Annotated in this window: 46 protein-coding genes and 2 riboswitches (1 of these 48 cut by a window edge); of the genes, 27 read left to right on the top strand and 19 right to left on the bottom strand. The window is 74.3% G+C overall.

Annotated elements, in window-relative coordinates; translation table 11 throughout:
* A protein-coding gene (locus K2F47_RS32755) for an RNA polymerase sigma factor (protein WP_242909908.1) crosses the window boundary here: on the bottom strand, positions 1-182 show its 5' end (the start). Its footprint begins 409 nt before the window's first position; 182 of the gene's 591 nt are visible here — the first part of the coding sequence; it begins with the start codon at positions 180-182; the stop codon falls past the left edge of the window.
* A gap of 207 nt (positions 183-389) precedes the next feature.
* Here K2F47_RS32755 and K2F47_RS32750 point away from each other — a divergent pair, with 207 nt between their 5' ends.
* Both K2F47_RS32750 and K2F47_RS32745 read left to right on the top strand, forming a co-directional pair.
* Entirely contained in the window at positions 390-1,226 is an 837-nt protein-coding gene (locus tag K2F47_RS32750; RefSeq protein ID WP_242909907.1) for a metallophosphoesterase family protein, read from the top strand.
* On the top strand, positions 1,223-1,861 hold the full coding sequence (locus K2F47_RS32745) for a 4'-phosphopantetheinyl transferase family protein (protein ID WP_242909906.1): 639 nt from the start codon (positions 1,223-1,225) through the stop codon (positions 1,859-1,861). Before K2F47_RS32750 ends, K2F47_RS32745 begins: the two co-directional genes overlap by 4 nt.
* A 9-nt stretch (positions 1,862-1,870) precedes the next feature.
* On the opposite strand, the gene K2F47_RS32740 is transcribed toward K2F47_RS32745, so the two are convergent.
* Positions 1,871-2,443 (bottom strand): TetR/AcrR family transcriptional regulator, encoded by a 573-nt coding sequence (locus K2F47_RS32740; RefSeq protein WP_242909905.1) that lies wholly within the window; start codon positions 2,441-2,443, stop codon positions 1,871-1,873.
* Positions 2,444-2,769: 326 nt separating this feature from the next.
* On the bottom strand, positions 2,770-3,489 hold the full coding sequence (locus K2F47_RS32735) for a hypothetical protein (protein ID WP_242909904.1): 720 nt from the start codon (positions 3,487-3,489) through the stop codon (positions 2,770-2,772).
* 71 nt (positions 3,490-3,560) lie between these two features.
* Between K2F47_RS32735 and K2F47_RS32730 the strand changes: the two genes are divergently transcribed.
* Both K2F47_RS32730 and K2F47_RS32725 read left to right on the top strand, forming a co-directional pair.
* Complete coding sequence (locus K2F47_RS32730; protein ID WP_242909903.1) at positions 3,561-4,157, top strand: TetR/AcrR family transcriptional regulator; 597 nt, start codon at positions 3,561-3,563, stop codon at positions 4,155-4,157.
* Positions 4,158-4,187: 30 nt separating this feature from the next.
* Positions 4,188-4,553, top strand: a complete 366-nt coding sequence (locus K2F47_RS32725) for a hypothetical protein (RefSeq protein WP_242909902.1) — start codon at positions 4,188-4,190, stop codon at positions 4,551-4,553.
* A 27-nt stretch (positions 4,554-4,580) separates the two neighbouring features.
* Here K2F47_RS32725 and K2F47_RS32720 read toward each other — a convergent pair whose 3' ends face one another.
* Positions 4,581-5,219, bottom strand: a complete 639-nt coding sequence (locus tag K2F47_RS32720; RefSeq protein WP_242909901.1) for a phosphonatase-like hydrolase — start codon at positions 5,217-5,219, stop codon at positions 4,581-4,583.
* A gap of 5 nt (positions 5,220-5,224) precedes the next feature.
* On the opposite strand from K2F47_RS32720, the gene K2F47_RS32715 reads away from it, so the two are divergent.
* Complete coding sequence (locus K2F47_RS32715) at positions 5,225-5,953, top strand: hypothetical protein (RefSeq protein WP_242909900.1); 729 nt, start codon at positions 5,225-5,227, stop codon at positions 5,951-5,953.
* A gap of 77 nt (positions 5,954-6,030) precedes the next feature.
* Here K2F47_RS32715 and K2F47_RS32710 read toward each other — a convergent pair whose 3' ends face one another.
* Positions 6,031-8,802 (bottom strand): hypothetical protein, encoded by a 2,772-nt coding sequence (locus tag K2F47_RS32710; protein WP_242909899.1) that lies wholly within the window; start codon positions 8,800-8,802, stop codon positions 6,031-6,033.
* A 3-nt stretch (positions 8,803-8,805) separates the two neighbouring features.
* Entirely contained in the window at positions 8,806-9,228 is a 423-nt protein-coding gene (locus K2F47_RS32705; RefSeq protein WP_242909898.1) for a hypothetical protein, read from the bottom strand.
* 78 nt (positions 9,229-9,306) lie between these two features.
* Between K2F47_RS32705 and K2F47_RS32700 the strand changes: the two genes are divergently transcribed.
* The gene (locus K2F47_RS32700; RefSeq protein WP_242909897.1) at positions 9,307-13,755 is read left to right on the top strand and encodes a hypothetical protein; all 4,449 of its coding nucleotides are present in this window, start codon (positions 9,307-9,309) and stop codon (positions 13,753-13,755) included.
* On the opposite strand, the gene K2F47_RS32695 is transcribed toward K2F47_RS32700, so the two are convergent.
* A complete protein-coding gene (locus K2F47_RS32695; RefSeq protein ID WP_242909896.1) occupies positions 13,718-14,986 on the bottom strand; it encodes a CHAT domain-containing protein in 1,269 nt (422 codons plus the stop codon). The two genes, K2F47_RS32700 and K2F47_RS32695, sit on opposite strands and share 38 nt — an antisense overlap.
* A gap of 80 nt (positions 14,987-15,066) precedes the next feature.
* Here K2F47_RS32695 and K2F47_RS32690 point away from each other — a divergent pair, with 80 nt between their 5' ends.
* A complete protein-coding gene (locus tag K2F47_RS32690; RefSeq protein WP_242909895.1) occupies positions 15,067-17,703 on the top strand; it encodes a tetratricopeptide repeat protein in 2,637 nt (878 codons plus the stop codon).
* On the opposite strand, the gene K2F47_RS32685 is transcribed toward K2F47_RS32690, so the two are convergent.
* The 4 genes from K2F47_RS32685 to K2F47_RS32670 all read right to left on the bottom strand — a co-directional run bounded on the left by K2F47_RS32685 (position 17,700) and on the right by K2F47_RS32670 (position 23,626).
* Positions 17,700-19,706: a hypothetical protein gene (locus K2F47_RS32685; protein WP_242909894.1), complete on the bottom strand. Its 2,007-nt coding sequence runs from the start codon at positions 19,704-19,706 to the stop codon at positions 17,700-17,702. The genes K2F47_RS32690 and K2F47_RS32685 overlap by 4 nt on opposite strands.
* A 513-nt stretch (positions 19,707-20,219) precedes the next feature.
* Positions 20,220-21,134: a DMT family transporter gene (locus tag K2F47_RS32680; RefSeq protein ID WP_242909893.1), complete on the bottom strand. Its 915-nt coding sequence runs from the start codon at positions 21,132-21,134 to the stop codon at positions 20,220-20,222.
* Positions 21,135-21,224: 90 nt separating this feature from the next.
* Positions 21,225-22,412: a Gfo/Idh/MocA family protein gene (locus K2F47_RS32675; protein ID WP_242909892.1), complete on the bottom strand. Its 1,188-nt coding sequence runs from the start codon at positions 22,410-22,412 to the stop codon at positions 21,225-21,227.
* Positions 22,409-23,626, bottom strand: a complete 1,218-nt coding sequence (locus tag K2F47_RS32670; RefSeq protein ID WP_242909891.1) for a DegT/DnrJ/EryC1/StrS family aminotransferase — start codon at positions 23,624-23,626, stop codon at positions 22,409-22,411. Before K2F47_RS32670 ends, K2F47_RS32675 begins: the two co-directional genes overlap by 4 nt.
* 149 nt (positions 23,627-23,775) lie before the next feature.
* On the opposite strand from K2F47_RS32670, the gene K2F47_RS32665 reads away from it, so the two are divergent.
* A complete protein-coding gene (locus K2F47_RS32665) occupies positions 23,776-24,600 on the top strand; it encodes a phosphatase PAP2 family protein (RefSeq protein WP_242909890.1) in 825 nt (274 codons plus the stop codon).
* A gap of 103 nt (positions 24,601-24,703) precedes the next feature.
* On the opposite strand, the gene thiC is transcribed toward K2F47_RS32665, so the two are convergent.
* On the bottom strand, positions 24,704-26,437 hold the full coding sequence (thiC, locus tag K2F47_RS32660) for a phosphomethylpyrimidine synthase ThiC (protein ID WP_242909889.1): 1,734 nt from the start codon (positions 26,435-26,437) through the stop codon (positions 24,704-24,706).
* Positions 26,434-26,545: riboswitch (TPP riboswitch) on the bottom strand. It overlaps the preceding gene by 4 nt.
* A 230-nt stretch (positions 26,546-26,775) precedes the next feature.
* Between thiC and K2F47_RS32655 the strand changes: the two genes are divergently transcribed.
* The gene (locus K2F47_RS32655; protein WP_242909888.1) at positions 26,776-28,071 is read left to right on the top strand and encodes a sialidase family protein; all 1,296 of its coding nucleotides are present in this window, start codon (positions 26,776-26,778) and stop codon (positions 28,069-28,071) included.
* An 83-nt stretch (positions 28,072-28,154) separates the two neighbouring features.
* On the top strand, positions 28,155-29,339 hold the full coding sequence (locus tag K2F47_RS32650) for a sensor histidine kinase (RefSeq protein WP_242910256.1): 1,185 nt from the start codon (positions 28,155-28,157) through the stop codon (positions 29,337-29,339).
* On the opposite strand, the gene K2F47_RS32645 is transcribed toward K2F47_RS32650, so the two are convergent.
* Positions 29,319-29,870, bottom strand: a complete 552-nt coding sequence (locus K2F47_RS32645; RefSeq protein ID WP_242909887.1) for an NUDIX hydrolase — start codon at positions 29,868-29,870, stop codon at positions 29,319-29,321. The two genes, K2F47_RS32650 and K2F47_RS32645, sit on opposite strands and share 21 nt — an antisense overlap.
* A gap of 131 nt (positions 29,871-30,001) precedes the next feature.
* Here K2F47_RS32645 and K2F47_RS32640 point away from each other — a divergent pair, with 131 nt between their 5' ends.
* Both K2F47_RS32640 and K2F47_RS32635 read left to right on the top strand, forming a co-directional pair.
* Entirely contained in the window at positions 30,002-30,661 is a 660-nt protein-coding gene (locus K2F47_RS32640; protein ID WP_242910255.1) for a CDP-alcohol phosphatidyltransferase family protein, read from the top strand.
* On the top strand, positions 30,658-33,156 hold the full coding sequence (locus K2F47_RS32635; protein WP_242909886.1) for a mannose-1-phosphate guanyltransferase: 2,499 nt from the start codon (positions 30,658-30,660) through the stop codon (positions 33,154-33,156). The genes K2F47_RS32640 and K2F47_RS32635 overlap by 4 nt, the downstream gene beginning before the upstream one ends.
* A 70-nt stretch (positions 33,157-33,226) precedes the next feature.
* Here the strand turns inward: K2F47_RS32635 and K2F47_RS32630 are convergent, their stop codons facing one another.
* From K2F47_RS32630 to K2F47_RS32620, 3 genes are all read right to left on the bottom strand, one after another.
* Positions 33,227-34,648, bottom strand: a complete 1,422-nt coding sequence (locus K2F47_RS32630; RefSeq protein ID WP_242909885.1) for an aminotransferase class V-fold PLP-dependent enzyme — start codon at positions 34,646-34,648, stop codon at positions 33,227-33,229.
* A 95-nt stretch (positions 34,649-34,743) separates the two neighbouring features.
* Positions 34,744-36,408, bottom strand: a complete 1,665-nt coding sequence (locus tag K2F47_RS32625; protein WP_242909884.1) for an ABC transporter ATP-binding protein/permease — start codon at positions 36,406-36,408, stop codon at positions 34,744-34,746.
* Positions 36,409-36,599: 191 nt separating this feature from the next.
* Positions 36,600-37,940: an aminotransferase-like domain-containing protein gene (locus K2F47_RS32620; RefSeq protein ID WP_242909883.1), complete on the bottom strand. Its 1,341-nt coding sequence runs from the start codon at positions 37,938-37,940 to the stop codon at positions 36,600-36,602.
* Positions 37,941-38,030: 90 nt separating this feature from the next.
* Here K2F47_RS32620 and K2F47_RS32615 point away from each other — a divergent pair, with 90 nt between their 5' ends.
* The 8 genes from K2F47_RS32615 to K2F47_RS32580 all read left to right on the top strand — a co-directional run bounded on the left by K2F47_RS32615 (position 38,031) and on the right by K2F47_RS32580 (position 44,280).
* Positions 38,031-38,675 carry a LysE family translocator gene (locus tag K2F47_RS32615; RefSeq protein ID WP_242909882.1) on the top strand — a complete coding sequence of 215 codons (645 nt, stop codon included), beginning with the start codon at positions 38,031-38,033 and terminating at the stop codon, positions 38,673-38,675.
* Positions 38,676-38,959: 284 nt separating this feature from the next.
* Entirely contained in the window at positions 38,960-39,811 is an 852-nt protein-coding gene (locus K2F47_RS32610; RefSeq protein WP_242909881.1) for a DUF881 domain-containing protein, read from the top strand.
* Between the two features lie 40 nt (positions 39,812-39,851).
* Positions 39,852-40,184, top strand: a complete 333-nt coding sequence (locus K2F47_RS32605) for a small basic family protein (RefSeq protein WP_242909880.1) — start codon at positions 39,852-39,854, stop codon at positions 40,182-40,184.
* Entirely contained in the window at positions 40,181-40,945 is a 765-nt protein-coding gene (locus K2F47_RS32600) for a DUF881 domain-containing protein (RefSeq protein ID WP_242909879.1), read from the top strand. Before K2F47_RS32605 ends, K2F47_RS32600 begins: the two co-directional genes overlap by 4 nt.
* A 312-nt stretch (positions 40,946-41,257) precedes the next feature.
* Positions 41,258-41,791 (top strand): double zinc ribbon and FHA domain-containing protein, encoded by a 534-nt coding sequence (locus K2F47_RS32595; RefSeq protein WP_242909876.1) that lies wholly within the window; start codon positions 41,258-41,260, stop codon positions 41,789-41,791.
* 153 nt (positions 41,792-41,944) lie between these two features.
* Positions 41,945-42,673, top strand: coding sequence for a transcriptional regulator FtsR (gene ftsR, locus K2F47_RS32590; RefSeq protein ID WP_242909875.1), 729 nt, complete (start codon positions 41,945-41,947; stop codon positions 42,671-42,673).
* Between the two features lie 141 nt (positions 42,674-42,814).
* Positions 42,815-43,285 (top strand): bifunctional nuclease family protein, encoded by a 471-nt coding sequence (locus K2F47_RS32585; protein WP_242909874.1) that lies wholly within the window; start codon positions 42,815-42,817, stop codon positions 43,283-43,285.
* 392 nt (positions 43,286-43,677) lie between these two features.
* A complete protein-coding gene (locus K2F47_RS32580; protein WP_214619527.1) occupies positions 43,678-44,280 on the top strand; it encodes a MerR family transcriptional regulator in 603 nt (200 codons plus the stop codon).
* A gap of 168 nt (positions 44,281-44,448) precedes the next feature.
* On the opposite strand, the gene K2F47_RS32575 is transcribed toward K2F47_RS32580, so the two are convergent.
* On the bottom strand, positions 44,449-46,968 hold the full coding sequence (locus tag K2F47_RS32575; RefSeq protein WP_308198503.1) for a lysylphosphatidylglycerol synthase transmembrane domain-containing protein: 2,520 nt from the start codon (positions 46,966-46,968) through the stop codon (positions 44,449-44,451).
* Positions 46,969-47,292: 324 nt separating this feature from the next.
* A riboswitch (glycine riboswitch) is annotated at positions 47,293-47,388 on the top strand.
* Between the two features lie 173 nt (positions 47,389-47,561).
* On the opposite strand from K2F47_RS32575, the gene gcvP reads away from it, so the two are divergent.
* From gcvP to K2F47_RS32560, 3 genes are all read left to right on the top strand, one after another.
* Positions 47,562-50,435, top strand: coding sequence for an aminomethyl-transferring glycine dehydrogenase (gene gcvP, locus K2F47_RS32570; protein WP_242909873.1), 2,874 nt, complete (start codon positions 47,562-47,564; stop codon positions 50,433-50,435).
* Positions 50,436-50,603: 168 nt separating this feature from the next.
* The gene (locus K2F47_RS32565) at positions 50,604-51,731 is read left to right on the top strand and encodes a tetratricopeptide repeat protein (RefSeq protein ID WP_242909872.1); all 1,128 of its coding nucleotides are present in this window, start codon (positions 50,604-50,606) and stop codon (positions 51,729-51,731) included.
* Positions 51,732-51,781: 50 nt separating this feature from the next.
* Positions 51,782-52,408: an alpha/beta hydrolase family protein gene (locus K2F47_RS32560; protein WP_242909871.1), complete on the top strand. Its 627-nt coding sequence runs from the start codon at positions 51,782-51,784 to the stop codon at positions 52,406-52,408.
* Between the two features lie 95 nt (positions 52,409-52,503).
* Here the strand turns inward: K2F47_RS32560 and K2F47_RS32555 are convergent, their stop codons facing one another.
* Positions 52,504-52,707 carry a DUF5999 family protein gene (locus K2F47_RS32555; RefSeq protein ID WP_067468352.1) on the bottom strand — a complete coding sequence of 68 codons (204 nt, stop codon included), beginning with the start codon at positions 52,705-52,707 and terminating at the stop codon, positions 52,504-52,506.
* A 354-nt stretch (positions 52,708-53,061) separates the two neighbouring features.
* Here K2F47_RS32555 and K2F47_RS32550 point away from each other — a divergent pair, with 354 nt between their 5' ends.
* From K2F47_RS32550 to K2F47_RS32540, 3 genes are all read left to right on the top strand, one after another.
* Positions 53,062-53,790: a (Fe-S)-binding protein gene (locus tag K2F47_RS32550; protein WP_242909870.1), complete on the top strand. Its 729-nt coding sequence runs from the start codon at positions 53,062-53,064 to the stop codon at positions 53,788-53,790.
* 95 nt (positions 53,791-53,885) lie between these two features.
* Positions 53,886-55,292, top strand: coding sequence for a lactate utilization protein B (locus K2F47_RS32545; RefSeq protein WP_242910251.1), 1,407 nt, complete (start codon positions 53,886-53,888; stop codon positions 55,290-55,292).
* Positions 55,293-55,345: 53 nt separating this feature from the next.
* Positions 55,346-56,005, top strand: coding sequence for a LutC/YkgG family protein (locus K2F47_RS32540; protein WP_242909869.1), 660 nt, complete (start codon positions 55,346-55,348; stop codon positions 56,003-56,005).
* A gap of 116 nt (positions 56,006-56,121) precedes the next feature.
* Here the strand turns inward: K2F47_RS32540 and K2F47_RS32535 are convergent, their stop codons facing one another.
* A complete protein-coding gene (locus K2F47_RS32535; RefSeq protein ID WP_242909867.1) occupies positions 56,122-56,691 on the bottom strand; it encodes a TetR family transcriptional regulator in 570 nt (189 codons plus the stop codon).
* Positions 56,692-56,812: 121 nt separating this feature from the next.
* Here K2F47_RS32535 and K2F47_RS32530 point away from each other — a divergent pair, with 121 nt between their 5' ends.
* Positions 56,813-57,226 (top strand): plectin, encoded by a 414-nt coding sequence (locus K2F47_RS32530; RefSeq protein WP_242909865.1) that lies wholly within the window; start codon positions 56,813-56,815, stop codon positions 57,224-57,226.
* Positions 57,227-57,356: the final 130 nt, after the last annotated feature.

Below are 57,356 nucleotides of genomic sequence, written 5' to 3'. Positions count from 1 at the left end.
TCGCGCGCGGCCTCGTGGTCACCGGTCACGCGCCGCGCGAGCCCGTGCACCAGCACCGCGTACGCGTCGTAGATCTCGCCCAGCGCGGCCTCGTCCCCCGCCGCCAGCCGGGCCCGCAGACGCTCCTCGTCCGGGGCCGACCGGTCGGGAGCGGGGCCCGATGCGGGCCCGGGCGCGTCCACCGAACCACCACCCGTCCCTGACCGGTCCGGCGTGAATTGTCTCACCCTCGCGCACGCCGGTACATGACCCCGGGCCCGGCGGCGGGTGCCGTGAGGTGCGGCGCAGGTCCCGCGCCCGGATGGCCTCGTCCGGCCAGGCGGCCCGGACCGCCGCGTCCGCCGCGTCCGGGGCGCCGAATCCGCGTCCCCGCCGCCTACGATCATTGGATGAGCGGTCTGTACGGCATCAGCGACCTGCACGTGGGATTTCCCGACAACCGCGCGTTCGTCGAGGGGCTGGCGCCGGTTGCGGACGGCGACTGGCTGATCGTGGCCGGGGACGTCGGCGAGCGCTTCGCCGACGTCGAGTGGACGCTGCGCACCCTCGCCGGGCGCTTCGCCAAGGTGCTCTGGGTGCCCGGCAACCACGAGCTGTGGACGACCAAGAACGACCCGGTGGCGCTGCGCGGCGAGGCCCGCTACCGGCGGCTCGTCGAGATGTGCCGCGGCCTCGGCGTCCACACCCCTGAAGACCCCTACCCCGTGTGGGAGGGCGAGGGCGGCCCGCTGACGATCGCGCCGCTGTTCGTCCTCTACGACTACACGTTCCGGCCGGACGGCGTGCTCACCAAGGAGGAGGCGCTGAAGCTCGCGCACGAGGCGGGCGTGGTGTGCACCGACGAGGTCTACCTGCACCCCGACCCCTACCCCACGCGGGACGCCTGGTGCGACGCGCGGATCGCCTACAGCGAGCGCCGCCTGGGGGAGCTGCCGCCCGGCACCCGGACGGTCCTCGTCAACCACTGGCCGCTGATCCGCGAGCCCACCCGCGTCCTGTGGTACCCGGAGTTCGCCCAGTGGTGCGGCAGCGAGCGCACCGCCGACTGGCACGTCCGCTTCGGCGCGGTCTCCGTCGTGTACGGCCACCTGCACATCCCCCGGACGATCTGGAGCGAGGGCGTCCCCCACGTGGAGGTGTCCGTCGGCTACCCGCGCGAGTGGCGCAAGCGCGGGGAGGCGCCGCAGGGGCTGCGTCCCGTTCTCCTGGAGAAGGAGGGCTCGTGATCGAGCGGATCGTGCCGCCGGGCGTGGCCGCGTCCACCGCCTACCACGACCCGCCCGGCGCGGTGCTGTTCCCCGAGGAGGAGCCCGAGGTGGCGCGGGCCGTCGACAAGCGCCGCCGCGAGTTCACCACGGTCCGCTGGTGCGCCCGCCGGGCGCTCGCCGAGCTCGGGTTCGCGCCCGCCCCGATCCCGCGCGGCGAGAAGGGCGCGCCCCGCTGGCCGGACGGCGTCGTCGGCAGCATGACGCACTGCGACGGCTACCGCGCCGCCGCCGTCGCCAGGGCCGGCGACGTCCGCGCCCTCGGCATCGACGCCGAGCCCCACGGGCCGCTGCCCGAGGGCGTGCTCGACGTGATCTCCCGTGAGGAGGAGGTCCCGCTGCTGGACGAGCTGCGCCGCGCGTCCCCGGACGTCCACTGGGACCGGCTGCTGTTCTGCGCCAAGGAGGCCGTCTACAAGGCGTGGTTCCCGGTGGCGCGCCGCTGGCTGGGCTTCGAGGACGCCAGCCTCGTCCTTGCCTTGGACGGGACGTTCACCGCCGCGATCCTCGCGCCGGACCCGCCCTTCGCCGGGTTCGCCGGCCGCTGGGCCGTCGCGGACGGCCTGGTCGCCGCCGCGATCACCGTCCCGCGGTGACCTCGGGGCTCAGCGCGGCTGGATGCCCGACGCGGCGAGGGTGAGCAGGCGGTCGGCGGTGCCGGGGTCCTCCTCGGCGGCCATCGCGATCGCGTTGGCCAGCGTCAGCACGTCGCCGAACTCGGTCCCGGCGGGGACCGCCCCCGCCTTCTGCGCGCGGGCGAACAGCTCCTCGGCCTCGGCGCGCATCGCCCGGCACGCCTGCGACGGCGCGGACCGCTCGTCGCGCAGCGTGACCAGGACGGCGGCCGCCATGCCGCGGAACCCGGTCACCTGGCCGATGAACGCGCGCAGCCACGTCATGAGCGCCGCACCGGGCTCGGCCGCGGCCTGGAGCTCGCGGGCCCGCGCGGCGAGGTCGTCGTAGACGTCGGCGGTCAGCGCCTCCAGCAGGTCCCGGCGGGTGGGGAAGTGGCGGTAGAGCGTGCCGATCCCGACGCCGGCCAGCCGCGCGATGCCCTCCAGCGAGGCGTCGGCCCCCTCGCGCGGGAACGTCTCCCGCGCCGCGGCGAGGAGCCGCGCGCGGTTGCGGCGCACGTCGGCGCGCTCGGGCCGGGCGGCGGAGGTGTGGTCGGTGGTCACGGGACCTTCCTGGCGCGGATATTTTGGAACGGTCCCCAGATACTAGCCGGGATGCTCCGGACGGCGCCGCCACCGCACACCGAACCCCCGCCGCGAGCAGGGGCGGGTCACGCCGGAGCGATGCCCCTGAGGGCACTCCAGCTCGCGGGGGACGCGCGGTGGTCGCCCCACAGCGCGACGAAGTCCGGGCTCCCCATCGCCAGCTCGCCGATGCTCCGCGAGCAGCGGGTCCTGCGGGTGCCTGCCCACGGTGATCCGTGCGTTACCGCGCCTCCAGGCTCGGTCCCATTCGACCCGCCCCCGAGCCTGAGGACGGACGGCATGGATCAGGGGCGTCCCGCGCCGGACCGCCTCCGGCTGATGGCCAGGTAGCCGACCGCCGCCGTCCCGGCGAGCAGCAGGCCGAGCCCGGTGGGGAGGAGGAAGCCGAAGCGCAGGCCGACGGAGGCGTCGGCGTCCACCCCCGGTCGTCCGTCGCGGCGCAGGAGGACGACCGACCATGCGCCATGGGTCTTGTTCCAGTTCAGCGTCCGTGTTCCCCGGCCCGTCGACGTGGCGACCCAGAACGGCTGGACGGTCGGATCGGGTGCCGTGGCGGCGCCCGGGCTCCTGCGGAACTCGGCCTTGAACGGGTCCAGGCGCGCGGAGGCGAACTCGTCGTGGGCGACGTTCCGGAGGTACTCCTCGACCTTGGCCTTGGGACCGATGCCCACGAACAAGGGGATGCTCGGGTCCTTCGGCCGCACCACGATCCGTACCCGGGCCAACTCGCCGATGTCGGGATTGGGGTCGGCCGGTCGGGCGCCGTCCGAGCCCACGTCGATCTCGTCGGTCTTCAGGGCGGCCGTGTCCGTGGTGAACCGGTACTCGGGTGTCCCGAAGTAGCCGCCGGAACGTGCCTGGAGGCCCGCGCCCGCCAGTGAGGCCGATCCGGCGAGCAGGAGAACGCCACCGACGCCCATGACGGCGAGCCGCCGTCCTCGCCGAGGACGACGGGCTGGGCGGTCCGCTGCGGGGGCCGTGGGATCGGCCAGATGGATCGTCATGACGCCTCCTGGGTTGTAGTACGAGTGTGCTACTAAAAGCGAACATAGCACAGCTGTGCTAAAAAGAGACCATGCCCAAGATGGTGGATCCGGTGGAACGGCGGCGCGAGGTCGCCGAGGCGGTGTGGCGGGTCGTCCGGCGGGACGGCCTCGACCGCGCGTCGGTGCGCGGCGTCGCCCGCGAGGCGGGCCTCTCGATGGGCTCGCTCCGGCACTACTTCGCCGCGCAGTCCGAGCTGCTGGACTTCACGCTGCGGATGATCATCGAGCGGATCGACCGCCGGATCGCGGCGCTGCCCGAGGAGGCCGATCCGCGTCTGCGGGCGGAACGGGTACTGGTCGAGGTCCTGCCGATGGACGCCGAGCGCGCCGCCGAGAACGAGGTCTGGCTGGCCTTCACCGCCCGCGCACTAGTGGATCCCGGCCTTCGCGCCATCCGAGAACAGGCGCACGACCGCCTGCGCGGCGGCTGCCGCGACCTCGTCCGCAGCCTCCTGCCGGACGAAGCGGACCACGACGTCGACCGAGAGACCGACCGGTTGCACGCCCTCGTCGACGGCCTGGCCGTCCACGCCGCCACCCGCCCCGACGCCTACACCCCGCACCACATGCGCTCCGTCCTCGCCCTGCACCTGGACGAACTGAAACACTCGTCCCGAGCCGACTGAGAGCCCCACCGCGCCTGAAGGGAAGGGGGTGTGCAAGCTATTCAGGTCACTCGAATAGAGCACCTGCCCTGGAGTTCAGGCTGCCGGTTCGTCGCCTGGAGGTATGGGGCCGGTCATTCGCAGCTTCAGCTTTATGCCGCCGAGAAGAAGTTGGCCCTCCTGTTTCAAGGCGTCGAGTTCATGAGTGTGCATCGGAGCTATCCGGACCTCGCTATCGCGCTCTCGTCCGATGTTGATCAACGAGCTTCCGCCGCGCCGCTGGTGGTGGAGTTGATGGCCGCCCACAAGTCCGGCTTGGTCGAATGCTCGAAAGTGACGGTGATGAAGCTGGCCGCTGCGCCCGATGGGTGGTGGCCGGACTCGGCGCAGGTGCTCTTTTCCCTCGGCGGCACATGATCGATCGAGCACAGGTCCGGTGGCGGGTCAGAGGAGGGCGGGCAGTTGCGCGGCTGATTCCAGGAGGTGGGTGTGGCGGTGTCGGCCGAGTTCGGCGGCCGGGGTCGCGCCGGTCAGGACGCCCACCACGAAGCGTGCGCCGGCGTTGCGTCCGGCGGCCAGGTCGTTGGGGGTGTCGCCGGCGACCAGCACCCGGTCCACGCGGGCGACGCCCGCCAGCTCCATCGCGTGGAAGACCAGGTACGGGGCGGGACGGCTCGCGGCGACCTCGTCGCTGGTGACCAGGCCGTCGACGGTGCCGCCGACGGTCCAGCCCATCGCGTCGAGGATCGGTCGGGCGATCTCGCGGGCGTAGCCGGTCTGGAGGACGACCTTCACCCCGGCGGCGCGCAGCGCGGCGACGGCTTCGGTGACCCCGGGTATCGGGGTCGGCGGGGCGGCGGAGTAGGCCTTGGCCAGCCGGACGGTGAAGTCGGTGTACACGGCGTCGACGTCGGCCTCCGGCGCGGACCCGGTGAGTTCGGTGAGCAGGCCGGCGGCGGCCTCCCGCTTGCTCGTCCCGGTCCAGCGGTGCAGCGTCTCCGCCGGGACCGGGCGGCCGACGTGGGCGGCGACGGCCTCGTCGAGCGCCGCGTAGCCAGCAGACCGCCAACCCGGCGCTGGCACAGGACATGTCGAAGTTCCCGCGCGCCGTCTACTTCTCGGGCCATTCGCACCTGAACCTGAACGACCCGCGCGCGATCCACCAGAAGAACTTCACCGCCGTGAACGACTCCAGTTCGTCCTACATCGAATTCGACCACGGGTACCAGATGCTCGACGCGGAAGGGAAACTGGCCAGCCGTTTCGAGACTCCCACCGCCCAGGGGCTGGCCGTGGAAATCTATCCGGGCCGCACCGTCATCAACCGGATCAACCTCAACGCCGACCTCCACGACATCTACACCGGCGGGAAATGGTCGGCGAACTGGAAGCCGCCGTTCCAGAGCGACGGGACGCTGGCCGGCAGGCCCTGGGAGATCAAGACCGCGGGCAGCGACGCCCGGGTCGTGCGGAACTTCACCTACACCGACGCCAACCGCAACCGGAAGGCCCCGCGCTGGACGTCATCGCACCCGCTGTCGGCACAGACCGGCAAGGACGGCCAACTTGCGCTGCGCATCGAGCAGGCCGAGGACGACGAGCTGGTGTACCACTACAACGTGCGCGTAACCCGTGCAGACAACGGCGGTGAGGTGCTCAGCGCCAAGGTCGCCAACCGCTTCGATGTGGTTCCCGCCGCCGACTCCATGGACATCCCCGTCCCGGTCAAGCGCGACGGCGTGAAATACCGCGCGGAGGTCATCGCGGTCGACGCGCAGGGCAACCGGTCCCGCGTCGCCGTGAAGGTGCTGAAGTAATACCTGCCTTCGCTGCCCCGTTACCGGCCGGACAAGACCGGTAACGGGGCATCACCGCGCCTGAACGCGGCAATCCTCTACAGGCGGGCCAGGCGGGTGCTGACCAGGGCCAGTTGACGGGCCAGCGTCGAGTCGGCGCGTTCCAGCCGGGACAGGTCCGGCCGCTGGTCGAGCATGCTGGTCCACAGCACCGACCGGCCCAGTTCCAGCAGCTCGACCGCGTCGACCACGTGGCCGGTCGTCAGCTGCCAGGCGGCGGCGTCGGCGGCGACGGCCACCACCCGGCCGAGGTGCCGTTCCCGGGAGCGCCGGCCGAGACCGGACCAGCCCGCCCGCGGCAGCAGCCGGGTCGCCTCGGCGTACCCGAGGCGGGCCTGGTCCGCGAGGCCCGCCTCGGCCGCGATCCGGCCCCGCTCCCACGCCGCCGACAGCCGGTCCTCGGCCGACGCCTCGGGGACCGAGGCCGCCTCGGCCAGCAGGGGCAACGCCTCGTCGAGGTCGTTGTCCAGGTGCAGCGAACGGGCGAGGTTCACCAGGTAAACGGCCCGGTCCGGCGCCGGCCGGTCGCCGCCGAGCCGGACCGCGTCACGTCCCGCGGTGATCGCGTCCCGCAGGTCCCCGGGGGTGCCGGTGGTCGCATGTCGCCGGGTCAGCGCGTGGCACAGACCGGACTGGACGATGGCTCGGAGCACCGGCGATCCGGCCGTGGCGGCGACCGCGTCGCGGTACTGCTGCACGGCCTCGTCGAGATGCTCCGGCCGGTTCCCCAGGTCGGCGCTCTCCGTCAGCACCGCGGCCAGGTTGACCCGCCGGCCGGCCTGCTCCGGCGCCTGGTCGGGCGTCGCCGCGACGGCGGCTCTGGCCGCGTCCACCGCCTCGTCCAGGTCGGTGGCCTCGTGCAGGGCGGTGAAGCGGCGGTAGAGCGCGGCCGCCAGCCCGGAGCGCGAGACCGCGAGTGCCGCGGGGCCGTCGGCCGCGGTCACCGCACGGCGGGCGGCCTCGACCGCCCCGGTCAGGTCGCTCAGGTCGCCGAGGTGCGCGAACCTCGATTGCAGGGCGGCGCTGAGGTTGCCGTACCGGACGGACAGGGCGCGGTCCGCCGGTCCGGTGGCCTCGACCGCGCGCCGGGCGGTGTCCACGGCGCCGTCCAGGTCCCTCGCGGCGCCGGTGGCCTCGTGCCGTAGCCCGTACGCGGTGGACAGGTTGGACAGTGCCGACGCGGCCGACGCGGTGTCCGCGGCCAGCCGCGCGGCCTGCTCGACGGCACCGATCGCCTCGTCGAGGAGCCGTACGTCGCCGGTGCGGACGAACAGCCGGTGCAGGACGGCGTACAGGTTGCCGAGGCCGCCGATCCGGTCGTCGGTGGGGGCCGTGGTGGCCGCCACGGCCTCCCGGGCCAGGTGTACGGCCTGGACCAGATCCGCCTCCGTGCCGGACGCCTCGTAGCGGGCGAGCAGGGCCAGGCCTGCCGTCGTCGTGGCGCGGGGCCGGTCCCGGTGGCGCGGCGGCGCCCCGGCCAGGGCCTCGCGGCATGCGGCGAGCGCCGCGCGCAGGTCCTCGTCGCGACCGGTCGATTCGTGCCGGGTGAGCAGTGCCGAACCCAGGTTGGTCAGGTACGTCACGCGCCCCGGATGTCCCGGGCCGGCGGCTGCCACGGCCTCACCCGCCAGGCGTATCGCCTCGTCGACCGTCGCGGGGTCGGCACCCGCGGCGAACCGGAGCAGGAGCGCGTTGGACAGGCTCGACAGGTGCGTCGCCCGGTCCGCCGCCGGGCTGTCGGCGACGGCTCGGCGGCCCAGAGCGATCGTGTGGTCGAGATCGTCGACCGCGCCGGTCAGTAGGTACCGGGCGACCAGCGCGCCCGCGAGACCGCTCGCCGCGGCGGCGCCGTCCTGGCGTACCGCCTGCTGTCCTGCCGCCACCGCCCTGGCCAGCACCGCCGGGTCGCCGGTCGTCTCGAACTGCCGGGTCAGCGCCAGGCACAGCACGACCCGGGCATCCGCGGCGGTCTCGTCGCTGTGTCCGGACGCCGTCACGGCGGCATCGGCCGCGGCCACCGCGGCGGCCAGATCCGCCGGGTCGTCCCGCATGGTGTGGCGGGTGAACAGCGCCGCCGCCAGGTTGGACAGGAAGACGCCGTCGTCGGCGGCCCCGGTCGCCGCCCGCAGCGACGTCACCGCGGCGTCCAGGTCGGTCAGGTCACCCGAGTGGTCGAACCTGGCCAGCAGTGCGCTGCCCTGGTTGGACAGCCGGACGGCCTGCTCCGGATCGCCGGGCGCGGTCAGCCGTACCGATGCGTCGGCCGCCGTGACCGCCTCGTCGATGTCGGCGGGGTCCTGTGCGATCAGGAACCGCTCCCGCAGCACGCCCGCTAGGTTGGACAGCCGCCATGGCGTGTTGTCCGCTTGTGCGGCTTCCGCCCGCAGCAGCTCGACGGCCTCGTCCAGAGTCCGCCGGTCGCCGGTCTCCTGCCACCGCCGGTACGCCGCGGTGCCGGCCGACACCGGCTCCGGTTCGTCCAGCTGCGCCCGCAGCAACGGCGGCACCAGGCCGGGATCGACGGCGTGGAGCTCGATGAACAGCGGCACCGCGACGGCGAGTTCGGCCTCGTCGTCGGGGGAGTCGAGGTGATCGGCCCGGCACCAGTGCAGCCAGGCGACGGCGAGCACGGCCTCCGCGTCCGGCTCGTCGCCGACCACGGCCAGCAGCGCCGCCGCCTCGCGGGCGGCGTCGGCGCCGAGGATCTCGGCGCTGTCGCGGGTCGCGCCGTACCGCTCCACCCGCGCCTCGACCCGGGCCAGGAGCGCCTCGCGGTCGCGCGGCCCGTCCGACGCCACGTCGCCGGCCACCGGTCAGGCGGGTTTCATCGGACTGCCGAACAGGTCGCACCTCGGCGGTTCGCCCGGCGCGTCGGCTTGGGCGCGGCGGGCACATTTGCGCTGTTCAGGGCAGACGTAGATCTCGGTGTCGGGGAGGGAGTCGGCGCCGTTGACGACCCGCTCGTAGGCGTGGGCCAGGGTCTCCTTGACGACGTCCCCCTCGCTGCGCTCGCGCCGCCGCATCTCCTCGCGCAGCGCCAGCCAGTCCCCGAGCGCCTCGTCCTGCCCGGCCCGTGCCCGCAACTCGATGAAGTGCCGGCGCTGCTCGGTGCGGTACGCCCAGCGTTGCAGGTCCGGGTACTCGTCGCAGATGACCGCCCAGCTCTCGCTCGACGTTCGAGGGTGCTCACCGGAATCGTCCTGGTTCGGCATCCGCGCTCCCGCTCTGGTGGGCATTGCCGCGACGACTACTGTATGGCCTGGCGCACGGGTTGGCTTGTTCCGCATGGGCGGCATCGGCGAGGCGGTGGCGGCTTGGCCAGGAGGACCATCACCTTCGTCCCCGGTGTGGTGCCGGACGCCGACGAGGACGAGATCGACGAGGTCCTGCAACGTCTCCCCGCCGAGGCCTGGGGTCCCGAGGACGTGTCGATCCGCGTCGCCGAACGGTTCACCGGCGCCGGCGGAGCGCTGGTGCTCCGGATCGAGGTCGGGTCGGGGTCGCCGCCGCTCGTCGAAGTGGTCAAGGTGGGTCCGGCCGCGGAGATGGCGGTCGAACGCGACGCCTGGGAAAGGGTCGTCAGGCCGGTCGCCACCCACATGTGCACGCCGATCCGGCACAGCACACTGGACCCCGGCTCGGCGGTGTCGAGGAACGGCTGGGAGGCGATCGTCTACGGCCATGCCGGGCAGTTCGCCGGGCGGTCGGAGGACTCGGTGACGACGCTCGAAGAGGTGTTCACCCGAGCCTCCCTCGGTGATCGGGCGGCCGCGCGCCGGGCCGGCACGGCGATCGGTGAGTTGTTCTCACAGGCCGAGAGATCGCTCTACCACGGCGCCACGACCGGTCCGTCCACATCACTGCTGAACATGGTTCCCGCGCTCGGACCCGACCTGGCAATAGCGGTCACCCGGCTCGCCGACGCGTCGGGGAGCATTTTCGGAAGCGGCGGCGGCGAGACCACGGACCGGTTAGTCGAACGCACCATCTGGAAAGCCGGCTCCGTTCCACCGGACGCGGACGCCCTGGCCGGTAGGTCGGTGCGCGTCGACGACGTCGAGCTGCACCGGCGCTCCGGCCGGCTCCTCGGCCGGGTGGGCTTCGCGACCGTCGAGCTGCGCGGCGTACCGGCGGACCTGCACTGCCCCGAGGGAGGCGTCGAGGTGCGGGGGACCGTCGTCGGCAGCCGCCCGGGAGTGGTCATGTCCCGGCTGCGGGACGCCCTGCCCGGCCTGGCGGAGAACGGCGACGCCATCAGCGCGCCCGGCGTGCGGGCGGCCCATCCGTTCACCGCCCTGCGCAGGGCCCTGGAGGCCTCCCTGCCGCGAGTGCGGGGATGCCGGGTGCACGGGGACCTCAACGCCCGCAACGTGCTGCTCGTCGACCGCGACCCGTACCTGATCGACTATGCCCGCACCAGCGGCCCGGACAGGGGCGAGTCGCTGGTCGCCGACTGCGCCTGGTTGGAGATCAATCTGATGCGGGCGATCGGGGGCGGTCCCACACTCGCCGACCTGGTCGCCGTGCAACGGCTGGTCACGGCGGCCGCCGCCGTGCTGCCCGCCGGAGGCATCGAGATCACAGCGCCCCGTCCCGGCCTTTCCCTGATCTGCTCGGTGCTGCTGCGCCTGCGCGAGCACGCCTACCGCTGCCACCCCACCGGCAGCCACCAGGACTGGTTCGCCGACTACAGCCGTCACCTGGTGCTCGCCGCTCACCGCACCTTCAAGTGGCCCGACGAGCAGCAGTCGCCCACCCGCTGGGCGGCCTCGGCCGCCACCGCCGCGGTGGCCGGTGAGTGGATCGATCCGCCGACCGCGTTCGGGTTGTGGACCGCGCCGGACCTGCGAGCCACCACGGCGATCGCGGCCGGTGCCGCGCACCAGGCGCCGGCCGCTGCGGCGAGGCTGCTCGGCGCGATCACCCGCGAGGTCGACGGGCGCGGCCTGCCCGGCCTTGAGGACGCCCTCACCGAGGCGGCCAACACCGTGGCGGCGGCCGTCTACCGGCCGGTGCATCCGGCGGACCTGTCCCGGCCGGTGGAAGCCGTGTCCCGGCCGGGGGACGGGGGCGGGCCGGAGCCGTACATGGAGTTGTCGGTGGCCACCGGCGACGAGCCGCCCCGGTCGGCGATCGAGGCGCTGACCGGCTCGGCGTGTGCGGCGCTCGTCGGCGTCGCGGGCACCGGCAAGAGCACGGTGGTGCGGGAGATGGCCCGCCGGTTGAGCGCCGTCGCCGCCAACCGCGACACCGTCGGCGATCGCGGCCGGCACCGGCTCCCCGTGCTCGTGCCGGCCGCCGACCGCTTCGATCCCCGCCTCCTCGCCCGGCACGCTCCGGTCCGCCACGACGTCGCGCTCGAGCACCTGATGGACGCGGGATGCCTGCACCTCATCGTGGACGGCGGCGCCCCCGCGGGCCTGTTCGAGCGCATCGGTGATCTGCGGCGCCGCCATCCCCGCCTGCCGGTGCTGGTCACCGGCCGCGCCACCCGCGGCCTCGGCGCGGACTTCACCGTGTACCGCGTGCAGCGCCCGGCCGCGGAGCAGGCGATCAGGTTCCTTGCCGAGTCGGCCGTCCGCCGCGGGATTCCGATGACGGCGCTGCACGACGTCCTCGGCGAACGCGGGACCCCGCGCATCGATGAGCTCTTCGCCAGCGCCGACGGTGTCGCGCTGCTGGCCCGGCACCTCCGTCCACGAATCCGCCCGAGCCTGACCGACCTGCTCGACGACGCGTTCGCCCACCTGGACGGCGACCCGCGGACCGCTTACGCCGCCGAGACCCTGGCCGCCTTCCTGGTCGACCGCGATGCCGGATGGTGCGAGGAGACCGCCGCGGACGAGCTGTTCGCGGCCGACCCGGCCGCGTGGCACGCCGGCCGGGCACGCCTGCTCGACGAGGGCGTACTGGAATCGCGTGCGGGCAAGCTGTTCTTCCCCCGGCTGGTTCACCGCGACTACTTCGCGGCGCGCTCGGCCATCGACGACGCCGCGGCACTGCCCACCCGTACCCTCAGTCTGGTCTGGCAGGAACCGCTGCGGCTGGCCGCGGCGCGCGCCGGCGCCGACGACGCGGCGGCCACCATGATCCGCGTCGCCCGCGACACCGATCCGCGTTTCGCCGCCCGGCTGCTGGCGATGACCGGCCCGGACGACGCCGGGTTCATCGCCGAGCAGGTCGCCTGCCTGCGGGACCCGCAAGCCGCCCGGTTCGCCCAGCGGGTCGCCGCCGATGCCCTGCACTCCCTCGGCGAACCGGGCATCACCGCGCTCTGCGCGGTCGCCCGCGACGACCGTCTCTCCCCAGCGGCCCGCGCGGTCGCCATCGGGCCGATGTCGGCCGCGCGGCCGGCGGTGGGCGACGAGCCGGTGCGCTTGGCCGCTCATCTGCTCGGTGAGCGGCCGCAACCGGCGCGACTCCGGATCGCCGCCGTGGAACTGGCGGCCCGGCACGGCGCCGTCGGTCTGGCCGCCCTCATCGCCGATCACTGCGACGACCGGGCACCCTGGCACTACCACCGCGCCGCCCACGACGCTCTGCTCCGCCTCGGGGCCGCGATCCCCGGCCGCTTGCGGCGCGAGCGCACCGCCGCGGCCCGCCGCCGGCTCGACCGGCTCACGGCGGTGCTGCCGCGACTGACCACCCAGGCCGCCCACGTCGCCGCCCAGCGCGAGCGTGAGGAACTGCTGCGGTCACCGCTGGGCGGCGACCGCGACGTGCTGCTGGCCCACCGCGAGGACTTCGAGATCGGCGGGTACGCCGCCGACCTGCTGGACCGGCTCGTCGACGATCCTGCGGCACAGCCGGAACCGGCGCCCGCGCTCCCGGACGACCTGCCGGGCAAGGCGGCGGCCATCGCGTCCCTGACCTCCCGCGCCGTACGCACCGCCCGCCAGAACGAGACGCTGGCGCGGCTGCTGACCGCGGCCCGGCAGAGCGATCCGGTCGCCGGCGCGCACCTCGCCGAGCAGGTGTACACCGCACTGGCCGCCGCCGGCAGCCCGGACCGCCTCCGCTGGCCGATCCGCGTCGCCCTGGCCCGCTGTAGCCCCGACGCCGCCGTTCTGGAAACCCTGCTGCGTTCCTCCGACACCGACGACCACGCGCTGGCCCTGGCCACGCTCGGATCGGCCGCGTTCCTCCTGGACGCCGCACCTCCGCCGCAGCGCCCGTGGCGCGACACGGCCGAGGACGTTCTGCCCGCGCTGCGCCCACCTCCGGGACCCGGCTGGGATGCCGTCGCCTACGTGCGGGCAGCCGCGGCAGCCGGTCTCGCCGACGGCCTGGACCTGGCAGCCGACCTGCTGACAATGCCGCAGCTGCACGAGATGACCCGCACGGTCTGCCATCCGGTGTACGGGGTGCTCACCCTCACCGCCCGCTCCGAGGTCCTCGCCGCCGCCGGATACCTGACCAGGCTCTTCCCGGGCGGCACGGCGACGGCGGTGGCCGAGCACCTGCGGGGCGCCGACCGGGACGGCGCGCTGATCGGCCTGGCCTTCCTCGGCGACACCATGGCGGTGCTGCGCGGTCTCGACGGCGCCGAGCCGCGCGTGCACGCCGCGGCCCGGCACGCCGCCGCCCGCTGGGACACCACGTGGCCCGACCGCGACCAGGCGCGTGACGCCGTCGCCGGACTGCTCCAGGACGGGGGTCGCGACCGCCGGGCCCGCGGCACACTGCTGGAGCTGCTGCGGAGCCTGTCGGAGGAGACCGGCCGGCTCACGGCCCCAGGTGGACGAACGGCGTCCACACGCTGAGCCGCTCCGTTTCCCGCAACCGGCGCAGGACCGCATGCAGTGCGAACACGGCACCGCCCGGCTCGAACGGCCGGCCCTCCTGCCCGTACACCGCGTCGGCGATCTCCGCCGCGATGGCCGCGTTGACCGTCCACAGCGTGCCGATGACATGCCGGTACCCGGTGTAGTGCAGCGCGGCGGCCAGGGTGATCGCCTCATCGGCCAACCCCACCCCGCCGGTCGCGGTCTTGCATGCCGACAGGAACGCGAACTCGCCCTGATGCTGCTTGGCGCTGAGCCGCGCGATGGTCAGCACGTCGTCGGCGAGCCGCAGGCCGCCCCGCGACGGATCGTCGAGCACCTGGTTGCCGTGGCAGCTCAGGTGCGCCCACCGGTAGGCGGGCAGCAGCCGCGCCACCTCGTCGACGGTGGCGTCCGGGCCGTCGAGGACGCGGTGCCGCCCGGCGAACCGGCGCTCCAGCATGGCCCGCTCCGCGGCGGCCTCGGGCAGCGGCGGCTCCTCGCCGACCTGCGGCACCGTCACGATCAGCAGTTCCGGCGAGGCGTCCTCGGGCAACGGTGCCCGGGCCTGCACCAGGGCCCGCAGCGTCGGCGTGTACGACGACACCACCCGGTCCAGGACGGTCGGCCGGTGCGGGCCGTCCGCCAGATGGTCGCCGGCCGCGTGCAGCGGGAGCATGGTCAGCAGCCCGGTCGGGCACCACCACATGCGCGGCCAGGCCGGCACGTCGTCGTCCGGTGTCGTCGTGAAGCCCAGGTCCTTCAGGACCGGCTCGGTGACCGCCCGCCACAGCCAGCGCAGGATCGCCCGGAGCATCTTCTCGGCCCGGTCCTCGGCCGCCGACAACTCCTCCTCGGCGGCCTCCAGCCCTCCGGCGCCCTGCTTGGCCCGCCACCAGTCCCGCCACCGCTGGCTGACCGTGTCCAGGACGTTCAAGTACGCGGTGGTCATCTTCTCCACGTCGGCCGCGTTGAGGTCCGGTAATTCACGGACCCGGACGTCGCCGTCCACCACCAGCAGCGCGTCGCACCGCCAACGGCTGACGTTGATCACCGCGACCGGACCGTGCGCGGCGGCGGGCAGCAGCTTCTCCAGCGGCGGCGGCCTGAGGAAATCCTCGAAACCGGGCAGCTTCCGCACCTGCCTGACCAGCGCGTCCCACTCCCGGGTCAGCGCCATCCGGCGGTCGACCAGCCGGGAGACGTCCTGCTCCTCGCTGAATTCGGTCACCGGCCCACCCTTTCGCACACATGCCCAGGGCGGTGGGGCCTCCGACACAATCGAGGGACCGATCCGCCTACGATGAGGCGATGACGCCGGTCGAGGACGTCCGCCGACGGCTTGAGCGGTATCTCGCCGCCGAGGGCCCCGAGCCCGTGCGCGGCGACGGCGCCCGCGACGATGCCCGCCGCCTGCTCACCGAGGCGATCCGCCTGCACGGGGACGGCGAGGTGGCCGTCGACGCGGAGCCGCTCGGCCTGGCCGCGTCGCTGTTCTGGTGCCGCTGGACGGAGGCGCCGACCGACCACCACGACCCCGACTGCCAGACGGCCTACCGGCTCTACCGGGTGCTGCTCGCCGCCGACCCCGGTGCGACGGTGCCGCCCCCGCTGGCCGAGGCGCTGGCCGACCCCGACAACGACGAGCCCATTCCGGCGCTACTGCACCATGAGTCGCGCGACCTCATCGAGGCCTGCCTGCAACGGTTCGACGACCTCGCCGTGGACCTGGGCATCTCGCTGGGCCGATGCGCCGTCGCGCTCGCCGGGCCGGGCACCGCCGCGAAGGCCGACTACGCGTGCAACCTGGGCGCGGGCCTGTTCGCTCGGTACCAGCACCACGACACCGGGGCGGATCTGGACGAGGCGATCGACCTGTTCCGGGCCGCCGCGGAGTCCGGGTTCGGCGACGCCCCGGAGCAGGCGCGCTACCTGGCCAACCTCGGGATCGCGCTGCACACCCGCTACCTGCTGCACTCCCGCGACGGCGACCTCGCGGCGGCCGTCCGCGCGCATCGCCTCGCGCTGCGGCGATCACCGCACGAGGACCGCTACCGGTCGCAGTACGCGGCCGTCCTGCACACCCGCTACGAGGCCGGCGGCCGGCCCCGCGACCTCGAACGGGCCATCCGGCACGCGCACGACACCGACCCGATGGGGCTGACCAACCTGGCCCTCATGCTCTGCAACCGCTTCGAGCGGAACGGCGAGATCGGCGACCTGCGACACGCGATCGCGCTGCTGCACGACGCCCTCGGCGGGACCGCCGCGCAGGACCACGACCGGGCCCGCCGCCTGTCGGCCCTCGGCGCCGCGCTGACCATGCGCTTCATCGCCACCGACGACCTGGCCGACCTCGACGCCGCGGTCGACCTGCACCGCGAGGCCGTCCGGTGCGCCCGCGACGGCGACCCGCACCGCCCCGACTACCTGTCCAATCTCGGCCACGCCCTGAACGACCGGTACGAGGAGCGCGGCGCGCTCACCGACCTGCACGACGCCGTGGCCGCCCATGCCGCCGTCGGCCATGACCGTCCGCTCCATGCCGGCAACCGGGCCAACGCGCTCACCGCACGGTTCGACCGCCTGGACGACATCGCCGACCTCGACGAGGCGCTGCGCGTCGGCACCGCCGCGCTCGCCGCCCTCCCCGGCACCCACATCCACCGCGGCGCCCAGCTGTCCAACCTGGGCGGCGTCCGGTTCGAACGGTTCCAGCGCACCCGGGACACGGCCGACCTCGCGGAAGCGATCACGTCCGACCGGGAGGCGGTGCGGTGCACGCCGCCCCGGCACCTCGACCGTTCCCGGCGCCTGGTCAACCTGGCCACCGCGCTCGACTCCCGCTACGAGCGCACCGGCGATCCCGCCGACATGGACGAGGCGATCGGCCTGCACCGCCGGGCGTACCGGAGCGCCCCGGCGGCTCGCCGCAGGCATCACGGCTCCGCCCTGGCGATCGCGCTGCACCTGCGGTACCACCTGCACGGAAGCGACGGCGACCTGACCGAGGGCATCGCCCTGCTGCGCGAGGCAGTCGACTGCCGCCCCGACCACCCCGACCTGCCCCGCCGCCGCACGCTGCTGGCCAGCGCCCTGATCACCCGGCACAACGAGACCGCGGATCCGGCCGACCTCGCCGAGGCGGTCGTCCTGATCCGGGCCGCGGTCGCCGCGACCCCGCCCCGGCACGTGCAGCGCGTGGGCCGCCAGGCGATGCTCGGCAGCACCCTGTCCAAGACCGGCGACCCGGCCCTGGTCGACGAGGCGGTCGAGGTCCTCCGGGCGGTCGCGGACCTGCCCGCCGCCAGCTCTCCTCCCGGCTACCGGCTGCGCACCCTCGGCGACGCGTTCAAGGAACGGTGGAGGCTCACCCGGGCGACCGCCGACCTGCAATCCGCGATCGACGCCTACCGCCGGGCCATCGACGCCGCCGACGCCACCGATCCCGACCAGGCGCTCAACCGGTACAACCTGGCCGGAGTGCTCGCCGACCTCGCCGACGCCACCGGACGCGAGGACCTCCGGCACGAGGCCGTCGCCGAATACCGCGCGGCGACCCGTCAGCCGACGGCGGCGGCGCTGATCCGCATCCACGCGGCGGGCGAATGGGCGGCTCAGGCCCTCGCGCTGCGCGATCCGGGGTCGGCGACCGAGGCGTTCGCCGTCGCCGTCGACCTGCTTCCCCGGCTGGCCTGGACCGGCCTCGACCGCCGCGACCAGGAACGGGCCCTGCGTTCCTGGAACTCCCTGGCCGCCGACGCGACCGCCGCCTCCCTGGACGCCGGACGCGTCGACCGGGCCGTCGAACTCGGCGACCAGGGCCGGTCGCTGCTGTGGGAACAGCAGCTGCATCTGCGGCGGGAGGCCCACCGACTGGCGGAGCGGCGCCCCCGGCTCGCGGCCCGGCTCAGCCGCGCCCGGCAGGGGCTCCTGGCCATGCGTTAGGACAATGCCTCCGCCACCTCGGCCAGACGGCGCGCCAACTCCGGACGTACGCCCAGCAGCCCTTGCGCGGCCTGCCCCTCCAGCGCCTGCGACCACAGCACGTTGCGCCCCCGTTCCAGGGTCTGCACCGCCGCCTGCGGCTCGTCCTCGTGCAGGTCGGCGGCCGCGGCATCGGTGCCCAGCCCCGGAAACCGCCGCAGCATCGCCTCCTGGCCGGGCCGGTCGATCGCCCGCGTGGTCAGCGGGCCCAGCAGAGCGATCGCCTCCCGGTAGCCGTACCGGGCGATGTCCCAGCGCCCTGCCCGCGCCGCGGTCGAGGCCGCGCCGCGGGCCGCCGTCACTCGCACCGACGCCGGAGCGGTCGTCGTCGACGCCGCCCGCAGGTAGGAGGTGAGCGCCTCGGTCGGCGCGTCCGGCCCCGCCGCGTCCAGCACCGTCCCGGCGAAGTTGACCAGCCGGATCGCCGCGTCCGGATGGTTCTCGTCGAGGATCGCCACCGCCTGCCGCGCGGCCTGCACGGCCTCGGCGAGCCGTTCCCGGCGGGCGGCGCCGGGCACGGCCCCGGCCTGCGCGGCGAGCACGACGGCCAGGTTGGACAGCAGTTTGGAACGCGCCGTCCGGCGCCGTCCGACCGCCTCGACCGCGGCTCTCCCCGCGGCCGCGGCGTCCTCCAGAAGCGCCGGGTCGCGGTCGATCTCGTACGCGGTGAGCAGCGCCATCGCCCGGTTGGACAGCCGCACCGGCAGCGCCGGGTCGGTCCGGTCGGTCACCGCGAGCGCCGCCGCCCCGTACTCCAGCGCCGCCGCCAGGTCGGCGCGGTCACCGCGCATCTCGTGGCGCAGCCGGTACGCGTTTCCCAGGTTCGTCAGGATCGACGACCGGTGCGGCGCCTCCTCGGGGGTCTCCGCGAGCGCCTCGTGCAACAGGCGCAGCCCGCCCTCCAGATCGTCGCCGGAACCCCAGTGCTCGAATCTGGTGACCAGCAGATTCGCCAAGCCGACCAGGACCGCGGACCGGAAGCGGTGCCCGGTCGGAGCGAGGTCGTGCGCCCGCCAGGCGGCCGTGACCGCGGCGTCGAGGTCGGTCGGCGCCCGGCGCGACTCGTAGCGGGCCTGGATCGCGTTGCCGAGGTTGGACCAGCGCAGCGCCGCGCCCGGGCCGACCGAACCGGCGTGCCGGGCGGCCCGCTCACCGAGCTCGATGGCCGCGTCCAGATCGGTCGCCGCGCCGAACTGGTCGAACCGGACGCGGTGCAGGCCGCTGAGATTGGAGGCGCGACTCGGCCAGGCCGGGTCGGCGGCGGGCGTGGTGTCCACGGCCTGGCGCCCGGCGTCGACCGCCTCGTCCAGGTCGGCCGGGTCACCGTGCCCGGCGAACCGCACGCCGAGGGCGGTCGCGAGGTTGTCGAGCATCGTGGCCCGATCCGGGTCGTCCGGGTCGGTGGCCGCCACGGCGCCGCGTACCAGCGCGACCGCCCGGTCCACATCGTCGCGGCTTCCGGTGGACTCGGCCCGCATCCGCAGCGCGAGACTCAGGTTGGCGTCGATGGCCGCCTGTACGCCCGCGTCATCGACCCGCAGGCGCGACAGCCGGTCCACCACCTCGTCGAGGGCGTCGGGCCGGGCACCGGACTGCACCTCGTCGAGCAGATCCAGTGCGGCCTCCAGCGGATCGGCCCGCGCCTGGACGACTAGGGGCCGCAACTCGGCCGGGACGGCCTCCGGCACCACCTCGTCGATCATGGCGAAGATGCCCACGGCGGCGCCCAGGTCGTCCCGGCCCCGCGGGGTGCCGGCGCCGAACGCCCGCGCCCGGAACCAGTACAGCCGCGCCACCGTGCGGGCCGCCTCCAGCGGGACCGAGCCGTCCTCCTCACGGGCCTCGGTCCACAGCCGCTCGGCCTTCGCCAGTGCCGACTCCGCCAGAAGGCCGGCGTCCAGCCCCTCGTCGATGTACGCGGCGATCAGCGTCTCGATCTCGTCGGCCACCCGCTGCCAGCTCATCAACGCACGCTATCCGGGTGAGCGGCTTTCCGCCCGGAAGGCGCTCGCCAGACAAGTGCGCAGGGGGTGCTGTTACGGGTGCGCGCGACGGGGGCGGGTGCGCGGCATCAAAACTGCGGCGGCCACCAGCCAGACCGTGCCACCGAACCGGACGACGGGCAGGGTAGAGGACGGCCGATGAGATCGCCAGGGGCACCGAGGCGGAGAAGAGCAGGAAGGCGCCAGCCTTGATCGTGGTGCCGTGCGCGCGGGCGTACTCCAGGACTGCGGCGCCTGAGGCGTCCGGGTGCGGGGTGGAGCGATTGGCGCCGACGTAGGCAACCGGCAGTTGCGCGCGATGCTCGGGCGCGTCGCCGAGCAGCAGGGGCTCACCCCCGGCGTCCACCCCGGCTACCGGTGGATCCGGCCCGACCGCACGTCCCGCGCGCGAACCGCGTCCCCCCGAGGCTTTACCGACGCCCGATTCGGACGGAAGCGCGTAAGAGGCCCCCTGTTCGGTGTGATGCGGGGGGCTTACGGCTTGCGGAGGGAGATCGGGCGGATCTTTATCCGGTCGGGGGTGACGGTGTCCGGGGGCGGCGGGGTCGGGCGGGCGGCGGCGAGGCGGCGGACGCCGGAGGCCATCGCGACGGCGCCGGCCAGCATGAGCGCCGCCCGCGGGCCGGTGAGGTCGATGTGCTCGTGGAAGGCGGTCAGGCCGATGAGCAGGGCCGTGATCGGCTCGCTCAGGGTGATGGCGGTCAGCGGGGCGGTGAGCGAGCCGGTCAGGAAGGCGTTCTGGTTGAGCAGCAGGGCCACGGCGGCGCAGGCGAGGTAGGCGTAGAGGGTCCAGCCCGCCACGAGGGCGACCGGGTCGCCGAAGGACCCGGCGCCCGCCTTGAGCATCGCGGCGGTGAGGCCGAACGAGATGCCGGTGGCGGCGCCGAGCGCGGTGCCCGCCACGCGCTTGTGCCGGGCCGCGGCCAGGCAGCCGAGGATCGCCAGTACGCAGGCCCCCACGACGACGCTCATCGTGGTCGCCGTGGGCGCGCCGTCGCCGGACTCCGGCTCGGCGGCGATCATGAAGACCGTCAGGCCGGCCGTGGCCAGCAGCGCGGCGCCGAGCGTGTGCCGGTCGGCGCGGTCGCCGCCGAGCCGCGGTTCGAGCACGACGCACAGGGCCAGGCCGATCATGAGCAGGGGCTGCACGAGGGACAGCGGTGCGGCGCGCAGGGCGAGGGCTTGCAGGACGACGCCGAGGACGGCGGCCAGGCGGCCGCCCAGCCACAGCGGCCGGCGCACCAGGCGCGTCAGGAGCCGGGGGTCGAGGGTGCGGGGCGCGGCGGCGTCCCGGCGGACCTCCCGGTGCGCCGCGCGGTGTTGCAGGGCGGCGCTGAGCGCGAAGCAGCCGCCGGACGCGATCGCGATCAGGGCGCCCAGGCCGGTCACGGGGCCCGCCCCGCCGGCCCCGCGGCCGAGGCGCCCCGCCCCCCGGCTCCCTCGCCGCGCCCGGTCACGGCGCCGCTTCGTGCACGTGCCTCATCCTCCACCGTCCGCCAGCGGTACGGCCGTCCGCCCATCGTCAGGCCGAGGATATGCGCCGTTCCCGGCATGGCCGTCTTGCCGACGCGCCAGAACTTCGGGCGGGTGCATCCCGCGCCGCGCCGGCGGGCACGCCAGGCCGCCGCGGGTCAACGGCGGAAGGGCCTCCACCGGGACGCTCCGCCCGGTCTCGAACGAGCGCCGGGCCGCGAGCGCGATGTGCAGGGCCGTCCGGGCGTCCTCCACCCCGGGCGAGGCCGGTGTCCCGTTGACGAGGGACGCCGCGAACGCCTCGACGGAGTCGCGGTAGGCGTCGCCGAAGATCTCGAACACCGAGGCCCCGTCGCGCGCCGGCCGCCGGACGAGCACCGCCCGGTCGCGCTCGCTCCCGAACTGCACCATGCCCTCGGTGCCGACGACCTCCATCGCTATGTCGTAGCCGTAGGTGGCGTAGCGGCTCCACTCGGTCAGCGCCATCGCGTCGCCGTCGAGGTGGAGGGTGGTCGAGCAGGTGTCGATGTCGCCCTTGTCCCGCAGGCCCTTGTGGACCAGCGCCGCGCCGGTCGCGGTCACGCCGCGCACCTCGCGTCCGAGGAGGAAGCGGGCCGCGTCGAAGTCGTGGATCGCGCAGTTGAGGAACAGCCCGCCGTTGCGGTCCAGGCCCCAGTTCGCCGGGTTGGACGCGTTCGGGTCGCGTCCGTGCGCCTTGAACAGGACGGGCTCGCCGATGTCGCCGGAGTCGATGATCCGCTTGGCGTGCAGGTAGCGGGAGTCCCAGCGGCGCTGGAAGCCGATCTGGAACGGCACGCCCGCGTCCACGACCTCCTGGAGCACCTGGTCGGTGTCCCGCAGGGTGAGGCAGACCGGCTTCTCCACGAAGATCGCCTTGCCCGCGCGGGCGGCGGCCAGGATGTGCCCGGCGTGCGCCTGCGTGCTCGACGCGATGACGACGCCGTCGAACGGCAGGGCGAGGAAGGCGTCGAGGTCGGTGGTGACGGGGACGTCGTGCTCGGCGGCGGCGGCCGCGAGCGCGGCGGGCTCGGTGTCGCACACCGCGGCGAGTTCGGCGTCCGGGCACGCGGCGACGTTCCGGGCGTGGACGGCGCCGAGCCTCCCGTGCCCGATCAGGCCGAGCCGCGCGGGCCGTGACCCCGGCGCGGCCGGGGCGGTGTCGGGCGCGCTCATGCGACCGCCGCGCAGGCGGCGGTGAACCGCTCGGCGACCGAGGCGATCTCGGCGTCCGAGGAGGTGATGTTGATGCCGAACCCGGCGCCGATGCCGGTGTCGACGACCCCCACGCTGATGTTGACGGCGCGGCCGAGGATGTCGTCGGTGCGCGGCAGGTCGCCGGGCTGGGCGTACCGGGCGGGCTCCGACCAGCCGGGCACGGGCGTCTTGTGCTCGACGATCTGGTCCATCAGCCCGTACACGTGCCAGCCGGACTCGGCCACCGTGCGCACGCCGAGGCGCTCCGCCACCGCCTCGGCCCGCGCGGGGTCGTCGAACAGGTACGTCAGCAGCGAGCCGCATTCCCCGGCCGGGTCGTTGAGCACCCGCGGGCGCACGCCGGGCAGGTCCGGGATGCGCGCGCGCAGGGCCGCCTTCTTCTCCCGCAGGGTCGCCACGATCCAGTCCACCTTGCGCAGTTGGGCGAGCGCGACCGCGCCCGTCAGCTCGTTCATCTTGAAGTTCAGCCCGATCAGGCTGCGCGGGTGCCCGGCCGTCTTGCCGCCGCTGCGCAGGGGGATGTGCCCCTGGTCGTGCAGGGCGAAGACCCGCTCGTACAGCCGCTCGTCGTCGGTGACGACGATGCCCGCGTCACCGGCCGTCATCATCTTGTAGCGGTTGAAGGAGAAGGCGCCGAGGGCGCCGAAGGAGCCGAGCGCGCGGCCCTCGTAGCGGCCGCCGCCGGCCTGGCAGGCGTCCTCGATCAGCACGAGGTCGTGCTCCTCGACGATCTTGCGGATCGAGCGCATGTCGCACGGGTTGCCCAGCATGTGCACGACGAGCACGGCCCGGGTGCGCGGGGTGATCTTGCGGCGCAGGTCCTCCGGGTCCATGGTCAGCGACTCGTCCACCTCGACGAGGACCGGCACCGCGCGGGCGTGCACGACGGCGCCCATCGTCGCCACGTAGGTGAAGCCCGGGACCAGGACCTCGTCACCCGGACCGATGCCGGCGGCGAGCAGCGAGATCAGCAGGGCGCCGGTCCCCGAGCTCGTCGCGACGGCGTGCGCGACGCCGCAGTGCTCGGCGAACTCGCGTTCGAGGGTGCGTACCTTCTGGGTGAAGCCGGGGTCGTCGGCGGAACCGTACCGGGAAAGGTGCCCGCTCTTGAGGACGTCCTCGACCTCGCGCCTTTCCTCTTCGCCGAATACGTAAGCCCCTGGACCTGCCATGGAGCGCCTCCGCATCCTCGGATGACGTTGATCCATAAAAGTTTACTGATCTTTCAGGGGGAAGCGCGGCAGCCCTGGGGCGCGCATGCTATGACCCGGGTCGGGCCGGGGGTGACGGCGTGTCGCGGGCCGGACGTAGGATCGCTCCCATGACGTCCGACGACGACGCGGTCGCGCCGGTCGGCCCGGCCGCCCCGTCACTGCGCTCCTGGACGACCTGGCGTCACGCCCTGCGGCACGGCCTGATCCTCGCCGCGCTCTGGATGGTCTACACCCTCGGCCGGGCGCTGGCCGGGCGGCGCATTGGGCGGGCGTTCCCGAACTCCGACGACGTCTGGCACCTCGAGCGCTGGCTGCACATCCCCAGCGAGGCGTCCCTCCAGCGGTGGGCCCTGCACTCCGAGTCCGGCATCCGCGCGGCGGACCTGTACTACAAGTACGTCCACTTCACCGACTTCGTGATCATCACGATCTGGCTGCTGCTGTGGCACCCGGACCGGTTCCCCTGGTTCCGCCGCGTGATCGTGCTCATCACCGGCCTCGAACTCGTGGGGCACTTCGTCTACCCGCTGGCGCCGCCGCGGATGCGCCCCGACCTCGGGATGACCGACACCGCGCAGGTCTTCGGCCACGCCGTGTACGGCGGCTCGTACGAGAACCACGGGCTGTTCAACCAGTACGCCGCCATGCCCTCGATGCACGTCGGGTGGTCGTTCCTGTTCGCGCTCGCGGTCGTGACGATCGCGCGCACCCCGTGGCGCTGGATCATCGTGGCGCACCCGCTGCTGATGACCTACACCGTCGTGGTGACGGGCAACCACTACTGGCTGGACGGCATCATCGGCCTGATCCTCCTCGCCATCGGACTGTGGGTCTTCCGCCGCGACAGCCCGTGGCGCCGCCGGCCCGACCGGCACAGACCCGACGACTCGCGGCAGGCGGACGTGGGGGCGGAGCACCCCGCATCGGGTTGAGCACCGGTCGGGGTTGCAAGCGGTGGGCCCGGGGCCTGCTGCGGACGTGCGTGGCCCGGGGCCCGCTGCGCACATGCGGCGGCAGCGGGCCCCGGGCGGACGGTCAGGAGCCGTCGGCGGAGAGCGGCAGGTAGACGCGGCCTCCGGCGGCGCGGAACTCCTCCGCCTTCTCCCGCATGCCGGCCGACAGCACCTCGCCCTCGCCGAGCCCGTGCTCGTCGGCGTACCGGCGGACGTCCCGCGTGATCTTCATCGAGCAGAAGTGCGGCCCGCACATCGAGCAGAAGTGCGCGGTCTTCGCGGGCGCGGCCGGGAGCGTCTCGTCATGGAACGCGCGGGCGGTGTCCGGGTCCAGCGAGAGGTTGAACTGGTCCTCCCAGCGGAAGTCGAACCGCGCGTCCGAGAGCGCGTCGTCCCACGCCTGCGCGCCCGGATGGCCCTTCGCCAGGTCGGCCGCGTGCGCGGCGATCTTGTAGGCGATCACGCCCGCCTTGACGTCGTCGCGGTCGGGGAGCCCGAGGTGCTCCTTCGGCGTGACGTAGCAGAGCATCGCCGTGCCGTACCAGCCGATCATCGCCGCGCCGATCGCGGAGGTGATGTGGTCGTAGCCGGGCGCGATGTCGGTGGTCAGCGGCCCGAGCGTGTAGAAGGGCGCGTCGTCGCACCAGTCCCGCTGGAGGTCGACGTTCTCCTTGATCTTGTGCATCGGCACGTGCCCGGGGCCCTCGTTCATCACCTGGTTGTCGTACTCGGCGGCGATCCGGGTCAGCTCGCCCTGCGTGCGCAGCTCGGCGAACTGCGCCTCGTCGTTGGCGTCGGCGATCGAGCCGGGGCGCAGGCCGTCCCCGAGCGACCAGGTGATGTCGTAGGCGGCGAAGATCTCGCACAGCTCGCGGAAGCGGGTGTACAGGAAGTTCTCCTCGTGGTGCGCGAGGCACCACGCCGCCATGATCGACCCGCCGCGCGACACGATCCCGGTCTTGCGGCGCGCCGTCAGCGGCACGTACGGCAGCAGCACCCCGGCGTGGACGGTCATGTAGTCCACGCCCTGCTCGGCCTGCTCGATCACGGTGTCGCGGAACACCTCGAACGTCAGCTCCACCGGGTCGCCGCCGACCTTCTCCAGCGCCTGGTAGAGCGGGACGGTCCCGACCGGGACCGGCGAGTTCCGCAGGATCCACTCGCGCGTGGTGTGGATGTCGCGTCCCGTCGACAGGTCCATGATCGTGTCGGCGCCCCAGCGGGTCGCCCACGTCATCTTCTCGACCTCGTCCTCGATGGAGGAGGCGACGGCCGAGTTCCCGATGTTGGCGTTCACCTTCACCAGGAAGTTGCGGCCGATGATCATCGGCTCGATCTCGGGGTGGTTGACGTTGGCGGGCAGCACCGCGCGCCCGGCGGCCAGCTCGTCCCGGACGAACTCCGGCGCCACGCCCTCGCGCAGCGCCACGAACTCCATCTCGGGCGTCACCTCGCCCCGCCGGGCGTAGGCGCGCTGCGTCACCGCCCCTCCGGAAGCCCGCCGGGGCCGTCTCGGCGGGAACGCCGCGCGGTCGCGCAGCGGGTCGCCGGAGCGGCGCCCGTCGTCCTCGGGACGGACGGCCCGCCCGTCGTAGGCGACGGTGTCGCCGCGCTCGGCGATCCAGGCGTCCCGGAGGGCGGGCAGCCCCCGGCGGACGTCCGTCGCCTGCGCCGGGTCGGTGTACGGCCCGGACGTGTCGTACAGGACGACGGACCCGCCGCCGGTCAGCGGGACCTCCCGCATCGGCGCGCGCACGTCGGGCCGCGAGCCCTGGAGGTAGGTCTTGCGGGCAGCGGAAACCACGGTCTCGGTCATACGACTCGATCTCTCCCTACGCCGGCATTACCCGGTCAGGTTCCAGCGGTCAGCGGCCGTCCCAGCCGCTATCTCAGCCCGGTTCGCCGGGCCCCCGCGATCTGTCGTTCTCGACCGTAACCCGCCGCACCCCCGTTGCCGCAACCGCCGCCGGTGGGATAAGGGCCTGTCAGCGGGACGGCGCGGCCCGCCGCCGGCCCCCGCCTCCGGCCGGGCGAGCGCCGTGATCCCCTCGCGCCGGGCACCGCGCGGCGCCGAGTTTGATCTTCGTTCACCTTCGCTGCCTACGGTGAAGTTGATCAAGGAACGCACCTCCCCCGTGTCAGGTTGGAGACACCGTGCACACAGCAAGGACGCTTCGTCCGCGTACCCTCGGCGCGCTCTCGGCGATGGTCGCCGCGGCCGTGGGCGGGACCGCGCTGCTCGCCCCACCCGCCTCCGCGACCGACGACCCGGCCAAGGACCGGGACCAGTACCACACCGTCGACGTGCTCTTCCGGGGCGCGAACCAGGAGTCCCTCAACGGGGTCAGCTACCACACCTTCCGCATCCCGGCGATCGTGCGGACCAACGCGGGCACGCTGCTGGCGTTCGCCGAAGGCAGGGCCAAGAGCAACAAGGACTACGGGAACATCAACCTCCTCTACAAGCGCGGCGTGCGCAACGGCGCGAGGCCGGAGGACTGGTCCGGGCTGAAGGAGGCCGTCGGGTCGGGCATGGGCACCTGGGGCAACCCGACCCCGGTCGTCGACCGCTCCAACGGCACCATCTGGCTCTTCCTTTCGTGGAACGCCGCCGACAAGAGCCAGAGCGGCGGCGACAACCCCGACACGGGGGATCCCACCACCGCGATCACCAAGTGGGGCGAGCGCCGCGTCTACGTCATGAAGAGCACCGACGACGGGCAGAGCTTCACCGGCGCGAACGGCGAGTCCGCGCCGACCGACATGACCGGGACGCTGCTGCCCGAGAAGAAGGCCGACGGCAAGCCCTGGGCGTGGGACGCGATGGGCCCCGGCGCCGGCCTCTACATGGACAACGGCACGATCGTGATCCCCGCCCAGCACCGCAACATCTACAGCACCGACCACGGCAGGACGTGGAAGGTGCAGAAGCTCGGCGAGGAGACCGGCGAGGCCACCGTCACCCAGCTCGACGACGGGTCCCTCTACCGCAACGACCGGCCCACCGGGAACTCCTGGAACCAGCACAAGCGCCGCTGGGTCGCCCGCGGCGGCCTCACCGGCCAGTTCGGCGCCTACACCTGGGACGACCAGTTGCTCGACCCGAAGAACCAGGCGTCGGTGCTGCACTACAACAACACCGAGCCGGACGCCCCCCGCCGCACCCTGTTCCTCAACTCCGCCAGCACCGAGACCCGCCAGAAGATGCGGGTGCGCGTGAGCTACGACAACGCCCGCACCTGGGAGCGGAGCCGCCCGTTCTCCGAGGGCCCGAAGCCGCCGTACTACGGCGGGGCCGAGGGCGGCTACTCCAGCATGGCCAAGACCGCCGACAACATGGTGGGCGCCCTGGTCGAGAGCAACCTCAACACCGACGACAAGGCGTCGAGCCGGTCGATCCTGTTCCGCAAGTTCAACATCCCGTGGGTGGTCAACGGCTGCACCTGCTGACCCGCACCCCGCCCCCGCACCCGCTCCCAGACCAGGGGCGGGTGCGGGGCGCCGCGGTGGTCGGGGAAGATGGGGGCGTGGTGATGCGGGGTCGGCCGGGCGTGTGGACGGGCGTTCGGGCGCTGGGCGCGCCGCCGGTGGTGGTGCCGGCGATGGCGACGCTGGCGGCCTGCGCGGCCGTCGTGGCGGCGATGTGGCCTGGGGTGCGCCCGCTGGACACCCTCGGGGCTGTCCTGCTGGCCGGCGTCCATCTTCCGCTGGCGATGCTGCGGCGGCGCCCGGGGCCGGCGCTGGCGGCGCTGGTCGTCCTGGCGCTGCCCTACCACCTGATGCAGTACCAGCACCACGCGCTGGTGCCCGCCGAAGTGATCGCGATGTTCGGGTACGCGGTACTCGGACGGCGCGTCCGGGTCGTGCTCAGCGTCGCGGGGTTCCTGCTCCTGACGTGCGTCGTCGGGATGGCGATGCGGGCGGGCGGCAGCAGCGTCCGCGAGCAGATCGCGGTGATCGAGGGGGTCGTCGCCGTGGCGATCGCCGTCCAGGTGTGGCGCTCCCACCGGGCCCGGGTCGCGGCGATCACCGAGCGGGCCGAGCGCGCGGAGCGGACGCGGGAGGAGGAGGCGCGCCGCCGGGTCGCCGAGGAGCGCCTGCGGATCGCCCGCGACCTGCACGACCTGCTCGCGCACAGCATCACGGTCATCGGCGTGCAGGCCGGCGCGGCGGCGCACCTCGTGCGCGGCGAGCGGCCGCTGGACCGCGACGAGCTGGGCGACGCCCTCGCCTCCATCGCCGCCACCTGCCGCGACGCCCGGACGGAGCTGCGCGGCACCCTCCAGGTCCTGCGGGGCACCGAGGCGGGCCCGCCGGAGATCCTGCCGGGGGTCGCCGCGATCGCCGGCCTCGTGGAGGCCGCGCGCGGGACGGGACTGCGGGTGGCCTTCCACGAGGAGGAGATCGGGACGCTGCCGCCGCAGGTCGGCGTCGCCGCCTACCGGATCGTCCAGGAGGCCCTGACCAACGTCGTCAAGCACGCCGCCGCGAGCACCGTCACGGTCCGGCTGGCGCGCGAGGAGGGCGGGCTGGTCGTCCGCGTCGCCGACGACGGGCGCGGGCCGTCCGGGGGCACGCCCGAGGGGTTCGGGGTGCTCGGCATGATCGAGCGGGCCCGCAGCATCGGCGGCACGCTGGACGCGGGCGCCGGGGACGGCGGCGGCTTCGTCGTCACCGCCGTCCTGCCCGCCGGTGACTCAGAGCCGGTCAGCCCCTAGCCCACCGGTCGCGGCGAGGGTGTGCAGGTAGAGCAGCGCGCCGAGGGCGACCGCGGAGCCGATCTCGCCGCGCGCGGCCAGCGCCGGGACGTCCGCCAGCGGAACCCACTCGATGCGCTCGGCCTCCACGTCGGTGGGCTCGCCGACCCGTTCGGCGCCGTCCGCGTGGAAGAAGTGGTGGACCCCGTCGTGCACGCTCGGCGACGCCGGAACCTCCAGCAGGCGCCGCATCGGGCCCGCCCGGTAGCCCGTCTCCTCCGTCAGCTCCCGCGCGGCCGTGTCGGCGGGGTCCTCGCCCTCCTCGACGCGCCCGCCCGGGACCTCCCAGCCCCAGCGGTCGGTGATGAAGCGGTGCCGCCAGATCAGCAGGGCGCGCGACGCCCCGTCCACCGCGACCACCCCGGCGCCCGGGCGCACCCGCAGGAGATGGTGGTCGAAGCGCCGCCCGTCGGGCAGTTCGACGTCGGCGAGCCGCACGTCCATCCAGGGGCTGTCGTAGACCGAACGCTCCCCGTGCACCGTCCATAGCATGCCCGAACGCTATCGGGGGCTTTCCAACCCTTGCCGGTAGGGTCAGGATCAAGGGACACAGGGAGGCGAGCGCGGCGGTGGATGCTGTGGACGGGCAGGACCGGATCTGGACGGTGCCCAACGTCCTGAGCATGGCGCGGCTGGTGGGCGTCCCGCTGTTCCTGTGGCTCGTCCTGATCGAGGCGGACTGGTGGGCGCTCGGCCTGCTGGTGTTCGCCGGCCTCTCGGACTGGCTGGACGGCAAGCTCGCGCGCGTCCTCAACCAGACCAGCAAGCTCGGCATGGTGCTCGACCCGGCCGCCGACCGGCTCTACATCTTCGCGACGCTCGTCGGACTGACGATCCGCGACATCATCCCGCTCTGGCTGGTGGTGCTGCTGGTCGCCCGCGAGGTCGCGATCCTGCCGATCGCGCCGATCGTCCGGCGGCTCGGGTACGGGGGGACGCTGCCGGTCCACTTCACCGGCAAGGCGGCGACGCTGTGCCTGCTGTACGCGTTCCCGCTGCTGCTGCTCGGCGACCACGACGGCGGAGCGGGGACCACGGCGAAGGTCGTCGGATGGTCCTTCGCCATCTGGGGGACGGCCCTGTACTGGTGGGCGGCCGTCCTGTACTGGACGCAGACGCGGCAGCTGGTGCTGGCCGGCCGCGCCTCGCCGCCCGATCCCGCCCCCGACCCGGACCCGCCGCCGGGCCCGCCGCCGGACGCGGCGGAGGAGCCGGCCGAGGGCGCGCCCCCGGGTGCGGGGTCCGCTGCCCGCCGCTCGGAGAGGAGCCAGAACTCCGGATGAAGGCCGTCGTGATGGCGGGAGGCGAGGGGACGCGGCTGCGTCCGATGACCGCCAACCAGCCCAAGCCGCTGCTCCCGCTCGTCAACCGGCCGATCATGGAACACGTGCTGCGCCTGCTCAAGCGGCACGGCTTCACCGAGACCGTCGTCACCGTCCAGTTCCTCGCGGCGCTGATCCGCAACTACTTCGGCGACGGCGAGGAGCTCGGCATGGCGCTGAGCTACGCGACCGAGGAGATCCCGCTCGGCACCGCGGGCAGCGTCCGGAACGCCGGGGAGGCCCTGCGCGACGACCGGTTCCTCGTCATCTCCGGGGACGCGCTGACCGACATCGACCTGACCGACATGGTGCGCTTCCACCGGCGCAGCGGCGCGCTGGTCACCATCGGGCTCAAACGCGTCCCGAACCCGCTGGAGTTCGGGATCATCATCGTGGACGACGCGGGCCGCGTGCGGCGGTTCCTGGAGAAGCCCACCTGGGGCCAGGTGTTCTCCGACACCGTCAACACCGGCGTCTACGTCATGGAGCCGGAGGTCCTCGACCACGTCGCGCCGGGCGAGGTCGTCGACTGGTCGAATGATGTGTTCCCGCGGCTCCTCGCCGGCGGCGCGCCGCTGTTCGGCTATGTCGCCGACTGCTACTGGGAGGACGTCGGCACCCACGAGAGCTACGTCCGGGCGCACGCCGACATGCTGTCCGGACGGGTCGGCATCGACCTCGGCGGCTTCGAGGTGTCGCCCGGCGTGCGGATCGCCGAGGGCGCCGAGGTCGACGCGGAGGCCGTGCTGGAGGGCCCCCTCTACATCGGCGACTACGCCAAGGTCGAGGCCGGGGTCGAGTTACGCGAGTACACCGTGCTCGGCAGCAACGTCGTGGTGAAGGAGGGCGCGTTCCTGCACCGCGCGATCGTGCACGACAACGTGTTCGTCGCCCCGTCCACCAGCCTGCGCGGCTGCGTCGTCGGCAAGAACACCGACATCATGGCCGGGGCCCGCGTCGAGGAGGGCGCGGTCGTCGGCGACGAGTGCGTCATCGAGGCCGAGGCCTACGTCTCCAGCGGCGTCAAGGTCTACCCGTTCAAGACGATCGAGGCGGGCGCGGTCGTCAACACCAGCGTGATCTGGGAGTCGCGCGGCCAGCGCACGCTGTTCGGCCCGCGCGGCGTGTCCGGGCTGGTCAACGTGGAGATCACGCCGGAGCTCGCGGTGCGCCTCGCCAGCGCCTACGCGACGACGCTCAAGAAGGGCGCCGCGGTCGTCGCCGGACGCGACGTCTCCCGCGCCGCCCGCACCCTCAAACGCGCCGTGATCAGCGCGTTGACGGCCGGCGCGATCGACGTCCTGGACCTGGAGGTCACCCCGCTCACCGTCGCGCGGTTCGAGACCGGCCGCGCCGACTGCGCCGGCGGCATCTACATCCGCACCACCCTCGGCGACCCGCAGGGCGTCGACATCCTCTTCCTCGACTCCGGCGGAGCCGACCTGTCCCAGGCGGCGCGGCGGCGGCTGGAGCGCGTGTTCGGCCGCCAGGAGTACCGCCGCGCGTTCCCCGGCGAGATCGCCGAGCTGACCTACCCGCCCCGCGTCGTCGAGACCTACACCCGCGACCTGCTGCGCCGCGTCGACATCAGCGGCGTCCGCGAGGCGGGGCTGAAGATCGTCCTGGACTGCGCGGGCGGCACCGCCTCGCTCGTCCTGCCGAACCTGCTCGGCAAGCTCGGCGTCGAGGTCCTCACCCGCAACAACGGCCTGGACGAGGCCAACCCCACCGAGACGCTCGCCGAGCGGATGCGCGACCTGGAGCGCCTCGGCGGCCTGGTCTCCTCCTCCCGCGCCGCGTTCGGCGTCCGCTTCGACCCGGTGGGGGAGCGGATCTCGCTCGTGGACGAGAACGGCGCGCTCGTCGGCGACGACCGGGCCCTGCTCGTCATGCTCGACCTCGTCGCCGCCGAGCGCCGCACCGGGCGCGTCGCGCTCCCGGTGACCACCACCCGGGTCGCCGAGCGGGTCTGCCGGTTCCACGGCGTCCAGGTGGAGTGGACGTCCACCTCCCAGGACGTCCTCACCCGGGCCGCCGCCCAGCCCGACGTGATCTTCGCGGGCGACGGCCGGGGCGGCTTCCTCATGCCCGAGTTCAGCGGCACCGTGGACGGCATCGCCGCGTTCATCCGCCTCGTCGGCCTCGTCGCCAGGACCCGGCTGACGCTCTCCCGCATCGACCGCCGCATCCCCGAGGCCCACCTGCTGCGGCGGTCCGTCCCCACCCCGTGGGCGGCCAAGGGCGGCGTGATGCGCCACGTGGTCGAGGCCGCCGGAGGCCGCACGGTCGACACCACCGACGGCGTCCGGGTCGTCGAGGACGACGGCCGCTGGGTCCTGGTGCTCCCCGACCCCGCCGAGGCCGTCACCCACCTGTGGGCCGAGGGCCCGGACCCCGACTCGGCCCAGGACCTGCTCGACCAGTGGGCGGCCGTGGTGGACCGGGCAGGCACCTGACCCGCACCCTCCCCAACCGCCGCGGCAGAGGCCCCCAGCAAGCAGGGGCCGGGATGCCGGCCGCCGGGGGTCAGCAGCGTTCGCGGGGTTTCAGGTTCGTGGGGTCGGGGGCGCGGCCGCTGTAGGCGGTCTCCAGGAAGGTGACGAGGCGGTCGACGTCGGCGGCGTTCGAGACCAGGCCGAGGGAGGCGCGGACGGCGCCGCCGCTCGGGAGGCCGAGGCGGCCGAGGTAGTCCTCCAGCGAGCGCCCGCCGGGGCCGCCGAAGCCGCGCAGGACCCGGTCGGACACGCCGAAGGCGCCCTCGCCGGCGCCCGGGTTGCAGAAGCAGCCCGTGCGGACGGAGATGCCCGCGGCGGCGGTGTCGCGGGCGATGATCCGCTCGTCCACGATCCGGCCCCGGCGGTCGAGGACGTTGAAGGCGACCGTGCCGCCGCGGCGGTCGGTGCCGTCCGGGCCGTACAGGACGGTCATGGGCGAGCCGTCGGGGTGCCGCAGGGCCGCGAGGCGGCGCAGCAGCCAGGACGTCAGGTACCGGACGCGCCGGTGGACCAGGTCGATGCCGATGCCCTCGATCCAGCGGACGCCGAACTCCACGTCGGGGATGGACAGGAAGTTGAGGGTGCCGTCCTCGAAGGCGGTCTCGTCGCCGGCCATGACGTGCCAGCCGCCGAGGGCGCTCACGGCCTGGATCGTCCCGCCCGCGAACCAGGGCCGCCGCAGCCGGGCCAGCGCCGGGCGCCGGGCGACCAGCGCGCCGACGCCGGTCGGGTAGCCGAACACCTTGTACCAGCTCACGGGGACGAAGTCGGGGTGCACGCTGGAGAGGTCCAGGCGGTTGGTGGGGACGAAGGCCGCCGCGTCCAGCAGCACGTCGTAGCCGCGCGCGTGCGCGAGCTCGATCCAGCGCAGCGGGTGCTGGACGCCGGTGAAGTTGCTCTGGGCGGGGAACACGAACAGGCCCCGGCGACGCCCGAGGGCGGCGCGGACCTCCTCCCCGGGGACGCGCAGATCCGGCTTGCGCACCGGCAGGGCGGCGACCTGCGCGCCGCGCGCCCTCGCGAACTCCCGGATCCCGTTCACCGAGTTGTGGTTGTCGCCCGTCAGGACGAGGCGCGTGCCGCGCCGGAACGGATACGCCTCGCCGACCAGGCGGCACGCCCCGGTGGCGTTCGCCGTGAAGATCACCGCGTACTCGTCCGGGGAGGCGTTGAAGAACCGGAGGATCGCCTCGCGCGCCTCCTCCACGAGCGTGGTGGCCGCGCTCGACGTCGGGCTCTCCGAATGCGGGTTGCCGAAGCAGTGCCCGGAGAGCCGCTCGAAGTGCGCGCGGAGCTGCGCCTCGGCCGCCACGCCCGAGCCGGTGTAGTCGAGGTAGACCTGGCCGCACCTGTCCAGCTGTCCGTACTCGGCGGCGCGGAGCTCGTCGAGTCGCCGAGTCGCGGTGTACCCGGGGTGGAGTGTCGGCGTGGCGTCGACCTGGAAATCAGACATCGTCTACCCCCGACTCTATAAGCCGCACACCCTAAAAGGACGCTCCAAAAAGGAAAGGCGTTATGCAAGGGGGCAGAGTGCCCTTTCTTGGTCGATCATTGAGCATTCGGTGCCCTGCGCGAGAGGACGAGGCAGGCGGCCGCGAGGAACAGCGCCGCGAACCCCGCCAGCAGCGCCCAGTCGACGACCACCGGACGCGAGAAGGAGTCGCCGTAGGAGGCGAGCAGGGGCGGGCCGAGCGGGGACCGCCCCGATCCCCAGAGCCGCTCCACCCCGAGGCTGTGCCCGAGGCCCTCGAACGCCCACCGGTTCGACATGGCGTGGCTCAGCCACCGCCCCGGCGCCGCCATCACCGGTACCGGCAGGATCGCCCCCACGAACAGCACCTGGGGGAAGCAGAGCATGGGAAGCGCCATCGTCGCCTGGGCGGGATCGGTGACCGCCGCCGACACGAGCAGGCCGAGCGCCAGCGCGGCGAGCGAGCAGAGGAGCAGCGTGACGAACAGCGACCCGAACGTCCGCCCACCCATCGGCGGCAGCCGGTCGAGGGTGCGCAGGACGCCGAGCATCAGCGCGTCCACCACGGCCAGCAGCGGCAGCAGCACGGCGACCTTCGCCAGCACATACGCGCCGACGCGCAATCCGCCGTTCCGCGTTCCGTGGGCCCGGCTGCCGTTCCGCGTTCCGCGGGCCGGGCCGCCGTGTCGTGGTCGGCCGGTGAGGCGTTCGCGTCTGAGAACGGGAAGCTCGGTGCATATTTGCAGGAGGCCGTAGGTCAACCCGAAGAAGAAGCCACCGAACGCGATCCAGAAAAGGATCATCACGCCCGCGCCGGGGCTGGGGGAGGCGGGGGCGAACGCCCCGGGGCGGAACAGGACGGCGAACATCGCCAGCACCATGAGCGGCGAGCCCGCCAGCACGGCCAACGTGAGCCGGTTGCGGGTCAGCAGGTCGAGGTTGCGCCGGGTGAGCAGCGCCCACTGGGCGAGCGCGCCGATCCCCGGACCTGCGGCGCGGCCCGGGGCGTCGAAGCGCCCGGCCCAGTCGCGGGGCGCCTCCTGACCGGCCAGGCGCGAGTAGATGTCCTCGATGCCGTCGGCCTGGAAGCTCCGCCTGGCCTCGTCGGGAGAGCCGTAGAAGGCGAGCCGCCCGTCCGGCGCGAGGACGGCCACGCGGTCGCACACCGCGACGTCCGGCGGGTGGTGCGTGGTGACGACGACGGTCGTCCCGGAGTCGGCGAGGCCGCGCAGCAGGCGCATCAGGTCGGCGGCGGTGGCGGGGTCGAGGCCCGAGGTCGGCTCGTCCAGGTAGAAGACGCCCGGACGGGTTAAAAGCTCGACCGCGATGCTCGCCCGCTTGCGCTCCCCGCCGCTGAGCGCCCCGACCCGCTGCCCCGCGTGCTCGGTGAGGGCCAGTGCCTCCAGGACCTCGTCCACGGCCTTCTCGGCGGCCTGCGGGGAGGTGCCCGAGGGCAGGCGCAGCCCCGCCGCGTAGCGCAGGGTCCGCCGCAGCGGCATCTCCTTGTGGACGATGTCGTCCTGCGGGACGTAGCCGAGCGCGCCCCCGCCGCCGCCGTCGTGGCGGACCTCGCCCTCCGCCGGCGGCCGCACGCCCGCGATGGCGTCCAGCAGCGTCGTCTTGCCCGCCCCGCTGCCGCCGATGATCGCGACGAGTTCCCCGCTCGCGATCGTCAGCGACACGTCCCGCAGCGTGCGGCGGCCCCCGCCGACCCGCTGCCCGACCCCGCAGACCTCGATCATCCCGTTCCCCCCACCGCGATCTCCCCCCTCTCCAAGAACGATGGACGACCGGTTCCCCGAAGTCCAGCCAACCGCCGACCTGTGGACAACCTCGTGGCACGTCGTCGACCAAACGCAGAAATCCCAGCTCAGCGGGCATGCGGTGGGCGTCGAGAGGCCGGAGCGGCCGGGCCGCCCGCCTGCCGTACCGCTCAGTCGATCTCCGCGTCCTCGGGCGTGCCCGCCGCGATCTCGGCCAGGACCGTGAGCGCGCGGGCGAGGGCCTCGGGGGGCGGCGAGGCGAGGCCGACGCGGACCGCGCGCGGGGCCCCGGTCGTTCCGACGACGAACGCGGCGGCGGGGGTCACGGCGATGCCGCGCCGCCCCGCGGCGGCCACGAAGGTGTCCGCGCGCCAGGGGGACGGGAGGTCCCACCAGCAGAAGTACGAGGACGGATCGGACCGGACGGCGGCGCCCGCGAGGCACTCGGCCGCGATCCGCTGGCGGGACGCGGCGTCGGCGCGCTTGGCCGCGCCGACGGCCTCGACCGCCCCGGCGGCGATCCAGCCGGCCGCCGCGTCCAGCGCGAACCGTGCGGGCGCCCAGGCGCCCGACCGCAGCGCGGAGGCGACGCGCCCGGCGAGCGCCGGGGGAGCGGCCGCGAAGCCGAGGGTGAGCCCCGGCGCGAGCCGCTTGGAGAGGCTGTCGACGACCACCGTGCGCCGCGCCGCGAGGGAGGCCAGGGGCGCCGGGCCGTCCGCGGCGACGAACGACCACACACGGTCCTCGATCGCGTGCAGGTCGAGGCGCGCGAGCGCGGCGGCGAGCGCGGCGCGCCGTTCCCACGGCATCGTCGTCCCGTAGGGGTTCTGCAAGGTCGGCTGGACGTAGACGGCCGCGAGCCGCGCGCGCCGGTGCGCGTCGGCGAGCGCGTCGGGGCGCAGGCCGTGCTCGTCCATCGGGAGCGGGACGAGCGTCACGCCCAGCCTGGCCGCGATGCCCTTGATCACCGGGTAGGTCAGCGCCTCGACGCCCAGCCGCCCGCCGGGCGGCACCAGCGCGGCCACCGTTCCCGCGAGCGCTTGGCGCCCGTTCCCCGCGAACACGATGTCAGGCGGCGCCGGTCTCCAGCCCGGCGTGGACAGCAGCGCCGCCACGGCCTCGCGCGCGTCCGCGGTGCCGCCCACGCCGACGGGACCGAGCGCGGCGTCCAGCGCGTCCGGGCGCAGGAGCCGTTCTATGCCGGACGCGAGCAGCGCGCCCTGCTCGGGCACCACCGGGTAGTTGAGCTCAAGGTTGACGCGCGCGTCCGCAGGCTCGGCCAGCGCGGGGGAGGACGCGCGGTCCGCCGCGCGGACGAACGTTCCGCGCCCCACCTCGCCGGTCACCAGGCCTCGCCGCGCGAGCTCCTGGTAGACGCGGCTCGCCGTGGAGTTGGCGATGCCCTGGGCGCGGGCGAAGGCGCGCTGCGGCGGGAGCCGCTCGCCGGGACGCAGCCGCCCCGCCTTGATGTCGGCGGCCACCGCGTCCGCCACCCCGCGATAATCATCCATGCATTCCCCAATTGCACCGAGAGCAAAGTAATTATTGCACTGAATGTGTTCCGAGTTCTAGCATCGGGACAACCCAGTGAAGGAAGTGCAATGATCTCGCTCGCCGCCCTGGCCGGCATGGCCCTCGTCGCCCTCGGGATCGTCCTCAGCCCCGGCCCCAACATGGTCTACCTGGTGTCGCGGTCGGTGACGCAGGGCAGGCGCGCGGGCCTGATCTCCCTCGGCGGCGTCGCGGCGGGCTTCCTGGTCTACGTGCTCGCCGCCACCGCCGGTCTCACCACCGTCTTCGCCCTGGTCCCGCCCCTCTACACGGCGATCAAGCTGGGCGGCGCGCTCTACCTGCTGTGGCTGGCGTGGCAGGCGGTCCGCCCGGGCGGCGGACCCGTCCTCGCGCCGAGCGAACTGCCCGCCGACCCGCCGCGCCGCCTCTTCACGATGGGCCTCGTGACCAACCTGCTGAACCCGAAGATCGCCGTCGTGTACGTGTCCCTGCTGCCGCAGTTCGTCGACCCCGGCCGCGGCCACGTCGCCCTGCAAAGCCTCATGCTCGGCGTCACCCAGGTCCTGGTCGCCGTCACCGTGAACGTCCTCATCGTCCTCGGGGCGGGGAGCATCGCCGCGTTCCTCACCCGCCGCCCCGGCTGGCACCGCGTCCAGCGCTACCTCATGGGCTCCGTCCTGGCCGGCCTCGCCCTCCGCATGGGCCTCGACCGCTCCCGCGCCGCCGTGGCCTGACCCCGCCCGCGGACCGCCATTCACGGACGGCACGGCGGGCGGTGGAGGGTCGCTTGTGCGGACGACGCACCGGCTCTTGCCATGATGGGCTCGTGATCGCACGCCACGGCACCCCGGAACCCCCTGAACCGGGCGACCGTAAACCAGCGTCCGGGCAGCTGGGAACGCCCGTGCCCGACGGCCGGAGCCCGCACGGACCTCAGAGCAATGAGCCGACGGGCGCGAAGGACAGCCCGTCCGCGAGTTCCTCCAAGCCAGGGGGTTGGGCGCGCCCGGACGCCTCCATGTCGCTGCTCCTGGACCTGTTCTCCGGAAAGCTGCTCGACCCCGGATACGCGGAGGCGGCGGCCCGGCGGGCCGCAAGGGAAGAGGGGGAAGACGGGGAAGGCGGAGATGGCGGCCTGCGGCGGAGCCGGTTCCGGGGCGGCGGCGTCCTGCTCGTCCTGGTGCTCGTGGGGGTGCTCCTGGCCGTGGCCGGGGCCGAGGTGCGCCGGAGCGAGCCCGTGGCGGCCGAGCAGCGCGCGCGGCTCATCGACGAGATCCACGCCCGCACCGGCGAGACCGACGGCCTGCAACGGCGCCTGGACCGGCTGCGGGACGAGACCGAGCGCCGCCGGGCCGCCGCGCTGGCGCGCAGCGACGCCGGCCGCCGCGCGCGCCGGCAGCTGGCCGAGGCGCGGACGGCGGCCGCCGCCGCGCCGGCGGCGGGTTCCGGGCTGGTCGTCACCCTCGACGACGCGCCGCGCGACGGGGCGCCGTCCGGCGGCGGGCCCGGGTCCGACGACGGGCGGGTCTATGATCAGGACATCCAGGTCGCGGTGAACGGCCTCTGGGCGGCCGGCGCCAGGGCGATCGGGATCAACGGCCAGCGGGTCACGCCGGTCACGGCGATCCGGACGGCGGGCGAGGCGATCCTCGTCGACTACCGCCCGCTCCGCGCCCCCTACGAGGTGACGGCCCTGGGCGACCCGGGGAGCCTGCGGGAGGGCTTCGAGGGAGCGGCGGCCGACCGGCGGCTCCGGCAGCTCCAGGAGCGCTACCGGATCGGCTACGCGACGCGCCGCTCCGACGAGGTGCGCCTGCCCGCGGCGGCCGGGCTCCAGCTGCGCTACGCCACCCTCCGGGAGGGCCGATGAGGGCGGGCGGGGGAACGAACGGGGGAGGGGTGAGCCGGGAGTGATCGCGCTGATCGGCCTGGCGATCGGGGTGGCGCTCGGCTTCGTCTTCGAGCCGACCGTCCCGCTCTGGTTGCAGCCCTACCTGCCGATCGCGATCGTGGCGGCGCTCGACGCGATGTTCGGCGGCGTCCGGGCCCGGCTGGAGGGGATCTTCGACGAGAAGGTGTTCGTCGTCTCGTTCGTCAGCAACACCGTCATCGCCGCGCTGATCGTCTTCCTCGGGGACCAGCTCGGCGTCGGCTCGCAGCTGTCCACCGGCGTCGTGGTCGTCCTCGGCATCCGCATCTTCTCCAACGCCGCGGCCATCAGGCGGAAGCTGTTCGGCGCATGACCGCACCAGGCGAGGACCCGCCCGACGACGACACGACGACCGAAGGGCCAGAAACGCCATCGTCCCCGCCCCCGCAGGCCCCCGCGGGGATCGGCGGGGTGCTGGAGCTGCTGCGCCCCCGCGCGTCCTGGGGGCAGCTCGCCGGCGGGCTGCTGTGCCTGGTGCTGGGGTTCGCGGTGGTGGCCCAGGTGCAGGCGAACAAGCGCGACACCACGTTCGCCACGGCGCGGCAGGACGAGCTGGTCGGCATCCTGTCCGACCTGGGCCAGCGCTCCGAACGGCTGAGGGGGGACCTCCGCGACCTGGAGGAGACCAAGGCCGGCCTCGAACGCGACGCCCAGGGGGAGACGGCGCTGGAGGAGGCGCGCAAGCGGGCGACCACCTACGGGCTTCTGGCGGGCACCCTCCCGGCCGAGGGCCCGGGCGTGGAGGTCGCGATCGACGACCGGAGGCACGGCGTGCGGGCCCTCCACCTCCTGGACGCGTTGCAGGAGCTGCGGGACGCGGGTGCCGAGGTCGTCCAGATCAACGAGGTCCGCGCCGGGGTCGGCACCTACTTCCTGGACGAGCAGGACGGCGTCCAGGTCGACGGCAGGCTGCTGGTGGCGCCGTACCGGTTCCTCGCGATCGGCGACCCCCACACCATGGCCACCGCGCTCAACATTCCCGGCGGTGTCGTGAAGACGCTCCAGGGGGCCGGAGCCGCCGTGTCGATCACCCCGCGCGCGAGGATCGCCGTTCGCGCGATACGGTCTCCGTGAGGGAGACGGGGGAAGCGGTAAACCGGGGGTCCTGCTCAGGCGTCGTGATCGGCGGCCGTCCGCGCGGCGGCGTAGACCGGCGATCATCGGCGAAGGTAGCTTTGGGGCAGCCGGGCTCACCGCTCCAGTTGACCCCTCGGGTGATACCCGCGTAAGTTGCGGCGACTGCCGCGTGCGGGCGGTGAGTTGGACCGTGGTCGGGGGACGGGTCCCCGGCGTGGGTTGGTTGATGGATGCGCGTGGCGCAGGCGGTACCCGCGGCAGCGGGGCGTCCGCGGGCGGCACGCCGATGGTAGGAGGCCGAGCCGATCGATGCCGAGCGTCTACTGCACGCAGTGCGGTCACGCCAACCCGGATGATGCCCGCTTCTGCTCGAACTGCGGCACTCCGCTGACCCGGAGCGCGCCGTCGCCGCTGCCTCCCCGGGAGTCGCCGGGCGAGTCGACCTCGACGATCTCCATCGGCGGGTTCGAGGCCCTCGACACCGACCAGGGCGAGGAGCCGGTCGGCCCCGAGCAGATGACCGTGGAGGCGCTGCCCCCGGGGACGGCCCTGCTCGTGGTCAAGCGCGGCCCGAACGCCGGCAGCCGCTTCCTGCTCGACAAGGACCAGACGTCCGCCGGCCGCCACCCCGAGAGCGACATCTTCCTGGACGACGTCACCGTGTCCCGGCGGCACGCCGAGTTCGCCCGCCAGGGCGGCGTTTTCTCCGTCCGCGACGTGGGCAGCCTCAACGGCACCTACGTCAACCGCCAGCGGATCGACCAGGCCGGCCTGACGGGCGGCGACGAGGTGCAGATCGGCAAGTTCCGGCTGGTCTTCCTGACGAACCCGCAGCACGGCTGACCGGGACCCGGAGCGGAGCACCAGCGGAGTGGACGTCGCCGGTCAGCACACCCGCCACGGGCCGTCCCGCCGAGCGGCCCGGCCGGTGCCGGGCGCCCGCGGGCCCGCCGGAGCCGCCCGCGCGGGCCTCCGGCGGCGAGGGGAGGGGCGGCCGTGAACCCGCGCCCGGCCCGGTCCCTGATGACGATCGGGGACGTCCTCGGCCTGCTCAGGCCCGACTTCCCCGACATCACGATCTCCAAGATCAGGTTCCTGGAGTCCGAGGGGCTGATCGAGCCGCAGCGCAGCCCGTCCGGCTACCGGAAGTTCGCCGAAGCCGACGTGGAGCGGCTCCGGTTCGTGCTCACCGCGCAGCGCGACCACTACCTGCCGCTGCGGGTGATCAGGCAGCACCTTGAGGCCCGCGACCGAGGCGAGGCCGTCCCGCCGCTCGGCGCCCGCCGCGCCGCCCCCGAGAACGGGCGGCGCCGCCCCAGGACCCTCGTGGCGGCCGACACGACGGCGGAGGAGCCCGCCGTCCGGCTCACCCGCCGCCAGCTCCTGGACGGCGCGGGCATCGACGAGGAGCTGCTCGCCCGGCTGGAGGAGTACGGCCTGGTCCGCCGCGCCGGCGCCCACTACCACGGCGAGGACCTCGCCATCGCGCGCACGGCCGCCGCGCTCGGCGAGTTCGGCTTCGAGGTCCGGCACCTGCGCGCCGTCAAGGCCGCCGCCGACCGGCAGGTCGCGCTGATCGAGCAGATGGTCGCGCCCCAGCTGCGCCGCCGCGGCCCGGACGCGCACGAGCGGGCCGCCGAGACCGCGCGCGAGATAGCCGCGCTGTCGGTGCGGCTGCACGCCGCGCTCGTCGCGGGCGGACTCCGTGAGAGCCTCGATCCCTGATCACAGGGGTATGGCGGATTTTGCCTCCCCTGCGGCGCGACGGACGGTCCGACACGGGGTGTACTTTGGCTACAGGGTTCGGTCAGGAATCGGTCCGGTGCATGTGGTGATCGACACAGCGAGAACCATCAGGGAGCCGCAGTGAAGCAGATGGAGGTCGTCGGCGTCCGGGTCGAGATGCCCTCCAATCAGCCGATCGTCCTGTTGAAGGAGACGGAGGGCGAGCGCTACCTGCCCATCTGGATCGGGGCGGTCGAGGCGACCGCGATCGCCTTCGCCCAGCAGGGGGTGCTGCCCGCCCGCCCGCTCACCCACGACCTGTTCCGGGACGTCCTGGACGCCCTCAGCGTGCAGCTGAGCGCCGTGAACATCACCGCCCTGCGCGAGGGGATCTTCTTCGCCGACCTCGTCTTCTCCAACGGCGTGGAGGTGAGCGCCCGCCCGTCGGACTCGATCGCGCTGGCGCTGCGCACCGGCGCCACGATCTTCGCCAGCGAGGACGTGCTGGAGGAGGCCGGCGTCGCCATCCCCGACGAGCAGGAGGACGAGGTCGAGAAGTTCCGCGAGTTCCTCGACACGATCTCCCCCGAGGACTTCGGCCGCGCGGGCTGACCCTCCCGCCGACCTCCCGGCTCCCTGCCTGCTCGCACGCCCCGCCGGACACGAAAGCGAACCCCGTGTGATTACTCCGTGTGACCAGGTGTAATGTAGGGGTTCCGTGGGATATGTCACTCTGGGGTGCAAGGTCATGCCACGCCGCGATTGGTCTTGCATTGCCCTGGACCTGGCCGTTTCCGATGGGCGACGATCGGGGTAGGAGTGCGGTGACGGCGAAGGTGCGCAGTTTGCCCACGTGAAGCCGGTTCATCCGGGCATGCGACGCGCCGACGGTGAACGTTGACCACGCCCTGACCGGCACCTACCGTGCTGGTGGAACACCCGTGGTGTAATTCGTCAAACCCCCTTGACGAAGCGCCACGGGCTGATAGAAGCCGGAGGTCCGCGTGGCGGTGAGCAGCGGCGAGGGCAAGGCGACCCCCGACAGGCACATGGCGTCCCGGCGTGCCGGAGAGCAGGGCCTGCTCTTCGAGACCCAGGTGACGGCGCCGCCGGAGGATGTCGGCTACCGCGGCCCGACCGCGTGCGCCGCGGCGGGGATCACCTACCGGCAGCTCGACTACTGGGCGCGCACACGGCTCGTGGACCCGAGCGTCCGCGCCGCCCACGGCTCGGGCAGCCAGCGGCTCTACAGCTTCCGCGACATCCTCGTGCTGAAGGTCGTCAAGCGGCTCCTGGACACGGGCGTCTCCCTCCAGCAGATACGCACGGCGGTCACCCACCTGCGCGACCGCGGCGTCCAGGACCTCGCCCAGATCACGCTGATGAGCGACGGCGTCAGCGTCTACGAGTGCACCTCCGCCGACGAGGTCGTCGATCTGCTCCAGGGCGGCCAGGGCGTCTTCGGGATCGCGCTCGGCCGCGTCTGGCAGGAGGTCGAGGGCAGCCTCGCCGAACTCCCCGGCGAACGCGCCGCCACCGACGACGACCCCTCCGAGCACCCCCACGACGAACTGGCCAACCGCCGCCGGGCCCGCCGCACCGGCTGACCCCGCCCCCGCGTCCACGGCCCTCCCGCGCACCCCACCCCGAACGCCCCACCCGCACGCCACTAAGCGCCCACCCGCTGCCCCGGCCCCGAGCGGCCCACCCCCGCAGCGCACGCCGCCACCTCCATCACGCCGCGTCCTCGCCTCGCGGGCTGCTCCCCGCGGCCCTCAGATCGCCTGTTTGCGCTGGAGGTAGGCGAAGGCCGCCCAGCCCGGCAGGACCGGCAGCCACAGCGTCAGGAGGCGGTACAGCAGCACCGCCGACGTCGCGGTCTCCGCGGCCAGGCCCGAGATCGTCAGCGCCAGCGTCAGCGCGCCCTCGACCGCGCCCAGGCCGCCCGGGGTCGGTGCCGCCGAGCCCAGCGCGTTCGCCGTCAGGAACACCACGACCACCGACGTCCAGTGCAGCGACCCGCCGAACGCGCGGATCGAGGCGTCCAGGCACAGCACGAACGCGACCGTGAGCAGCAGCGTCCCGCCCATGCCCGTGGCGAGCTTGCGCGGCGATTGCAGGACGTCCACCAGGCGCGGCACCACGCCCGAGAACATGCTCCGCATCCGCGAGGACACCACCCGGCGCACCTTCGGGACGGTCAGCATCAGCCCCGCCACCAGCGCCAGCACGAACACGGCGATCACGACCGTGCGGGACGGCGCCAGGTCCTGAGTCGCCTTGTTCGTGGAGCCGGTGAGGAACCCGAACAGGATCAGCAGCAGGATGTGCGTGACCATCCCGACCAGCTGGGACGCGCCGACGCTCGCCACCGCGGGCCCCGGCCGCACGCCCGAGCGCTGGAGGTAGCGGGTGTTGATCGCCACGCCGCCGACCGCCGCGGGCGCCACCAGCTTCACGAACGACGCCGCGACCTGCACGAGCACCGTCCGGCCGAGGGACAGCCGCTCCGGGACGAAGCCCATCAGCATGAACGCGGCGGCGAGGTAGGTGAGCGCGGCCGCGCCGAGCGCCGCCGCCACCCACCACCAGGTCGCCGTCGACACCAGATGCCCGATGTCCAGGCTGGCGACCTGCGGGATCACGATGTAGGCGGCGAACGACAGCGCCACGATGCTGAAGATCGTGCGGGGCTGGAAGCGCTCCAGCCGGACGGGCGCCGCCTCCGTCTCCGGCTTCAGCCGGACGATCTGCTCCCTGATCCGGGTCAGCAGGTCCCGGTCCTGACGCAGCGCCGCCCGGGTCGTCCGCGACAGCGCCACCCGCTGCAACAGCGGGACGGCGGCCGCCAGGGCCTCCTCGCCGAGCACCGCCGCCGCCGCCGCGACGGCGCGCTCCGGCCCCGCCCGCAGCGCCAGCGTCGTCAGCAGCTGGGCGAGGTCCAGGCGCAGCGCGAGGTCGCCGGCCGCGACCTCCCCCGACCGCAGGTCGGTGACGTAGGCGCGGCCGTCGTCGCCGACCAGGAAGGCGCCGCCCTCCAGCCGCCGGTGCGCGAGCCGCCCCGCCTGCAACCGCCGGAACTGGCGCCACACGTCCGTCAGCAGCTCGTCGGTGACCTCCTCGCCCGGGACGTCGCCGAGCCGCCGCCCCGGCACGTGCTCGTAGGCGAGCAGCGCCGCCTCCGTGCCGACCTCCGAGGTGCCCACCAGCCGCGGCGTCCGGGCGCCCGCCGCGTCCACGGCGTAGGCCATCAGCGACTCCTGCTCCAGCGACCGGCGCAGCGACCGCAGCGCCCGGCCCGTCGTCGCGCCGCGCAGCCGCAGCAGCCGCCACACCCGGTACAGGACCCCGGCGGTCTGCTGGTCGCGGTCCAGCACCCGCACTTCCAGGTTCCACTCGCCGCGCCGCGCGGGGACGCGGGCGGCGTCCTCGTCCTCGTCCGGCGCCAGCGCGACCCCGTACCGGCGGGTCTCCCCGGTCCCGTCGTCCGCCGCGTCGTCGAGGTGCGCGGCGCGCTCGGGGCGGAACCCGAGCCGCTCCAGCGCCGCGACCACCGCCGTCCCGGGCGGGCGGGGGTTGGGCGTCCCGACCGCGTAGAGGGTGCCGTGCCCGATCGCCCGCCCCAGCAGGTACGTCGCCGCCAGCGCCGCCACGGAGGCGTAGGACGCGGTGAGCCCGGTCAGCGCGGCCAAGCCGATCATCGTCCAGGTCGCGGCCTGCCAGCGGGCCCGGCCCGCCATCCCCACCGCGCTCACGAACGCGATCACCGGCGCGATGTCGGTGTGCACCGGCGCGGTCCCGGTGCCGCCCCAGATCAGCGAGTCCAGCACGCCGCCGGGCGCCGAGGGCACCACGAGGTCGTCCAGCCCGATCGTGAGCAGGAACGCGATCACGGCCGCCAGCAGCGCGATCGCGACGCGCGTCCCGTCCTTGCGGACCACCCGCTCGACCGCGAACGCCACCGGGACGGCCAGCACCCCGAAGCTGGAGGCCAGCGTCGCCAGCGACAGCAGCAGCCGGGGCGCGTGCGCGGTGCCCTCGGCGATGTCGGTCTGCAACCCGTGCGTCGTCTGCTGCGCGAAGGACACCAGCAGCATGACCGCCGCGAGCAGCACGCACGAGGCCGCGAACCGGATCGCGTCGGCCGGGCGGCGGACCCGGTGGGGACGCGGCGGATCGTCCACGGGCACGGCCGTGCCGCGCCTCGGGGCCGCCGTGTCCGGTCCCGGAGGCGCCGTCTCGGCGCGGGCCGGGGGCACGCCGGGCGGCCGCGCCGCCCCGTGCCCGCGTGTCACACCGTGCCGCCGTGTCACACCGTGCCGCCGCACTGGCCATCCGTCATCGTGATCAGCGTCCCAGAACCGGCGGCGCCCCGTCGAACGGAGGCCGCCGGAAGGAGGCCGCGTGCGCGTCCACCCGTGACCGCCGCCCTTCCGCGTGCCGTCCGTCCCGTCCCGGTCGGAGTTCCGCCTGCTCTTGCGGCCCGCGCGGGCCGCTCTCATCGTACTGGGGGGTATGCCCGCCGCCGCCCAGGTCACCGGGGTCTCCCGGAGAGGATCACGAGGCCGGCCCAAGCCCCGCTCGACGATCGACGGGTAGGGTTTGCCCAGACATGCCGTCGACCCTGGGCGGGAGAGTCCTCGCGCAAGCCGGTGCGGGGCGCCGAAGGGGCAACCTCCCCGGAACCTCTCAGGCAAAAGGACCGCCTGGGCGAGGCACCTCTGGAAAGCAGGCGTCGATCTCCCCTCCGGGGGAAGGACGGCTCACCGAAGGGGAAATCCCGCCTCGCGGGGGAAGCTCTCAGGTGCCGATGACAGAGGGGGAGACCGGCCGCCGGCCCGTGCCGGCGGTGGCCCTGAGCGACCGCAGCAGCCAGGAGGCTCTCCCCATGACAGCCCAGTACTTCGCCCCGGTGGCCTCGCCGCAGCATCCCCGGACCTCGTTCGCCGACCGGCACGTCGGCCCGTCCCCCGACGAGCAGGCCCGGATGCTGGCCGTGATCGGCTACTCCGGCGCCGAGGCGCTCGTCGACGACGCGGTCCCGGCCGCGATCCGCACCACCCGTCCCCTGGACCTCCCGCCCGCGCTGAGCGAGCCCGCCGCGCTGGCCCGGCTGCGGGAGCTGGCCTCCCGCAACACCGTCCTCACGTCCATGATCGGGCTCGGCTACCACGGGACGGTCACCCCGGGCGTGATCCTGCGGAACGTCATGGAGAACCCGGGCTGGTACACCGCCTACACCCCGTACCAGCCGGAGATCTCCCAGGGCCGGCTGGAGGCCCTCCTCAACTTCCAGACGGTCGTCAGCGACCTGACCGGGCTGCCCGTGGCCAACGCCTCCATGCTGGACGAGGGCACCGCCGCCGCCGAGGCCATGGCGCTCGCGCACCGGGTGTCGCGCCGCAAGGAGCCGGGAACGTTCCTCGTGGACGCCGACGTGCTCCCGCAGACGATCGAGATCGTCCGCACCCGCGCGGTCCCGCTCGGTATCGAGGTGGTGACCGCCGACCTGTCCGGCGGGCTGCCCGAGGGCGACTTCTTCGGCGTGCTGCTCCAGTACCCGGGCGCGTCCGGCGCCGTCCGCGACCTGGAGCCGGTCGCCGCGCAGGCCCGCGAGCGGGGCGCCAAGGTCGTCGTCGCCGCCGACCTGCTGGCGCTGACGCTGCTGCGCCCGCCCGGCGAGTCCGGCGCCGACATCGCGGTCGGCTCCGCGCAGCGGTTCGGCGTCCCCTACGGGTTCGGCGGGCCGCACGCCGGCTACATGGCCGTCGCCGAGGGCATCCAGCGGCAGCTCCCCGGACGGCTCGTCGGCGTGTCCGTCGACGCCGCCGGCGCCCCCGCCTACCGCCTCGCGCTCCAGACCCGCGAGCAGCACATCCGCCGCGAGAAGGCCACCAGCAACATCTGCACCGCGCAGGTGCTCCTCGCCGTCATGGCGGGCATGTACGCGGTCTACCACGGGCCCGAGGGCCTCGCCGCGATCGCCCAGCGCGCCCACCGGCGCGCCGCCGAGATCGCCGCCGGGCTGCGCGGCGGCGGCGTCGAGGTCGTGCACGGCGCGTTCTTCGACACCGTCCTCGCCCGCGTCCCCGGACGCGCCGCCGAGGTCGTCGCCGCCGCCCGCGAGCGCGGGATCAACCTGCGCCCGTCCGGAACCGACCACGTCGCGGTCGCCTGCGACGAGACGACGCTGCCCGAGCACGTCACCGCCGTCCTGGAGGCGTTCGGCGTCCCGGCCGGGGCCGAGGCCGGCGGCGACGCGATCCCGGACGCGCTGCGCCGCGAGAGCCCCTACCTCACCCACCCGGTGTTCCACGCGCACCACTCCGAGACCGCCATGCTGCGCTACCTGCGCCGGCTCCAGGACAAGGACATCGCGCTCGACCGCTCGATGATCCCGCTCGGCTCCTGCACGATGAAGCTGAACGCCACGACCGAGATGGAGCCGGTCACCTGGCCGGAGTTCGCGAACATCCACCCGTTCGCGCCCGTCGAGCAGGCGCGCGGCTACCTGGAGCTGATCGGCGAACTGGAGGGCTTCCTCGCCGAGATCACCGGCTACGCGCGGGTGTCGCTCCAGCCGAACGCCGGGTCCCAGGGCGAGCTGGCCGGGCTCCTCGCCATCCGCGGCTACCACGTCGCGCGCGGCGAGGCGCACCGCGACGTCTGCCTCATCCCGTCCTCGGCGCACGGCACGAACGCCGCGAGCGCCGTCATGGCCGGGATGCGCGTCGTCGTCGTGAAGTGCGACGAGGGCGGCAACATCGACCTGGACGACCTGCGCGCACGGATCGCCCAGCACGGCGACCGGCTCTCGGCGATCATGGTGACCTACCCGTCCACGCACGGCGTGTTCGAGGAGACGATCACCGACGTCTGCGCGGCCGTGCACGAGGCCGGCGGGCAGGTCTACGTCGACGGCGCCAACCTCAACGCGCTCGTCGGCCTCGCCCGTCCCGGCGAGTTCGGTTCGGACGTCTCGCACCTCAACCTGCACAAGACGTTCTGCATCCCGCACGGCGGCGGCGGGCCCGGCGTCGGGCCGATCGGCGTCCGCGAGCACCTCGCCCCGTTCCTGCCCAACCACCCGCTCCGCGAGGAGGCGGGCCCGGGCACGGGCGTCGGCCCGATCTCCGCGGCGCCGTGGGGCTCGGCGGGCATCCTGCCGATCTCCTGGGCCTATATCGCGATGATGGGCCCGGACGGCCTGCGCGCCGCCACCGAGGGCGCCATCATCGGCGCCAACTACGTCGCCGCGCGCCTCGCCCCGCACTACCCGATCCTCTACACCGGCCGCAACGGCCTGGTCGCCCACGAGTGCATCGCGGACCTCCGCAAGATCACCAAGGAGACCGGGATCACCGCCGAGGACGTCGCCAAGCGGCTCATCGACTACGGCCTGCACGCCCCGACGCTCTCCTTCCCCGTCGCGGGCACGCTGATGATCGAGCCGACCGAGTCCGAGGACCTCGCCGAGCTCGACCGGTTCTGCGACGCGATGATCGAGATCCGGCGGGAGATCCAGCGGGTCGCCGAGGGCGGCTACGACCGCGAGGACAACCCCCTCAAGAACGCCCCGCACACGGCCGACCACCTGGTCACCGACGACTGGAAGCACGCCTACAGCCGGGAGGAGGCCGCCTACCCGCTGCCCTCCCTGCGCGAGGCGAAGTACTGGCCGCCCGTCCGCCGCATCGACCAGGCGTACGGCGACCGCAACCTCGTGTGCTCCTGCCCGCCGCCGGAGGCGTTCGAGGACTGATCCCGCCGGGGGCCCGGGCGTCGACCGGCCCGGGCCCCGGGCCCCCGGAACCGCGGCCGGGTCCGGACGCGCGAGGGAGTGCCCGCGAGGGAGTGTCGGGGCGGGACGCGGGCGGAGCGGGATCGCTAGGCTGGGCGGGTCCCCGAACCCCCAGAGGGCAGAAGAGCGATGACCGAGCCCGCGGACCCGGCGTCCGCAACCGACGATCCGGCCAGGTTGTGCGAGGAGGCCCGGACGCTCGCCGAGGGCGGCTCCGCGGACCGGGCCGCCCTGCTGTTCGAGCGGGTGCTCGCGCTGGGCGACACCCCCTACCGGGCGCGGGCGGCGCTCGGCCTCGCGGTCGTCCTGGACGACGCGGGCGAGGTGGCCCGCGCGCGCGACGCCGACCGGGCCGCGATCGCCACCGGCGACCCCGAGTACGGGCCGCGCGCCGCCTACCACCTGGCCCTCACCCACGAGCGGGCCGGGGAGCCCGGCGGCGCTGCTCCGGCGTGGCAGGCCGTCGTCGACTTCGGCAACCCCGCCTACCTGCCCCCGGCGCATCTCGCGCTCGCCAGGATCGCCGACGACGAGGGCGACGCCGAGGCCGCGCGCGGGCACTGGGAGGCGGTCGTCGCGACCGGCGACCCCGAGTACGCGCCGCCCGCCGCGCACGACCTCGCGCAGCGCCTGCTGGAACGCGGCGAGCCCGCCGCGGCGCAGCGCGTCCTGACCGCCGGGCTCAGGCTGATCGACCGCGCCGGCGCCCCCTACGCCTACGCTCGGCTCGCGACGCTGCTCGGCATCGCCTACCTCGACCAGGCCATCGCCGCGTTCGCCGCGTCCCTCGGCGACCCGTCCGCGCCCGCCGACCCCGAGGTCGGCCCGCTGGCGACCGAGCTGCTCGCGCGCACCCTGCCGCTGCGGGGACGCGGCGCCGAGGCCGGCGAGGTGTGGCGGCGCGGCCTGTCCGACCCGGGCGTCGCCGGGCAGGTGCGGGCCCGGCTCCGCCGCGACTTCGGCGCCGACGAGGAGGACGCCGACCCCGCCGACCTGTGGTGGGAGCCGGTCGTCGAGCAGTCGGTCACCGACGGGACGCTGCCCGCGCTCGCCGGCGAGGCGTTCGGCGCCCTCGACCACATGTACGCGCTGCTCGCCGTCCGGTACGCCGACGACCCGCGGGAGCGGCGCCCCGGCGAGACCCACGAGGTGCTGGGCCGGGCCGTCGACGTGCCCAGCGACTACCCGTGGGGCCCGCTGCTCCACGAGAGCTTCGCCGAGCGCCTCCGCCTCGCCATGGGCGCCCCCGAGGGGTAGACGTCCCCCCGCCCGAAAGGCCGGGGAGGGCGGGGGTTACGGTGACCCCAATGGACATCGTGACCCCGCACGGCCCGGCCGAAGTGCGGCTGGACGGGCCGGCCCGCCCCGCTTTCCTGCTCGCGTTGACCCACGGGTCGAACGGGGGAGTGGACGCGGTCGACCTGGCGGCCGTCCGCGACGTGGCGCTCGGGCTGGGCGGCGCCGTCGCGGGGGTGACGCAGCCGTTCCGGCTCGCAGGTCGCCGGGCCCCCGGCCCGCCCGCCAAGCAGGACGAGGCGTGGCTGGAGGTCGTCCGGCGGCTGCGCGAGCGGTTCGGCGACGTCCCGTATGTGCAAGGCGGACGGAGCAACGGCGCCCGGGTCGCGTGCCGGACGGCGCGGGACGCCCGCGCCGCGGGCGTGGTCGCGCTGGCGTTCCCGCTGCATCCGCCGGGCAAGCCCGAGAAGACGCGCGTGGACGAACTCCGGGGCGCGGGCGTGCCGGTGCTGGTCGTCAACGGCGACCGCGACCCCTTCGGCGTCCCGGACGCGGCGGACGCCGCTGATGTGGTGGTGCTGGCGGGGGAGCGGCACGACCTGAACCGGGACCCGGCGTCCGTCGCCGGGGCGGTGGAGCCATGGCTTCGCCGCTGGGCGGCGCGTCCTGCGACGATGGCAGGGACGGCCGGGAGTTAGGCGCTCTGGGCCCGGTGCGGGCCCAGAGGCCTTGGGCAGGTGTGCGTGCCCCCGCGGATGATCACCCGTTCGAACTAGTCCCCCGTGGAGACTGGTCAGGCGGCGGACGGAGCCTGAAGGTCCGTCGGCCGGTGCGGTGCGATGATCCCCCCGTCGGGCAGCAGCTCACCGGTGTCCTCGAAGAGCACGACGCCGTTGCACAGCAGGCTCCATCCCTGCTCGGGATGGGCGGCCAGCGTTCGCGCGGCGTCGCGGTCGGGCGCTTCGTGGGAGGGACAGGGCGGCTGGTGCGGGCACATCGGCGTGCCTCCGGTCTCAACTACTCGTCGGTTGTGGTGCTTTTCCTTATTGACGCACCCCAGTGTGGAACGGTTCGTCCCCACCGGCCATAGCCCGTTGGGACGATTGTCCTTTGGTACCGAGGTACCGGAGGGATGTGACCCGACTCACCCCGAGGTGCCAGGCATAGCGTCCCCCGGGCTCGATAACGGATGAAGAACGACACGCCGTCGGATAGGCAAACGTTCCCAAGCGGTGCTTTCCCCGTGGCGGACGGCCCCGGGTGCGATCGTTTCCACCGGACGCAGCCTCCGGGACCCCTACGATGGCCCACGGGGGCAGGGGTTTCCGCACGGCGACTGGGGGTGGCCGGGATGCGCGTCGCGCTTTTCGTCGCGTGCTTCGACGACGCGATGTTCCCCGCGACGGGCAGGGCGGTGACGTCCCTGCTGGAACGGCTCGGGCACGAGGTCGCCTACCCGCCCGCACAGACTTGTTGTGGCCAGGTGCACTGGACGACCGGCTACCACCGCGAGGCCGCCGCGCTCGCGCGCGGGTTCACCGGCGCGTTCGAGGGCCGCGAGGTGGTGGTGACGGCGTCCGCGTCGTGCGCCGCCGCCGTCCGCGACGCCTACCCGCGGATCGCGCGGACGGCCCGCGACCCCGGCCTGGCCCGTGACGCCGAGGGCCTCGCCGTCTACGAGCTGACCGAGTTCCTGGTGGACGTGCTGGGCGTCACCGACGTCGGCGCCTACTTCCCGCACCGCGTCACCTACCACCCGACCTGCCAGTCCCTGCGGACGCTCGGCGTCGCCGACCGCCCGCTGCGGCTGCTGCGCGCGGTGAAGGGCCTGGAGCTGGTCGAGCTGCCGGCGGCGGAGGAGTGCTGCGGGTTCGGCGGCGCGTTCGCGATGAAGAACTCCGACGTGTCGGTGGCGATGGTCGCCGACAAGGTGCGGCACGTCCGTGACACCGGGGCGGACGTGGTGTGCGCGGCCGACAACTCCTGCCTCGCGCACATCGGGGGCGCGCTGTCGCGGCTGCGCGGCGGCGTCAGGGTCATGCACCTCGCCGAGATCCTGGCCGAGACGGGGCCGGCGTGACGGCCTCCTCCCCGGGGCCGGCGCCCTCCTCCGGGACGACCGGTGACGCGCGTCCCGGCGCGCGCCCGCCGGGGCGCGAGCCCGTCCCGCTGCCGATGCCGAAGTTCGCCGCCGCCGCCCGCGCCGCGCTCGCCGATACCCGGCTGCGCCGCAACCTGCGCGGCGCGACCGCGTCGCTGCGCGAGCGGACGGGCGCCTCGCCCGAGCCCGCCGACTGGGAGGAGCTGCGCGAGGCGGGCCGCGCGATCAGGGACGACGCGCTGCTGAACCTCGACGCGCACCTGGAGGAGCTGGAGCGCGCCGTCACCGAGGCGGGCGGCACCGTCCACTGGGCGGCGGACGCGGCGGAGGCCCGCCGGATCGTGCTCGCGCTGGTGCGGGCGGCGGGCGCGACCGAGGTCGTGAAGGCCCGCTCGCTGGTCGCCCGCGAGATCGGCCTGGACGACGGGCTCGCGCGGGCGGGGATCACCGCGCGCGAGACGGCGCTCGCCGACCTCGTCGTCCAGCTCGGCGGGGACGAGCCGTCCCACCTGCTGTCCCCGGCCGCGCACCGCGACGGCGCGCAGGTCCGCGAGCTGTTCCTGCGGGAGCTGCCGGGCGCCCCGCCGGACCTGCCGGACGAGCCCGCCGCGCTCGTCGCCGCCGCCCGTGCGCACCTGCGCGAGGAGTTCCTCACCGCCCGGGTCGCGATCACCGGCGCGAACTTCCTGGTCGCCGAGACGGGCACGGCGGTGCTGCTGGAGTCGGAGGGCAACGGCCGGATGTGCCTCACGCTCCCCGACACGCTGATCACGCTCGCCGGGATCGAGAAGGTCGTCCCGGCCTGGGGCGACCTGGAGGTCCTCCTCCAGCTGCTCCCGCGCTCGGCGGCGGGGGAGGCGATGACCCCGTACGTCTCGTCCTGGACGGGGGTGACGCCCGGTGACGGGCCGCGCGCGTTCCACCTCGTCCTGCTCGACAACGGGCGGACGAAGGCGCTGGCCGACGAGGTCGGGCGGGCGGCGCTGCGCTGCGTCCGCTGCTCGGCCTGCCTCAACGTCTGCCCGGTCTACGAGCGCACCGGCGGCCACGCCTACGGGCCGGTCTACCCGGGCCCGATCGGCGCGATCCTCACCCCGCAGCTGCGCGGGGTGGAGAGCGCCGCCGCCGCGTCGCTGCCGTACGCGTCCACGCTCTGCGGCGCGTGCGCGGACGTGTGCCCGGTGAAGATCGACATCCCGGACGTGCTGGTGCATCTGCGCGGGAAGGTGGTGGAGTCGCGGCGCCGCCGTCCCGTCCCGACGCCGGAGCTGCTGATGATGCGCGGCCTGGCGTGGACGATGGGCGACGCGCGGCGCTACGAGGCGGCGCTGCGGCGCGGCACCCGGTGGGCGCGGCTGCTGTCGCGCGGCGGGCGGATCCGGCGGCTGCCGGGGCTGCTCGGCAAGTGGACCGAGGCCCGCGACCTGCCCGCGCCGCCGGCGGAGAGCTTCCGCGCCTGGTGGCGGCGGAGGGCGCCGTGAACGGGGAGTGAGACCTGTGCCGGAGGGGGGGTCGTGACGGGGGAGGCGGGTCGATGAGCGGGGAGACGGGGGCCGGGTCGCGCGCGGAGATCCTGCGGCGCGTCCGGGAGGCGCTCGGCGGGGCGCGGGGCACCCGCCCGCCGGTGCCGCGCGGGTACGCCCGGCGGCTGCCCGAGGCGGAGGCGGAGACCAGGGCGGACGTCCTCGCGCTGTTCACCGAGCGGGTCGCCGACCGGCGGGCGGCGGTGCGGCACGTCAGCGCGGACGAGCTGGCGACGGCGGTGGCCGCCGCGCTGTGGGGCCGGGAGGCCGCGCAGATCGCCGTCCCGGCCGACCTGCCCTACGGCTGGCTGGCCGACCTGGACGGCGTGCGCGCGCTGGCCGACTCCCCGGCGCTCGACACCGAGACGCTCGCGGCGTGCGACGGCGTCGTCACCGGCTGCGCGGCGGCGGTCGCGCGGACCGGCACGGTCGTGCTGGACGGCGGCCGCGCCCAGGGCCGGCGCGCGCTCACCCTCGTCCCCGGGTACCACCTGTGCGTGGTCCACGCCGACCAGATCGTGGGAACGATCCCAGAGGTACTTGAGCGGCTCGACCCGTCCCGCCCGCTGACGTGGATCAGCGGGACGTCCACGACCCACGACATCGGGATGACGCGGGTGGAGGGCGTGCACGGACCGCGCCACCTGGAGATCCTCGTCGTCGAGGACTGAGTTCATGAAGTCCCGGCCCACGGCCGCTCGCCTGGCGGCCCACGGCCGTGACCGCGCCTTGGCGGGCGCGGAATCGCTTCGCGTGACGGCTGAGGTCGCTGGGGACATCCCCTGGTTCAGCCGGCGCCGGTGAGGAGTAGGTCGAGGCCGGCGTCGAAGCGGGCGTTCCAGTCGACCGCGCGGTCGGCGCCGTCCTCGGCGGTGCCGCGCACCTCCAGGGCGGCGTGGCCGATCACGTAGCCGAGCAGGGCGTGCGCGGCGACGGCCGCCGCGTCCTCGGGGACGGCGCCGCGCCGCATCACCTCCCGCAGCGACACGACGGTCTCGGTCAGCGCGGCGGGGTTGCGGCGGGTGACGACGAGGGGGAGGACGCCCGCGTGCGCGAGCAGCCGGGTCCGGTAGTCGCGGGCCCAGCCGCGCAGGTCGTCCCGCCAGGCGCCGCTGGCCTCGCCCGGCGCGGCGGGGGCGGCGGCCACGTGCGCGACGAGGCCGTCCAGGAGCTGCTCCTTGCCCCGGGGGAGGTGGTGGTAGATCGCCATCGCCTCGACCTCCAGCGCGTCGCCGAGGCGGCGCATGGTGAGCCGGGAGAGGCCCTGGCCGTCGACGATGCGCAGCGCGGCGTCGATGATCCGCTCGGTGGACAGCGGGGCGCGGTTCTGTGCGTTGATGCTCGGTTGCCGGACCATGACCCTGGACCTTACTACGTAAAGGGCGTCGCCCGGGTGTGCCCCGGCACAACACGCCGGGGAGCCCGCGTACGCTTGCCTGGATCGGACGAGTAGATCGCGAGCTTGAAGGAGAACCACCATGCCGCTGGGCCGCCGGGTGAGCAAGGACGTCGCGGAGCCGTACGAGGCCGACCAGCGGCTGGCCGCCGACTACCGGGCGCGGCTCGCGGCGGCGACGGAGGCGGAGCGGGCGCTGCGGGAGGCGCAGGGCGCGAACGCGGCCGCGCCCGAGGTGCGGGAGCTGGTGGTCGCCTTCGACAAGGCGCTGACCGCCGCGCTCGCCGCCGCCGAGGCCGCCGAGCGCGTCGCGATGGGCCCGAAGGTGTACTCGACGCCCGCGCAGGACGCGACGACCCGCCGGGCGGCCGAGATCGCCTACCGCAAGGCGAAGGCGCGGCCGGCCGTCCGGCCGTGGACCGACGAGGTCGACCGGCTGCGCACCGCGCGCGAGGCGCACCGGCTGAGCTTCCGGACGCGGCCGGCGGCCGTGTGAGCGGGCCCGCCGCGCCGCGCGCGGCGGGCGTCACCCGCCCGGCGGGGATCCGGGCGGGATGTCCCCGGACGTGGGACGACACAGCATCACCGGGTGGCACCGGCCACCGAACTCTGAGAGTCTGCCCTCT

Origin of the sequence: Actinomadura terrae (genome assembly GCF_022751215.1) — a bacterium.
In the GTDB taxonomy this organism is placed as follows: Bacteria; Actinomycetota; Actinomycetes; order Streptosporangiales; family Streptosporangiaceae; genus Spirillospora; species Spirillospora terrae.
This window is presented reverse-complemented; position numbering and strand designations above follow the sequence as displayed.

Excerpts from the sequence above, each read along its gene's own strand:
- K2F47_RS32750 (WP_242909907.1), top strand. The coding sequence starts at position 390 with ATGAGCGGTCTGTACGGCATCAGCGACCTGCACGTGGGATTTCCCGAC.
- K2F47_RS32735 (WP_242909904.1), bottom strand. The coding sequence starts at position 3,489 with ATGACGATCCATCTGGCCGATCCCACGGCCCCCGCAGCGGACCGCCCA.
- K2F47_RS32730 (WP_242909903.1), top strand. The coding sequence starts at position 3,561 with ATGCCCAAGATGGTGGATCCGGTGGAACGGCGGCGCGAGGTCGCCGAG.
- K2F47_RS32715 (WP_242909900.1), top strand. The coding sequence starts at position 5,225 with ATGTCGAAGTTCCCGCGCGCCGTCTACTTCTCGGGCCATTCGCACCTG.
- K2F47_RS32705 (WP_242909898.1), bottom strand. The coding sequence starts at position 9,228 with ATGCCCACCAGAGCGGGAGCGCGGATGCCGAACCAGGACGATTCCGGT.
- K2F47_RS32690 (WP_242909895.1), top strand. The coding sequence starts at position 15,067 with ATGACGCCGGTCGAGGACGTCCGCCGACGGCTTGAGCGGTATCTCGCC.
- K2F47_RS32685 (WP_242909894.1), bottom strand. The coding sequence starts at position 19,706 with ATGAGCTGGCAGCGGGTGGCCGACGAGATCGAGACGCTGATCGCCGCG.
- K2F47_RS32675 (WP_242909892.1), bottom strand. The coding sequence starts at position 22,412 with ATGAGCGCGCCCGACACCGCCCCGGCCGCGCCGGGGTCACGGCCCGCG.
- K2F47_RS32670 (WP_242909891.1), bottom strand. The coding sequence starts at position 23,626 with ATGGCAGGTCCAGGGGCTTACGTATTCGGCGAAGAGGAAAGGCGCGAG.
- K2F47_RS32665 (WP_242909890.1), top strand. The coding sequence starts at position 23,776 with ATGACGTCCGACGACGACGCGGTCGCGCCGGTCGGCCCGGCCGCCCCG.
- thiC (WP_242909889.1), bottom strand. The coding sequence starts at position 26,437 with ATGACCGAGACCGTGGTTTCCGCTGCCCGCAAGACCTACCTCCAGGGC.
- K2F47_RS32650 (WP_242910256.1), top strand. The coding sequence starts at position 28,155 with ATGCGGGGTCGGCCGGGCGTGTGGACGGGCGTTCGGGCGCTGGGCGCG.
- K2F47_RS32645 (WP_242909887.1), bottom strand. The coding sequence starts at position 29,870 with ATGCTATGGACGGTGCACGGGGAGCGTTCGGTCTACGACAGCCCCTGG.
- K2F47_RS32640 (WP_242910255.1), top strand. The coding sequence starts at position 30,002 with ATGGCGCGGCTGGTGGGCGTCCCGCTGTTCCTGTGGCTCGTCCTGATC.
- K2F47_RS32635 (WP_242909886.1), top strand. The coding sequence starts at position 30,658 with ATGAAGGCCGTCGTGATGGCGGGAGGCGAGGGGACGCGGCTGCGTCCG.
- K2F47_RS32630 (WP_242909885.1), bottom strand. The coding sequence starts at position 34,648 with ATGTCTGATTTCCAGGTCGACGCCACGCCGACACTCCACCCCGGGTAC.
- K2F47_RS32625 (WP_242909884.1), bottom strand. The coding sequence starts at position 36,408 with ATGATCGAGGTCTGCGGGGTCGGGCAGCGGGTCGGCGGGGGCCGCCGC.
- K2F47_RS32620 (WP_242909883.1), bottom strand. The coding sequence starts at position 37,940 with ATGGATGATTATCGCGGGGTGGCGGACGCGGTGGCCGCCGACATCAAG.
- K2F47_RS32615 (WP_242909882.1), top strand. The coding sequence starts at position 38,031 with ATGATCTCGCTCGCCGCCCTGGCCGGCATGGCCCTCGTCGCCCTCGGG.
- K2F47_RS32610 (WP_242909881.1), top strand. The coding sequence starts at position 38,960 with ATGTCGCTGCTCCTGGACCTGTTCTCCGGAAAGCTGCTCGACCCCGGA.
- K2F47_RS32600 (WP_242909879.1), top strand. The coding sequence starts at position 40,181 with ATGACCGCACCAGGCGAGGACCCGCCCGACGACGACACGACGACCGAA.
- K2F47_RS32595 (WP_242909876.1), top strand. The coding sequence starts at position 41,258 with ATGCCGAGCGTCTACTGCACGCAGTGCGGTCACGCCAACCCGGATGAT.
- gcvP (WP_242909873.1), top strand. The coding sequence starts at position 47,562 with ATGACAGCCCAGTACTTCGCCCCGGTGGCCTCGCCGCAGCATCCCCGG.
- K2F47_RS32565 (WP_242909872.1), top strand. The coding sequence starts at position 50,604 with ATGACCGAGCCCGCGGACCCGGCGTCCGCAACCGACGATCCGGCCAGG.
- K2F47_RS32560 (WP_242909871.1), top strand. The coding sequence starts at position 51,782 with ATGGACATCGTGACCCCGCACGGCCCGGCCGAAGTGCGGCTGGACGGG.
- K2F47_RS32555 (WP_067468352.1), bottom strand. The coding sequence starts at position 52,707 with ATGTGCCCGCACCAGCCGCCCTGTCCCTCCCACGAAGCGCCCGACCGC.
- K2F47_RS32550 (WP_242909870.1), top strand. The coding sequence starts at position 53,062 with ATGCGCGTCGCGCTTTTCGTCGCGTGCTTCGACGACGCGATGTTCCCC.
- K2F47_RS32545 (WP_242910251.1), top strand. The coding sequence starts at position 53,886 with ATGCCGAAGTTCGCCGCCGCCGCCCGCGCCGCGCTCGCCGATACCCGG.
- K2F47_RS32540 (WP_242909869.1), top strand. The coding sequence starts at position 55,346 with ATGAGCGGGGAGACGGGGGCCGGGTCGCGCGCGGAGATCCTGCGGCGC.
- K2F47_RS32535 (WP_242909867.1), bottom strand. The coding sequence starts at position 56,691 with ATGGTCCGGCAACCGAGCATCAACGCACAGAACCGCGCCCCGCTGTCC.
- K2F47_RS32530 (WP_242909865.1), top strand. The coding sequence starts at position 56,813 with ATGCCGCTGGGCCGCCGGGTGAGCAAGGACGTCGCGGAGCCGTACGAG.